This window comes from Micromonospora haikouensis, assembly GCF_900091595.1.
GTDB lineage: Bacteria > Actinomycetota > Actinomycetes > Mycobacteriales > Micromonosporaceae > Micromonospora > Micromonospora haikouensis.
Map to the genome: position 1 here is coordinate 1 of NZ_FMCW01000039.1, position 52,625 is coordinate 52,625.

General features: G+C 73.0%; 46 protein-coding genes, 2 tRNA genes and 1 pseudogene. 33 read left to right on the forward strand and 16 right to left on the reverse strand.

Going from position 1 to position 52,625, the window contains the following annotated elements:
* On the forward strand, positions 1-437 hold a 437-nt coding region (locus tag GA0070558_RS28910; RefSeq protein WP_256092181.1), incomplete at its 5' end, for an acyl-CoA dehydrogenase family protein.
* Positions 438-638: 201 nt separating this feature from the next.
* Here the strand turns inward: GA0070558_RS28910 and GA0070558_RS28915 are convergent.
* Positions 639-1,295 (reverse strand): hypothetical protein, encoded by a 657-nt coding sequence (locus tag GA0070558_RS28915; protein ID WP_077936231.1) that lies wholly within the window; start codon positions 1,293-1,295, stop codon positions 639-641.
* Between the two features lie 23 nt (positions 1,296-1,318).
* On the opposite strand from GA0070558_RS28915, the gene GA0070558_RS28920 reads away from it, so the two are divergent.
* Positions 1,319-1,855, forward strand: coding sequence for an acyl-CoA thioesterase (locus GA0070558_RS28920; RefSeq protein ID WP_091285580.1), 537 nt, complete (start codon positions 1,319-1,321; stop codon positions 1,853-1,855).
* A gap of 237 nt (positions 1,856-2,092) precedes the next feature.
* Positions 2,093-4,081, forward strand: coding sequence for an acetoacetate--CoA ligase (locus GA0070558_RS28925; protein ID WP_077936232.1), 1,989 nt, complete (start codon positions 2,093-2,095; stop codon positions 4,079-4,081).
* A 9-nt stretch (positions 4,082-4,090) separates the two neighbouring features.
* Here the strand turns inward: GA0070558_RS28925 and GA0070558_RS28930 are convergent, their stop codons facing one another.
* Positions 4,091-4,780 (reverse strand): TIGR03089 family protein, encoded by a 690-nt coding sequence (locus GA0070558_RS28930; protein WP_091285584.1) that lies wholly within the window; start codon positions 4,778-4,780, stop codon positions 4,091-4,093.
* Between the two features lie 152 nt (positions 4,781-4,932).
* Here GA0070558_RS28930 and GA0070558_RS28935 point away from each other — a divergent pair, with 152 nt between their 5' ends.
* Together GA0070558_RS28935 and GA0070558_RS28940 are read left to right on the forward strand one after the other, a co-directional pair.
* Entirely contained in the window at positions 4,933-6,078 is a 1,146-nt protein-coding gene (locus GA0070558_RS28935; RefSeq protein ID WP_091285589.1) for a glycosyltransferase family 4 protein, read from the forward strand.
* Positions 6,079-6,132: 54 nt separating this feature from the next.
* Positions 6,133-7,224: a mannose-1-phosphate guanylyltransferase gene (locus tag GA0070558_RS28940; RefSeq protein ID WP_043963986.1), complete on the forward strand. Its 1,092-nt coding sequence runs from the start codon at positions 6,133-6,135 to the stop codon at positions 7,222-7,224.
* Between the two features lie 98 nt (positions 7,225-7,322).
* On the opposite strand, the gene GA0070558_RS28945 is transcribed toward GA0070558_RS28940, so the two are convergent.
* On the reverse strand, positions 7,323-7,928 hold the full coding sequence (locus GA0070558_RS28945; RefSeq protein ID WP_091285672.1) for an NUDIX hydrolase: 606 nt from the start codon (positions 7,926-7,928) through the stop codon (positions 7,323-7,325).
* Between the two features lie 42 nt (positions 7,929-7,970).
* Between GA0070558_RS28945 and GA0070558_RS28950 the strand changes: the two genes are divergently transcribed.
* Positions 7,971-9,005, forward strand: a complete 1,035-nt coding sequence (locus tag GA0070558_RS28950; protein ID WP_091285676.1) for a hypothetical protein — start codon at positions 7,971-7,973, stop codon at positions 9,003-9,005.
* Between the two features lie 306 nt (positions 9,006-9,311).
* The gene (locus GA0070558_RS28955) at positions 9,312-10,316 is read left to right on the forward strand and encodes a winged helix-turn-helix domain-containing protein (protein ID WP_091285592.1); all 1,005 of its coding nucleotides are present in this window, start codon (positions 9,312-9,314) and stop codon (positions 10,314-10,316) included.
* A gap of 43 nt (positions 10,317-10,359) precedes the next feature.
* On the opposite strand, the gene GA0070558_RS28960 is transcribed toward GA0070558_RS28955, so the two are convergent.
* Both GA0070558_RS28960 and cofD read right to left on the reverse strand, forming a co-directional pair.
* A complete protein-coding gene (locus GA0070558_RS28960) occupies positions 10,360-11,448 on the reverse strand; it encodes a coenzyme F420-0:L-glutamate ligase (RefSeq protein WP_091285596.1) in 1,089 nt (362 codons plus the stop codon).
* The gene (gene cofD / locus GA0070558_RS28965) at positions 11,445-12,398 is read right to left on the reverse strand and encodes a 2-phospho-L-lactate transferase (protein ID WP_091285600.1); all 954 of its coding nucleotides are present in this window, start codon (positions 12,396-12,398) and stop codon (positions 11,445-11,447) included. The genes GA0070558_RS28960 and cofD overlap by 4 nt, the downstream gene beginning before the upstream one ends.
* 99 nt (positions 12,399-12,497) lie before the next feature.
* Here cofD and GA0070558_RS28970 point away from each other — a divergent pair, with 99 nt between their 5' ends.
* From GA0070558_RS28970 to GA0070558_RS28995, 6 genes are all read left to right on the forward strand, one after another.
* Positions 12,498-13,487 (forward strand): hypothetical protein, encoded by a 990-nt coding sequence (locus GA0070558_RS28970; RefSeq protein ID WP_091285604.1) that lies wholly within the window; start codon positions 12,498-12,500, stop codon positions 13,485-13,487.
* A 434-nt stretch (positions 13,488-13,921) separates the two neighbouring features.
* The gene (locus GA0070558_RS28975) at positions 13,922-16,486 is read left to right on the forward strand and encodes a bifunctional FO biosynthesis protein CofGH (RefSeq protein ID WP_091285608.1); all 2,565 of its coding nucleotides are present in this window, start codon (positions 13,922-13,924) and stop codon (positions 16,484-16,486) included.
* Positions 16,487-16,641: 155 nt separating this feature from the next.
* Positions 16,642-16,917, forward strand: a complete 276-nt coding sequence (locus tag GA0070558_RS28980; RefSeq protein WP_043961986.1) for a hypothetical protein — start codon at positions 16,642-16,644, stop codon at positions 16,915-16,917.
* A gap of 94 nt (positions 16,918-17,011) precedes the next feature.
* Positions 17,012-18,406, forward strand: a complete 1,395-nt coding sequence (locus tag GA0070558_RS28985) for a DUF4331 domain-containing protein (protein ID WP_091285612.1) — start codon at positions 17,012-17,014, stop codon at positions 18,404-18,406.
* Positions 18,407-18,424: 18 nt separating this feature from the next.
* The gene (locus GA0070558_RS28990; protein WP_091285616.1) at positions 18,425-18,775 is read left to right on the forward strand and encodes a phospholipase; all 351 of its coding nucleotides are present in this window, start codon (positions 18,425-18,427) and stop codon (positions 18,773-18,775) included.
* 474 nt (positions 18,776-19,249) lie between these two features.
* A complete protein-coding gene (locus GA0070558_RS28995) occupies positions 19,250-19,507 on the forward strand; it encodes a WhiB family transcriptional regulator (protein WP_007074725.1) in 258 nt (85 codons plus the stop codon).
* Between the two features lie 133 nt (positions 19,508-19,640).
* On the opposite strand, the gene GA0070558_RS29000 is transcribed toward GA0070558_RS28995, so the two are convergent.
* On the reverse strand, positions 19,641-20,090 hold the full coding sequence (locus tag GA0070558_RS29000; protein ID WP_007455785.1) for a metallopeptidase family protein: 450 nt from the start codon (positions 20,088-20,090) through the stop codon (positions 19,641-19,643).
* Between the two features lie 175 nt (positions 20,091-20,265).
* On the opposite strand from GA0070558_RS29000, the gene GA0070558_RS29005 reads away from it, so the two are divergent.
* Positions 20,266-20,646: a DUF3499 domain-containing protein gene (locus GA0070558_RS29005; protein WP_074476608.1), complete on the forward strand. Its 381-nt coding sequence runs from the start codon at positions 20,266-20,268 to the stop codon at positions 20,644-20,646.
* Positions 20,647-20,701: 55 nt separating this feature from the next.
* Here the strand turns inward: GA0070558_RS29005 and GA0070558_RS29010 are convergent, their stop codons facing one another.
* Both GA0070558_RS29010 and GA0070558_RS29015 read right to left on the reverse strand, forming a co-directional pair.
* On the reverse strand, positions 20,702-22,078 hold the full coding sequence (locus GA0070558_RS29010; protein WP_091285620.1) for an NAD(P)/FAD-dependent oxidoreductase: 1,377 nt from the start codon (positions 22,076-22,078) through the stop codon (positions 20,702-20,704).
* 31 nt (positions 22,079-22,109) lie between these two features.
* Positions 22,110-23,456 (reverse strand): aspartate aminotransferase family protein, encoded by a 1,347-nt coding sequence (locus GA0070558_RS29015; protein ID WP_077936245.1) that lies wholly within the window; start codon positions 23,454-23,456, stop codon positions 22,110-22,112.
* 1,227 nt (positions 23,457-24,683) lie between these two features.
* Between GA0070558_RS29015 and GA0070558_RS29020 the strand changes: the two genes are divergently transcribed.
* On the forward strand, positions 24,684-25,454 hold the full coding sequence (locus GA0070558_RS29020) for a DUF5753 domain-containing protein (protein WP_091285623.1): 771 nt from the start codon (positions 24,684-24,686) through the stop codon (positions 25,452-25,454).
* A 23-nt stretch (positions 25,455-25,477) separates the two neighbouring features.
* Positions 25,478-25,678: a DUF397 domain-containing protein gene (locus tag GA0070558_RS29025; protein ID WP_091285679.1), complete on the forward strand. Its 201-nt coding sequence runs from the start codon at positions 25,478-25,480 to the stop codon at positions 25,676-25,678.
* Here GA0070558_RS29025 and GA0070558_RS29030 read toward each other — a convergent pair.
* A complete protein-coding gene (locus GA0070558_RS29030) occupies positions 25,657-26,169 on the reverse strand; it encodes an Lrp/AsnC family transcriptional regulator (RefSeq protein WP_077936247.1) in 513 nt (170 codons plus the stop codon). The genes GA0070558_RS29025 and GA0070558_RS29030 overlap by 22 nt on opposite strands.
* A 209-nt stretch (positions 26,170-26,378) precedes the next feature.
* On the opposite strand from GA0070558_RS29030, the gene GA0070558_RS29035 reads away from it, so the two are divergent.
* The 9 genes from GA0070558_RS29035 to GA0070558_RS35260 all read left to right on the forward strand — a co-directional run bounded on the left by GA0070558_RS29035 (position 26,379) and on the right by GA0070558_RS35260 (position 36,078).
* Complete coding sequence (locus tag GA0070558_RS29035; RefSeq protein WP_091285626.1) at positions 26,379-27,563, forward strand: polyamine ABC transporter substrate-binding protein; 1,185 nt, start codon at positions 26,379-26,381, stop codon at positions 27,561-27,563.
* 5 nt (positions 27,564-27,568) lie between these two features.
* The gene (locus GA0070558_RS29040; RefSeq protein WP_077936253.1) at positions 27,569-28,735 is read left to right on the forward strand and encodes an ABC transporter ATP-binding protein; all 1,167 of its coding nucleotides are present in this window, start codon (positions 27,569-27,571) and stop codon (positions 28,733-28,735) included.
* Entirely contained in the window at positions 28,732-29,646 is a 915-nt protein-coding gene (locus GA0070558_RS29045) for an ABC transporter permease (RefSeq protein WP_091285628.1), read from the forward strand. Before GA0070558_RS29040 ends, GA0070558_RS29045 begins: the two co-directional genes overlap by 4 nt.
* Positions 29,643-30,485, forward strand: a complete 843-nt coding sequence (locus GA0070558_RS29050; protein WP_256092182.1) for an ABC transporter permease — start codon at positions 29,643-29,645, stop codon at positions 30,483-30,485. Before GA0070558_RS29045 ends, GA0070558_RS29050 begins: the two co-directional genes overlap by 4 nt.
* The gene (locus GA0070558_RS29055) at positions 30,482-31,903 is read left to right on the forward strand and encodes an NAD(P)/FAD-dependent oxidoreductase (RefSeq protein WP_091285631.1); all 1,422 of its coding nucleotides are present in this window, start codon (positions 30,482-30,484) and stop codon (positions 31,901-31,903) included. The genes GA0070558_RS29050 and GA0070558_RS29055 overlap by 4 nt, the downstream gene beginning before the upstream one ends.
* Positions 31,903-33,108, forward strand: coding sequence for a saccharopine dehydrogenase family protein (locus GA0070558_RS29060; protein WP_091285634.1), 1,206 nt, complete (start codon positions 31,903-31,905; stop codon positions 33,106-33,108). Before GA0070558_RS29055 ends, GA0070558_RS29060 begins: the two co-directional genes overlap by 1 nt.
* A 258-nt stretch (positions 33,109-33,366) precedes the next feature.
* Positions 33,367-34,104 carry a G5 domain-containing protein gene (locus GA0070558_RS29065; protein ID WP_256092183.1) on the forward strand — a complete coding sequence of 246 codons (738 nt, stop codon included), beginning with the start codon at positions 33,367-33,369 and terminating at the stop codon, positions 34,102-34,104.
* 294 nt (positions 34,105-34,398) lie between these two features.
* The gene (locus GA0070558_RS29070) at positions 34,399-35,172 is read left to right on the forward strand and encodes a type IV toxin-antitoxin system AbiEi family antitoxin (RefSeq protein ID WP_256092184.1); all 774 of its coding nucleotides are present in this window, start codon (positions 34,399-34,401) and stop codon (positions 35,170-35,172) included.
* 738 nt (positions 35,173-35,910) lie between these two features.
* Positions 35,911-36,078, forward strand: a complete 168-nt coding sequence (locus tag GA0070558_RS35260) for a hypothetical protein (protein WP_439709649.1) — start codon at positions 35,911-35,913, stop codon at positions 36,076-36,078.
* Between the two features lie 113 nt (positions 36,079-36,191).
* Here GA0070558_RS35260 and gabT read toward each other — a convergent pair whose 3' ends face one another.
* Positions 36,192-37,463: a 4-aminobutyrate--2-oxoglutarate transaminase gene (gene gabT, locus GA0070558_RS29080; protein WP_091285647.1), complete on the reverse strand. Its 1,272-nt coding sequence runs from the start codon at positions 37,461-37,463 to the stop codon at positions 36,192-36,194.
* A 3-nt stretch (positions 37,464-37,466) separates the two neighbouring features.
* Positions 37,467-38,903: a gamma-aminobutyraldehyde dehydrogenase gene (locus GA0070558_RS29085; RefSeq protein WP_091285650.1), complete on the reverse strand. Its 1,437-nt coding sequence runs from the start codon at positions 38,901-38,903 to the stop codon at positions 37,467-37,469.
* Between the two features lie 162 nt (positions 38,904-39,065).
* On the opposite strand from GA0070558_RS29085, the gene GA0070558_RS29090 reads away from it, so the two are divergent.
* Positions 39,066-40,505 (forward strand): aldehyde dehydrogenase family protein, encoded by a 1,440-nt coding sequence (locus GA0070558_RS29090; RefSeq protein WP_091285653.1) that lies wholly within the window; start codon positions 39,066-39,068, stop codon positions 40,503-40,505.
* Positions 40,506-40,542: 37 nt separating this feature from the next.
* Here the strand turns inward: GA0070558_RS29090 and GA0070558_RS29095 are convergent, their stop codons facing one another.
* On the reverse strand, positions 40,543-41,772 hold the full coding sequence (locus GA0070558_RS29095) for an SUKH-3 domain-containing protein (protein ID WP_091285686.1): 1,230 nt from the start codon (positions 41,770-41,772) through the stop codon (positions 40,543-40,545).
* Positions 41,773-41,852: 80 nt separating this feature from the next.
* Here GA0070558_RS29095 and GA0070558_RS29100 point away from each other — a divergent pair, with 80 nt between their 5' ends.
* From GA0070558_RS29100 to GA0070558_RS29120, 5 genes are all read left to right on the forward strand, one after another.
* The gene (locus GA0070558_RS29100; RefSeq protein ID WP_077936258.1) at positions 41,853-42,275 is read left to right on the forward strand and encodes a YbaB/EbfC family nucleoid-associated protein; all 423 of its coding nucleotides are present in this window, start codon (positions 41,853-41,855) and stop codon (positions 42,273-42,275) included.
* Positions 42,272-42,616, forward strand: a complete 345-nt coding sequence (locus GA0070558_RS29105) for a hypothetical protein (RefSeq protein WP_043962003.1) — start codon at positions 42,272-42,274, stop codon at positions 42,614-42,616. The genes GA0070558_RS29100 and GA0070558_RS29105 overlap by 4 nt, the downstream gene beginning before the upstream one ends.
* A gap of 16 nt (positions 42,617-42,632) precedes the next feature.
* The gene (locus GA0070558_RS29110; RefSeq protein ID WP_091285656.1) at positions 42,633-46,979 is read left to right on the forward strand and encodes a toxin glutamine deamidase domain-containing protein; all 4,347 of its coding nucleotides are present in this window, start codon (positions 42,633-42,635) and stop codon (positions 46,977-46,979) included.
* 69 nt (positions 46,980-47,048) lie between these two features.
* Complete coding sequence (locus GA0070558_RS29115) at positions 47,049-47,429, forward strand: hypothetical protein (RefSeq protein WP_256092185.1); 381 nt, start codon at positions 47,049-47,051, stop codon at positions 47,427-47,429.
* 183 nt (positions 47,430-47,612) lie between these two features.
* Positions 47,613-47,685, forward strand: a tRNA-His gene (locus GA0070558_RS29120).
* 61 nt (positions 47,686-47,746) lie between these two features.
* On the opposite strand, the gene GA0070558_RS29125 is transcribed toward GA0070558_RS29120, so the two are convergent.
* Positions 47,747-49,042, reverse strand: coding sequence for a L,D-transpeptidase (locus GA0070558_RS29125; protein ID WP_091285662.1), 1,296 nt, complete (start codon positions 49,040-49,042; stop codon positions 47,747-47,749).
* Between the two features lie 200 nt (positions 49,043-49,242).
* The gene (locus GA0070558_RS29130; protein WP_091285665.1) at positions 49,243-50,514 is read right to left on the reverse strand and encodes a L,D-transpeptidase; all 1,272 of its coding nucleotides are present in this window, start codon (positions 50,512-50,514) and stop codon (positions 49,243-49,245) included.
* A gap of 186 nt (positions 50,515-50,700) precedes the next feature.
* Between GA0070558_RS29130 and GA0070558_RS29135 the strand changes: the two genes are divergently transcribed.
* Positions 50,701-50,776: transfer RNA gene (locus GA0070558_RS29135), tRNA-Lys, on the forward strand.
* Here the strand turns inward: GA0070558_RS29135 and GA0070558_RS35075 are convergent.
* Positions 50,735-51,316: a tyrosine-type recombinase/integrase gene (locus GA0070558_RS35075; RefSeq protein WP_369523395.1), complete on the reverse strand. Its 582-nt coding sequence runs from the start codon at positions 51,314-51,316 to the stop codon at positions 50,735-50,737. The genes GA0070558_RS29135 and GA0070558_RS35075 overlap by 42 nt on opposite strands.
* Before the next feature lie 122 nt (positions 51,317-51,438).
* Between GA0070558_RS35075 and GA0070558_RS29145 the strand changes: the two genes are divergently transcribed.
* Entirely contained in the window at positions 51,439-52,341 is a 903-nt protein-coding gene (locus GA0070558_RS29145) for an IS5 family transposase (RefSeq protein ID WP_091285669.1), read from the forward strand.
* Between the two features lie 33 nt (positions 52,342-52,374).
* On the opposite strand, the pseudogene GA0070558_RS33650 reads toward GA0070558_RS29145, so the two are convergent.
* Positions 52,375-52,625: pseudogene (locus GA0070558_RS33650) on the reverse strand (IS701 family transposase); the annotation flags it as partial.

Here is a 52,625-nt window from a genome sequence, read left to right on the forward strand (position 1 = left end):
AGACCCTGGACCACACCCGGGTCACCATCGCCGCGCAGGCCGTCGGCATCGCGCAGGGCGCGCTCGACTACGCCAAGGGGTACGTGCAGGAGCGCAAGCAGTTCGGCAAGGCGGTCGCCGAGTTCCAGGGCGTCCAGTTCATGCTCGCCGACATGGGCATGAAGCTGGAGGCGGCCCGCCAGTTGACGTACGCCGCCGCCGGCAGGTCCGAGCGGGGCGACGCCGACCTGACCTACTTCGGCGCGGCGGCCAAGTGCTTCGCCTCCGACGCCGCCATGGAGATCACCACCGACGCCGTGCAACTGCTCGGTGGGTACGGCTACACCCGCGACTACCCGGTCGAGCGGATGATGCGGGACGCCAAGATCACCCAGATCTACGAGGGCACCAACCAGGTCCAGCGCATCGTGATGGCCCGCCAGCTGCTGCGCGGCTGACCGTCGGCTCTGCCCTCGGCTCGGGCCTGCCCCTGGCCTCGGGCCGGCGGCGCGGGCGTCGGGGCCCGGGGCGCCGGCATCCGGGCCGGCCCGACGTTGCCGGGCACGGGGTGCCGGCCTCCGGTTCGTTCGACGTTGCCGGGCACGGGGTGCGGTGGCGGGGGAGGCCCCGTCCGCGCCCCGTGCCCGACGGCGGTCTCGTCAGCGCAGCTCGGTGGTGGTGTCCTCCGGGCGGCGCGGCGGGGCAGACCAGGGGGACTCCCCGGCCGTGCGGCGGGGCAACGGCTCCGGCGGCGGCTGGTCCGGGTAGCCCAGGGTGAGCGGCGCGGTGTCCCGCTCCGCCGCGCTGCCGCCCGACGGCCAGTCGGTGAGCGTGAACGTGTTGGTGGCGGCGTCCTCCGGCCGCTGCGCCGGCACGGGACCGGCCGCCGGCCGGGGCCAGCGCCGCCACCGCTGCCGGCTGAACGTGGCCATCAGCAGCAGCGCGCCGACCAGGAAGAGCGTGCCGTTCTGCACGGGCAGGAACAGCGGCAGCGGGTCGCCCAGCGCCTTCCAGCCCTCGGGGACGCGGTCGCGCACCTCGAACGGCGCGACGAACATCCCGACGTACGGGGCGATCAGCAGCAGCCCGGCGACCAGCGGGCCGAGCGGCGAGACACGCAGGGTGCCGAGCAGGCCGAGCAGGACGCCGGCCACGGCCAGGTAGACGCCCGGCTCGATCAGGTTGGCCGTGTTGAACGTGCCGATCTCCACCCACCGGGTGATCGTGCGGGTCGACCCGTCCTGCCCGAGCGCGAGCAGCACCCAGGTGACGGGCGCCACCACCAGCCCGGCGAGGAAGCTCCAGAGATGTCGCATTGGCGCACCGTACCGTTTCCGGCATGACAGATCACCTCTCCACCGCGCCGCATCCCGCTGCGTCCCCGCAGGGCAAACCCACGTCGTACTCCCGCGTCACGCTCAGTCGCATCATGACCGCGGTCGATGTCAATCTGTACGGGACCGTGCACGGAGGGGTGTTGATGAAGTTCGTCGACGACGTGGCGGGCGCGGCGGCGGCCCGGCACAGCGGCGGCACGGCGGTGACGGCCGCGATCGACGAGATCGTGTTCTCCGAGGCCGTCCGGGTGGGCGACCTGGTGCACGCGCACGCCCAGGTGAACTGGACCGGGCAGACCTCGATGGAGGTGGGCGTGCGGGTGGTCGCCGAGCGCTGGGACTCGGCCGAGGACGAGCCGGTGCCGGTCGCCACGGCGTACCTGGTCTTCGTGGGGGTGGACGTGGGCGGCCTGTCCCGAACGGTCCGGCCGGTGCTGCCGGAGACCCCGGAGGACGAGCGCCGCTACCGGGAGGCGGAGATCCGCCGGGCCCACCGCCTGGCCCGCCGCCGCGCCATCCAGGCCCACCGCGAGGGCTGACTGTCCCCCTCCCGGCCCGACCCGGCCTGGCGGCCGCTGTGAGAAGGGTGCCCTTCTCTACCGTATGCGTTAACAAGGGGCCCTTCCTTACACCCCACACAGCGCGGGCGCCGGGGGTGTGGGGCGGGCACGCCCCGGCGGTGGGTACCGGGGCGGACAATGTCCCTGCGACATAGGGCAAGATGGCATCACGGCCCACGTGACGGGGCGGTCCGGGGTCTGGAGGAGGGTGGAGCTGTGGGTGACGTGCTGTGGACACCGCCGGCGGACGTGCGCGAGCGGTCCCGGATCGGTGCCTACCTGCGTTGGCTGGCGGAGCACCGGGGGCTGGAGTTCGCCGACTACGCCGCGCTGTGGGAGTGGTCGGTCACCGACCTCGACGGGTTCTGGCGGTCCGTCTGGGACCACTTCGGCGTCGTCGCGCACACCGAGCCGACGGCCACGCTGGCCGACCCGGCGATGCCCGGCGCCCGCTGGTTCCCCGGGGCCACGCTCAACTACGCCGAGAACGTGCTGCGCATGCCGGGGCTCGGCGACGACGACCCGGTGGTGATCGCGCACGGGCAGACCCGCGCGCCGCAGACCCTGACGGCCGCCGGGCTGCGCGAGCAGGTCCGCCGGGTGGCGGCCGGGCTGCGTCGCCTCGGCGTCGGCCCCGGCGACCGGGTCGCCGCGTACGCGCCGAACATCCCCGAGACGTACGTGCTGCTGCTGGCCACGGCCAGCCTCGGCGCGATCTTCTCGTCCTGCGCGCCGGAGTTCGGCACCCGCAGCGTCACCGACCGGTGGCGGCAGATCGAGCCGAAGGTCCTCGTCGCCGTCGACGGCTACCGGTACGGCGACAAGCCCGTCGACCGGCGCGGCGAGGTGGCCGCCATCCGGGCCGCCCTGCCGTCGCTGGAGCACACCGTCGCCGTCGCGTACCTCGACCCGGACGGCCCGGCCCCCGACGGCGCGCTGCCGTGGGCGGAGCTGGCCGCGCCGACCGACGAGCCGCTGACCTTCGCCGGCGTGCCGTTCGACCACCCGCTGTACGTGCTCTACTCCTCCGGCACCACCGGGCTGCCCAAGCCGATCGTGCACGGCCACGGCGGGATCCTGCTGGAGCACCTGAAGATGCTCGCCCTGCACCACGACCTGGGCCCGGGCGACCGGTTCTTCTGGTTCACCACCACCGGCTGGATGATGTGGAACTTCCTGGTCTCCGCGCCGGCGGTCGGCGCGGCGATCGTGCTGTTCGACGGCAACCCGGGCCACCCCGACCTGGGCGGGCTGTGGCGGCTGGCCGCCGAGACCGGCACCACCTACTTCGGCACCTCCGCGCCGTTCCTGCTGGCCTGCCGCAAGGCCGGCCTGGTGCCGCGGGAGGTCGCCGACCTGTCCGCGCTGCGCGGCGTCGGCTCGACCGGCGCGCCGCTGCCCGCCGAGGGCTTCACCTGGGTCTACGAGACGGTCGGCACCGACCTCCAGCTCCAGTCGCTCTCCGGCGGCACGGACGTGTGCACCGGCTTCGTCGGCGGGGTGCCGCTGCTGCCCGTGCACGCCGGGGAGATCACCTGCCGGGCGCTCGGCGCGCGGGTGGAGGCGCGCTCGGCCGATGGCACGCCGGTCCTCGGCGAGCTGGGCGAGCTGGTGATCACCGCACCGATGCCGAGCATGCCGGTCGGGTTCTGGAACGACACCGACGGGTCCCGCTACCGGGAGGCGTACTTCGAGCTCTACCCGGGCGTGTGGCGGCACGGCGACTGGATCACGATCAACGAGCGGGGCGGCTGCGTGATCACCGGCCGGTCCGACGCCACCCTCAACCGGGGCGGCGTGCGGCTCGGCACCGCCGAGTTCTACTCCGTCGTCGAGGGCCTCGACGAGGTCGTCGACTCGGTGGTGGTGCACCTGGAGGACGACGAGGGCGGCGCGGGGGAGCTGCTGCTGTTCGTGGTGCTCGCCGCCGGCCTCGAACTCGACGACGCGCTGCGGAAGAAGATCTGCCGCGAGCTGCGCACCGCCCTGTCGCCCCGGCACGTCCCCGACGAGATCCACCAGGTCCGGGCCGTCCCGCGCACCCTGAGCGCGAAGAAGCTGGAGGTGCCCGTGAAGAAGATCCTCACCGGCACGCCGGTGGACGACGCGGCGGCCAAGGGCGCCCTGGCCAACCCGGAGTCGCTGACGGCGTTCGCCGCGTTCGCCCAGCGCCGGCCCGCCCCGGAGGCACCGGCCCGCTCCTGACAACCGTCGTCAGGCCAGGGTGCGGGTGACCCGTTCCGTCTCGGCGCGGGCGGGCAGCCGGGCCGGGTCCGCGTTGGCGCACAGCACCGTCGACGCGCCGGCCACCAGCGGGGCGAGCAGCCAGTCGACCGGGTCCGGGTGGGCGGTCACGTCCAGCAGGACCCGGTCGCCCCGGGTCAGCCCCAGCTCCGCCGCCCGGGCCGCCGCGCGGCCCAGCAGCTCCGCGTCGGCCGGCCCACCGGCGGCGTACGGGGTGAAGTGGTCGCCGTGCGCGCGCACGGCGACCACGTAGTCGGCGAAGCCGGCGGGCACCTCGCGCAGCGGCAGGGCGAACGGGGCGAGCGCCAGCGCGTACCGCTCGGCGGCCGGCCAGGCGTCGGCCTCGCCGACCCGGTCGGCGGCGGCGAAGAGCACCTCCACCGGACCCGGCGCGTCGGCCACCACCAGCCCGGCGGACCAGCAGCCCAGCAGCACGGCGGCGGTCTGCCAGTGCGGCGGGAGCAGCGCCCCGGCCGACTCGCCCGGGCCGGCGGCCACTTCGTCGGTCAACAGGTTGGCGGTCTTGGCCACCCAGTTCGCCAGCGTCGCGCCGGACAGTTCGGTGCGCTCGCCGGTGGCGTCGTCATACCAGGTCAGCAGGGGTCGCGCGGGGTCGGGTGCGATCGCTGCGGCGAACACCCGGGCAATGTTGTCGGCCATCGGCGCGAACGATACGCCGCCGGAGTCCGTATCCCACGACAGTGACAAGTCGGCGAACGGTCGGGTCGCAGTCAGCGACCGGGCCGGGCTCCGGCGTAGGCTTGCCCGGAGTGTTGTTCCCCACAGATTTCGCCACCGCAAGGAGTCGCCCCGTGACCGCCGGTCGTCCGCCCCGCGTACTCATCGACGCCACGAGTGTCCCCGCCGACCGGGGCGGCGTCGGTCGATACGTCGACGGCCTGCTCGGCGCCCTCGGGAAGGTGTGCGGCCAAGGGGTCGACCTGGCCGTGGTCGGCCTGCGCACCGACCTGGAGCGCTACTCCCGGATGCTGCCCGGCGCGGAGATCGTCGCCGCCCCCGCCGCCGTGGCCCACCGCCCGGCCCGGCTCGCCTGGGAGCAGACCGGCCTGCCGCTGCTGGCCCAGCAGGTCGGCGCGCAGGTGCTGCACTCGCCCTTCTACACCTGCCCGTTGCGGGCGGGTTGTCCGGTCACGGTGACCGTGCACGACGCGACCTTCTTCACCGAGCCGGAGCACTACGACAAGTCCCGCCGCACGTTCTTCCGCAGCGCGATCAAGACGTCGCTGCGCCGGGCCGCCCGGGTGATCGTGCCCAGCAAGGCCACCCGCGACGAGCTGATCCGGCTGCTCGACGCCGACCCGACCCGCATCGACGTGGCGTACCACGGGGTCGACCACGCCGCCTTCCACGCGCCCGGCGAGGAGGAGAAGGCCCGGGTCCGGGCCCGGCTGGGGCTCGGCGACAGCAGCTACGTCGCGTTCCTCGGCGCGAAGGAGCCGCGCAAGAACGTCCCGAACCTGATCCGGGGCTGGGCGCGCGCGGTCGCCGACCGGCAGGACCCGCCCGCCCTGGTGGTCGCCGGCGGTCAGGGGCACGACGACGACATCGACCGGGCCGTCGCCGAGGTGCCGTCGCACCTGCGCCTGCTGCGCCCGGGCTACCTGCGCTACGCCGACCTGCCCGGCTTCCTCGGCGGCGCGCTGGTCGCCGCCTACCCGTCGTACGGTGAGGGGTTCGGCCTGCCGATCCTGGAGGCGATGGCCTGCGCCGCCCCGGTGCTGACCACGCCGCGGCTGTCGCTGCCGGAGGTCGGCGGCGACGCGGTGGCGTACACGAGCGAGGCCCCGGAGCAGATCGCCACCGACCTGGCCGCCCTGCTCGACGACGAGCAGCGCCGGCTGTCGCTGGCCAAGGCCGGCTTCGACCGGGCGAAGGAGTTCACCTGGGAGTCCAGCGCCGAGGTGCACATCGCGGCGTGGACGCGGGCCCGCGCCTGACGCCGCGCGCGTGACGATGCGCCCGTAGCGTGCGGGTTCGGGCATGATGTGCTGATGCTCTACGCCGTCATCCCGGCGGGCGGCAGCGGCACAAGGTTGTGGCCGTTGTCCCGTGCGGGCCATCCCAAGTTCCTCCACCCGCTCACCGGCACCCCCGCGTCCCTGCTCCAGGCCACGGTGGACCGGCTGGCGCCGCTGACCACGCCGGAGCGCACCCTGGTGGTCACCGGAGCCGCGCACGTCGCGGCGGTGGCGCGGCAACTGGCCGGCCTGCCCGAGGAGAACATCCTCGTCGAGCCCTCGCCCCGCGACTCCTGCGCGGCCATCGCCCTCGCCGCGGCGGTGATCGCGCAGCGCGAGCCGGGCGCGGTGATGGGCTCCTTCGCCGCAGACCACCTGATCCGCGACGCCGACGTCTGGCGGGCCACGGTCGCCGAGGCGGTGACCGGCGCGGAGCAGGGGCTGCTGATGACGGTGGGCATCACCCCGACGCGCGCCGAGACCGGGTACGGCTACCTGCACACCGGCGACCCGACCGCCGACGGTCCACTGCGGCCGGTGCTGGAGTTCAAGGAGAAGCCGGCCGCCGAGGTCGCCGAGGCGTACCTCCGCTCCGGGCACCACCTGTGGAACGCCAGCATGTTCGTCTGGCGGGTCGACGTGTTCCTGGCGGAGCTGGCCCGTCAGCAGCCGGCGCTGCACGCCGGGATCACCGCGATCGCCGCCGCGTGGGGCACGCCCGAGCAGGACGACGTCCTCGGCACGGTCTGGCCGACCCTGCCGAAGATCTCCGTCGACTACGCGGTGATGGAGGGCGCGGCGACCGCCGGGCGGGTGGCCACCGTCCCCGGCGACTTCGGCTGGAACGACGTCGGCGACTTCCACACCCTCGGCGACGTCCTGCCCGCCGACGCGGCCGGCAACGTGGTCCTCGGCACCGACGCCAAGCCGGGCGTGCTGCTGCGCGACGCCAGCGGGCTGGTCGTGGTGCCGCACTCCGGCCGGCTGGTGGCCGCCCTCGGCGTGCACGACCTGATCGTCGTCGACACCCCCGACGCCGTGCTGGTCTGCCCCCGCGACCGCGCCCAGGACGTGAAGGCCCTGGTCGACGAGCTGAAGGACCGGGGCGAGGAGAACCTGGTCTGACCCCGCGCCGGGCGGGCGGCTGCCCAGTCGGCCCGGCCGCCCGCTGTCCGGCCGGTTGCGTGGCCCGGCGGTCCGCTGCCGGCGCGGCGTGGGCCGGGTCAGCCGCGGCGGCGGCGCAGGGCGGCCAGGGCCGGGGCGACGGGCTGGGCGGTCCCGCCGGCCAGCGGCTCCGGCAGCCGGTCCGGCGGGAACCAGCCGAGCGCTTCGGACTCGTCGCTGACCTGCTCCGTCGCGCCCGCCGGCGCGAAGACCGCGAACCGGACGTCGTAGTGCAGCGACCCGCCCTGGCAGGCGACCGAATGGACGTCCACGTCGATCGGGACCGGGTCGACGACCAGGCCGGCGATGCCCGACTCCTCGCCCGCCTCGCGCAGCGCCGCGCCGGCCAGGGTCCGGTCGCCGGGATCGCAGTGCCCGCCGAGCTGCACCCACTTGCGGAACTTGCCGTGCAGGCAGAGCAGCACCCGCCCGCCGGTCGGGTCGAGGACCAGCGCGCTGGCGGTGACGTGGCCCGCCCGGTGCTCCCGGGACAGGGCCGCCGGCCCGGCGGCCAGCAACTCCAGGGTGCGGTCGCGGGCCGCGCCGGCCGCCGTCCCGGTCGGCGTCCACCCTTCGAGTACGCGCGTCGCGTCGCCGTGCAGCGCCGCGTAGCTGGGGACATGGCTGTTAAGCGGGGGCCCCTGCTCGACAGAATGCGTTAACAGGGGGCCCTTCCTTGCATCTGGCACGGGTGCCACCCTATGCGGGTGACCTTGCGACTTGTCGAGTTCGTCGTCGCCGGCAACGAGGCCAGCGATCTGCTGCCGGTGCGCTCGCCGGCCGTGCTCGCCGCCCACCGCGCCCGGCGCGGCTTCTGGACCGTCCTCGACGAGGGCCCGGTCGAGCAGTGTCTCGCCCTGCTGCTCGAACACGACGACGGCGAGTGGTCCGCCCACCACGTCGACGCCGACGCCGGCACCGAGAACGGCCGCACCGAGGACGGCGAGGCGCTGGCCCACCACGACGGCTGGGTGTACGTCTTCGGCTCCCACTTCGGCTCGAAGGCCGGCCCGCTGCGCCCCCGCCGCGCGTTCGTGGCCCGGTTCCGCGAGGACGACGCCGTCGGCGGCCGGCTGCCGGTGCGGGTGGTGCGCAACCGGTTCCGGCTGCACCGGGCGGTCAACGACGCGCTGGCCGCCGCCGAGCTGACCACGCTGCCGCCGGGGCAACGGGTGCGGGAACGGTTCATCGCCGAGACGGTGGCCCGGGGCACCGCCCGGGCGAAGGGCTGGGTGAGCCGGCTCGCCGAGGGCGACCTGCCGCTCAACGTCGAGGCGGCGGCGTTCACCCCGCACGGGACGGTGCTGCTCGGCCTGCGCTTCCCGGTGACCACCGACGGGGAGCCGATCCTGGTCGAGGTGGCCGGGGTGCCGGAGATGTTCGACGGCGGGGACTGGCCGCGGGCCCTCGGCGCGTACGCCCTGACCGGCGTGACCCCGCCGGGCGCGCTCACCGGCTTCCGCGCGCTCGTGCCGCTGTCCGACGGCGGCTACGCGGCGATCGTCGGCTCGATCGACGCGCTGGGCAAGGGCTCGGTGCTGCTCGACGACCACCCGCACGGCGGCGACGTCACCTCGCGGCACGTCCGGTTCCGGCTGGAGAAGGCGGCCGGGCATCTCGTGCCGGGCGAACTGGTGGCGGACCTGGCGCCGTTCCACCACGTGGAGGGGCTGGCCGAGGCCGACGGCCGCTGCTGGTATGTCACGGACGAGGACCACCGGGTCGCGCTCTGGATCGGCTGACCGGGCGCGCGGAACCGGGCGGGCGAGCCTCGGCCCGGCCGGGTTGGCGGACGGGGACACCTCTGCGGAGCAAGGGCCGCAGACCCTCGTGGTGCCGCCCGTCCGCCGGATCCTCCCCGGCCCCGGTGGCCGGGCCGGCGTCGGTGACGGACGGCCCGTACGGGACAACCCAGAGCATGCCGAAGGTCGACCGGGGACGTCGAGGTTTTTCATCCCACGCTTAAAAGTGGAGATAACTGCCGCCCGGGTACAGTGCGAACGGTCGGCAGTGTCTCCCCCCTCTGCCCGCCGCACGGGAGCGATCCAATGCTGAAGATCTATTTCTCGCCCGACGACATCCTCCGGACCCGGGTGGCCCCGGGCGCGGACCCGCTCTGGGAGCTGATCCTCAGCGTGCACGTGCTCCAGGTCCGCAGCCCGGACCCGCTGACCTCCGGCTGGCGTCGGGGCGTCTCCCGGGAGCTGCGGCGGCTGGTCGGCGCGGAGCCGATGCGGCTGCTGTTCGCGCTGAACCCGGGGCGCGGCTACTTCCCCGACTTCCTCACCCCGCACGAGGGGCTCCAGGGGCTGGCGGAAGGGCTGGAGGCCATCCGCAGCACGCCCGTGCGGCTGCTGCACCGGGACATGACCCGGATGGCCGGGGAACACCCGCTGCCCGCCTCGGCGGGGGCGCTGGCCCGGGGCGAGCCCGAAATGCTGCGCCACCTGACCGACTCGATGGAGCGGTACCGCGAGCTGGCGCTGAGCCCGTACTGGGCGCACATCCAGGCCGCGATCGACTCGGACCGGATGCGGCGCGCCCGGGCCCTGCTCGACGGCGGCGTCGAAGGGCTGCTCGACAGCTTCCGCCCGCTCGCCCGCTGGGACTCGGGGGTGCTGGAGATCCACGGCTACCCGGAGAGCCGGGAGTTGCACCTGGACGGCCGGGGCCTGCTGCTGGTGCCGTCGTTCTTCTGCGCCGGCACCCCCGTGGCGCTGGCCGACCCGGACCTGCCGCCGGTGCTCGTCTACCCGGTGGACCGGCTGGGCGGGCTCGTCACGGCGGGGACCGGCGGCGGCGCGTCGGCCCGGGCCGGCACGGGGCGGGAGGCGCTCGCCGCGCTGCTCGGCCGCACCAGGGCGGCGGTGCTGGAGGCCACCGACGCCGGCTGCACCACCGGCGAGGTGGCCCGCCGGCTGCGCATCTCGCCGGCGGCGGCGAGCCAGCACGCCACCGTGCTGCGCAACGCCGGCCTGCTGGTCAGCCACCGTGACCGCAACACCGTCCTGCACACCCTCACCCCGCTGGGCCGCGCCATCCTCGACGCGTGACCCCGCCCGGGCGACCCGTGGCCGGAGCGCCGGGCGGGCGGCCTCAGAGCGCCAGGCAGGCGGCGGCCGTGCTGCCCGGCGGGGGCGGCAGCAGGGTCGACGGGACGCCCTCGGCGGCCAGGGCGGTGCGCAGGCGTTGCAGGTCCGCGCCGAGTCGCACCAGGCCGGCCGGGTCGACCGGCGTCGGCGGCTGCCCGAGCACCAGGGCGGTGGCCCGCTGCGGCCAGCCGGGCACGGTGGCGACCAGCGCGGCGCGTACCTCGTCGTCGGCGACGGGGGTGAAGACCGTGCCGGGGGCGACCATGCCGGCCACCGCGGCGATGGCCCGCGCCACCGCCGCCGGGTCGGCGGGGGCCTCGCCGGGGCCGTCGGGCAGGGTCGCGGCGGCGGCCAGCCCGGCGGCGCGTGCCTCCGCCGTGCCGAGCGAGAACAGGTCCAACTCCGCGTCGCGGACCAGCGCCCGCGCGCCGACGCCGTCGTCGGGCGCGGTCGCGGTGAGGTACCCGCGGACCACGGCCACCGGGACCTGGTCGCACTTGCCCTTGATCAGCTCGCCGGCGCCGGCCAGCTCGTCCACCACCGCCATCTGGGTGAGCTGAAGCTCGTTGCCGTACGGGTCGACCTCGCCCCGGTGGTCGCGGATCGCCGGCATCCCGGCCACCCCGAGCGCCACGTCGGTGAGGCCGTTGCGCCAGGGCCGGCCCATCGTGTCGGTGACGATCACCGCGACGTCCAGGTCGTAGCGCTCGCGCAGCGCCGCCCGCAGGGCCCGCGCCGAGGCGTCCGGGTCCTGCGGGAGCAGCACCAGCCGGGTCTTGTCGACGTTCGAGGCGTCGATGCCGGCCGACGCCATCACGAAGCCGTGGTGGGTCTGCACGATCCGGGTCGCGCCCCGGGCGGCCACGACCCGGGCCGTCTCGGCGGCCAGCACCTCGTCGCGGGCGGCCAGCCGCTCCGGCCCGTCGGCCGGCACGTCCACCAGCCGCCCCTCCGCCTTGGAGACGATCTTGCTGGTCACCACGAGCACGTCGCCGTCGCGCAGCCACGGCGCGGCAGTGGCGATCAACACCGCCAGGTCGTCACCCTCGGTCACGTCGCCGATGCCCAGCACCGGCAGGATCTCCAGCCTCACGCCGGCTCCACCGCCGCCCGCACCATCGCCGCCGTCGCCGCCTCGTCGGTCATCAGCAGCGGGACCGCCCGGACCGGCACGCCCGGCACCATCGCGTCGGCGTCCTCGGGGGCGACCAGCCAGCCGTCCAGCAGCCCGCCGGAGGACCGGGCACCGTACAGGCCGCCCACCCCGGCGGCGCTGCACTCGACGCCGAGGACGGCCAGGCAGCGGTCGGCCATCCCGCGCACCGCCGCGCCGCCGATGATCGGGGACACCCCGATCACCGGGGCCGACCCGTCGGCGAGCGCCTCGCGCAGCCCCGGCACGGCCAGCACCGGCGCGACGCTCACCACCGGGTTGCTCGGCGCGACCAGCACCACGTCGGCGGCGGCGATCGCGTCGAGCACGCCGGGCGCGGGCTTCGCCGCCTCCGCGCCGACGAAGACGAACCGGTGGGTGGGGATGCCGGCGCGGTGCCGGATCCACCACTCCTGGAAGTGGATCGCCCGCTGGCCGCCGCCGTCGGGGTCGCTCACCACCACGTGCGTCTCCAGCCGGTCGTCGGTCGCCGGCAGCACGCGTACGCCGGGCTGCCAGCGCGTCGCCAGCGCCTCGGTGACCGCCGACAGGGGGTACCCGCCGGTGAGCATGGTGGTGCGCACCAGGTGGGTGGCGACGTCCCGGTCGCCGAGCCCGAACCAGGCCGGCTCCGCGCCGTACGCGGCCAGCTCCGACTTCACCGCCCAGGTCTCGTCGGCCCGGCCCCAGCCCCGCTCGGCGTCGGCCCCGCCGCCGAGGGTGTACATGACGCTGTCCAGGTCGGGGCAGACCTTGAGCCCGTGCAGGTAGAGGTCGTCGCCGACGTTGACCACGGCGGTCACCTCGGCGCCCACCTCGCGGGCGTACGCCCGGACGCCGAGCAGGAATCGGGCACCCCCGATGCCGCCGGCCAGTACGACGATGCGCATGCCGCCCATCCTCCCGCACGCCCCGCGCCGGGGTCGCCGGTGCCCGGGGAGACTAGGCTCACGTCGGCAACTGTCCGTTACCGCCCCGAGGGGGAGTTCGTGACCAGCCCCGCCGAGCCCGCGTCCGGTGACGCGGCGCCCGCGTCCCACCCCGCCACCCCGGCCCGTCGGCTCACCGACCCGTTGCGCGAGCTGATCGCGCTCGCGCTGCTCGGCGCGAACGCCGTGCTGCTGTTCGTCGGCCTGATCCGGCTGCTCGCCCCGACCGACTACAGCACCTTTTACAGCCGGGCGGGCAGTGGCTTCTTCTCGTTCGCCGGCCTGGAGGCGGCCGTGCTGCCGGTGCTGGCCGTGCTGCTCGCCACGCACGTCGCCCCCGTGGCGCAGCGGGCGAAGCTGATCGTCCAGGTGGCGCTGGTCGAGTACGCCGTCGCCGCCCTTCTCGCCGCGCTCACCCTGCTGATCTGGACGGTCGACCGGCTGGCCAAGGCGGAGGTCCTCGACGCGTTCCTCGGCCTGCTGACCCGGGCCGCCTGGCTGGCGATCTTCGCGTCCGGCGCGTTCGTGGTCTTCCGGGTCTGGCGCGCCCTCTACTTCACCCCGAAGCCGAAGCCGGCCCCCGGCATGTACGGCCAGCCGCAGCCGGGCTGGCCGCAGCAGCCGGGTCAGGGCGGGCCGCAGGGCTGGGGCCCGGGGCAGCAGGGCGGCTGGCCGTCCGCCGGGCAGCAGCCCGGTTACCCGGTCGCCGGGCAGCAGGCTGGTTACCCCTCCGCCGGTCAGCCGGGTGGATTCCCGGCCTCCGCACCGCCCGCCTCCGCACCGCCCGCCTCCGCGCCGCCGGCTTCCGCGCCCCCGTACCTGGCCCCGCCGCAGTCCGGCTCGCCGTTCACGCCGCCCCAGGCGGGCGCGCAGCCGGCCTCGCCGTTCCCCCCGCCGCAGCCCATGGCGCCCGCCGCGCCCCCGTTCGGGCAGCCGCCGTCGGCCGACCCGACCCAGGCGATCCCGCGCCAGCCCGGCGAGCCGGGCGCGTCCGGCGGCGAGCGGAACTCCGACGCCGACCGCACCCAGCGCTTCCCGCGCGAGGACTGAACCGCCGCCCGTCGGGTGGGCTCCCCGGCCGGTCGCGGCCGCCGGGGGAGCCCACCCGACGCGCTTTTCGGCATGCTGGTCACCGCCGCGTGGCAGAGCGTCACTTCCCGAGGTCGGAGCGCACCATCCCGGTCCGCCCCCCTTTGCTCTGCACCCGGATACGCAACGCACTACGCACCGTGTCGGGATCGCCGAACCCGCGCCATCCATGGCCTTGCATCTGCCCAGCCCGCCCCCGGTGTTGCGCCCATGGGTGCAGAGCAAAGGGAGCGAGGGACGTCTGGCGGGGTCGGCCAGACGTGACGGACAGTCAGCCCGGGGAGCCGCCGTGGGTCGCCGCTCGCCCGTCACCGACCGTGTCCGGCGAGGCCGCCGCGTCAAAGGTGGCCTGGCCAGCGGATCAGGGCCGCCGGCAGGGCGCATAGGCTGGGCGGATGGTTGATCGCACCGAGCCCCGCCCCACCGCGGCCAGCATCGAGCGCGCCCTGCGCCGGGCCGCCTCCGGGCTCGCGCTGGACGTCGACGAGGCCGCCGCCCTGCTCGCCGCCCGGGGTGCCGCCCTCGACGAGCTGCTCCGCGTCGCCGGTGACATCCGCGACGCCGGGCTGCGCGACGCCGGCCGCCCCGGCGTCGTCACGTACTCGAAGAAGGTCTTCGTCCCGTTGACCCGGCTCTGCCGGGACCGCTGCCACTACTGCACCTTCGCCACCGTCCCGCACCGCCTGCCGGCCGCCTTCCTCGACCGGGACGAGGTGCTCGCCATCGCCCGGCAGGGCGCGGCGCAGGGCTGCAAGGAGGCGCTGTTCACCCTCGGCGACCGGCCCGAGGAGCGCTGGCCGGCCGCCCGGGAGTGGCTGGACGCGCGCGGCTACGACTCGACCCTCGACTACCTGCGCGCCTGCGCGGTGGCGGTGCTGGAGGAGACCGGCCTGCTGCCCCACCTCAACCCCGGGGTGCTCTCCTGGTCGGAGCTCCAGCGGCTCAAGCCCGTCGCGCCGAGCATGGGCATGATGCTGGAGACCACCGCGACGCGGCTGTGGTCGGAGCCGGGCGGCCCGCACTTCGGCTCGCCCGACAAGGAGCCGGCGGTGCGGCTGCGGGTGCTCGACGACGCCGGCCGGGTCGGGGTGCCGTTCACCACGGGCATCCTGATCGGCATCGGCGAGACCCCGGCCGAGCGGGTCGACGCGCTCTTCGCGATCCGCCGGGCCCAGCGCGCGTACGGCCACCTCCAGGAGGTGATCGTGCAGAACTTCCGCGCCAAGCCGGACACGGCGATGCGCGGCATGCCCGACGCTGAGCTGCACGACCTCGCCGCCACGGTGGCGGTGGCCCGGGTGCTGCTCGGCCCCGGCGCCCGGATCCAGGCCCCGCCGAACCTGATCGCCGGCGAGTACGCCCTGCTGCTGCGCGCCGGCATCGACGACTGGGGCGGCGTCTCGCCGGTGACCCCCGACCACGTCAACCCGGAACGCCCCTGGCCGCAGCTCGACGAGCTGGCCCGGCGCACGGCGGAGGCCGGCTTCACGCTGCGCGAGCGGCTGACGATCTACCCCGAGTACGTCCGGGCCGGCGACCCGTGGCTGGACCCGCGCCTGCAGCCGCACGTGTCCGCGCTGGCCGACCCGGCGACCGGCCTCGCCGTCGAGTCGGCCCGCCCGCAGGGCCGGCCCTGGCAGGAGCCGGAGGAGGTGTTCGGCGGCGGGCGGACCGACCTGCACGCCACCATCGACACCACCGGCCGCACCGGCGACCGGCGCGGCGACTTCGACAACGTCTACGGCGACTGGTCGGAGGTGGCCGCGCAGGCCGACGCGAGCCGGGCGGGAGCAGGGGCGGCAGCGGCAGCGGCGGCGGGAGCGGCAGCGACGGCCGGGGAGGGCGCCGGGGACGCCGAGCTGCGGGCCGGGCTGCGGCTGGCCGCCGACGACCCGGCGGCGCTGCTGACGCCGGCCCACGAGGCGAAGGCGCTCGCCCTGTTCGCCGCCGACGGGCCGGCGCTGGACGCGCTGTGCCGGATCGCCGACGACGTGCGCCGCGACACCGTCGGCGACGACGTCACCTACGTCGTCAACCGCAACATCAACTTCAGCAACGTCTGCTACGTCGGCTGCCGGTTCTGCGCGTTCGCCCAGCGGGAGCGCGACGCCGACGCGTACCGGCTCTCCGTCGACCAGGTGGCCGACCGGGCCGAGGAGGCGTGGGCCGCCGGCGCGACGGAGGTCTGCCTCCAGGGCGGCATCGACCCGAAGCTGCCGGTCACCGGGTACGCGGACCTGATCCGGGCGATCAAGGCCCGGGTGCCGGGGATGCACGTGCACGCGTTCTCCCCGATGGAGATCGTCACGGCGGCGGCGAAGGCCGGCGTGCCGGTGAAGGAGTGGCTGACCGGGCTGCGCGAGGCTGGCCTCGACACCATCCCGGGCACCGCCGCCGAGATCCTCGACGACGAGGTGCGCTGGGTGCTCACCAAGGGCAAGCTGCCGGCCGCCGCCTGGGTCGAGGTGGTCTCGACGGCCCACGAGCTGGGCATCCGGTCCAGCTCCACCATGATGTACGGCCACGTCGACCACCCCGGGCAGTGGCTGGCCCACTTCCGGGTGCTGGCCGGGGTGCAGGACCGCACCGGCGGGTTCACCGAGTTCGTGGCGCTGCCGTTCGTGCACACCAACGCCCCGATCTACCTCGCCGGCATCGCCCGGCCCGGCCCCACGTGGCGGGAGAACCGGGCGGTGCACGCGATGGCCCGGCTGCTGCTGCACGGCCGGATCGACAACATCCAGTGCTCCTGGGTGAAGCTCGGCGACGCCGGGACGGCGGCGATGCTCAACGGCGGCTGCAACGACCTGGGCGGCACCCTGATGGAGGAGACGATCTCCCGGATGGCCGGCTCGGGCAACGGCTCGGCGCGCACCGAGGAGCAGTTGCGGGCCATCGCGGCGCTGGCCGGACGACCGGCGCGCAAGCGGAAGACCGCGTACGGTCACCTTCAGCCGTAGCGTCGAACCTTTCCGGCGTGCGGGCCGTACCACTGCTTGCCGGCGGCGGCTGAGGCCAGAGCCGCGGTCGGCGGCCCCCTGCGGGCCCGGCGGTCGGCCGGCCCCGCCTTTCGTCACCGCGGGCGCGGACGCGCCGCGCGCCGGAAAGGTTGCCCATGTCCAGTGATCAGCGGAAGCGGCGTTGGCCGCGACTGACCCGCCGGCAGACGTTGACCGCCGCGGCGAGCGCCACCCTCGGGGCCGCCGCGCTCACCGTGCCCGGGTTGTCCGCGGCGCAGAACTCCCCGTCGTCTGGCGGGAAGAAGGACGAGCCCATCGTCGTGCACCTGCGGGGCGGCGACGCCATGGACGTCTTCGTCGGCACGTCCCGGATCGAGGTACGCGACCGCGGCCTGGCGGACCGGCTGCGGCGCGCCGCCGGCAAGCGCTGACGCCGGCCCGGTCCCGTCTCTCCGGCGCGGTTTTCGGCGCCGGCCCTCTCCACTCTTCCCCTGATCGCTTGCTGCCCAGTGAGGTTGGTCCGCCATGTCTTCCCACCGCGAGGCCCCGGAGATCGCGAAAGATCCGGTCGCCGACAGCTCCGACCTGTACGCGTTCGTCAGCCCCGACCGCCCCGACTCGGTCACGCTGATCGCCAACTACGTGCCGTTGCAGCTCCCCTCCGGCGGCCCGAACTTCTTCGAGTTCGGCGACGACGTGCGGTACGAGATCCATATCGACAACGACGGCGACGGCAAGCCGGACGTCACCTACCGGTTCGAATTCACCACCGAGATCACGAACCCGAACAGCTTTCTCTACAACACCGGCCCGATCGAGTCGCTGGACAGCAAGAACTGGAACCGCAAGCAGTTCTACTCGCTGACCCGCATCGCCGACGGCAAGGAGCACCGGCTGGCCAACAAGCTGGCCTGTCCGCCGTGCAACGTCGGCCCGCTCTCCACCCCGAACTACGCCGCCCTGGCCCGGCAGGCCACGTTCAGCCTGTCGACGGGGGAGAAGGTCTTCGCCGGGCAGCGCGCCGACGGGTTCTTCGTCGACCTGGGGGCGATCTTCGACCTGGGCACCCTGCGGCCGTTCCAGCAGCTGCACGTGGCCGGCAAGAAGCTGTTCAAGGCCGAGGGCGAGCCGGTCAACGCCACCGACCGGATGAACGTGCACACCCTCGCCGTGCAGGTGCCGCTGAACCGGCTGCGCCGCAAGGCCAACCGGTACGGCACGCACGACCGCGCCTCGGTCATCGGCGTGTGGACGTCGGCGTCGCGGCAGCAGGCGCGGATCCTCGGCAACGGTTCGGCGAAGGACACCGCGACCGGCCCGTTCGTGCAGGTGTCACGGCTCGGCAACCCGTTGTTCAACGAGGTCATCGTGCCGATGTCCAAGAAGGACGAGTGGAACACGCTGCCGCCCACGGAGGACAAGCGGTTCGCGAAGTTCGTCGAGCAGCCGGAGCTGGCCGCCCTGCTCCCGGTGCTCTACCCGGGCGTGTTCCCCAAGCTGGACGCGCTGAACAAGACGAAGAAGCCGCGCGCGGACCTGCTGGCGATTCTGCTCACCGGCATCCCGGCCGGGCTGATCCAGGGCTTCTCCAACAACACCGGCGACGTCCAGGCCGACATGCTGCGGCTGAACACGGCGATCAGGCCGAGCGCCAAGCCGGACCGGTTCGGGGTGCTCGGCGGCGACCTGGCGGGCTTCCCGAACGGGCGGCGGGTCGCCGACGACGTGGTCAGCATCGCGCTGCGGGCCATCGCCGGGGTCACCGTGCCGCTGGTCGACAAGGGGTTCACCCCGGACGCGGCGGCCGGTGCGGTCACCCCGGGCCTGAGCGCCGCCGACGTGACGGCCCCGTTCCTGCGCAACTTCCCCTTCCTCGGCACGCCTTACGACGGGTTCAACAACCCGCCGGCGTCGTCCTGACCCGGACGGAGCGAACCGATGCACTCCCACCACCATCACCACGCGTACGGGCCGACGGAGACCGGCACCGTCGTCCTCGATCTGGGTGGCGACACGGGTGCCCTGATCATCTACACGGGCCGGGCACTGCACGGCCGGGAGATCGAGATCAGTCGGGTCGACGGGGCGGACGCGCCGCGCACCCACGTCGCGGTGCGTGAGCGCATCGTGCAGGACGGCACCTTCCACAGTGCCGTCTATCCGGATCTTGCCGCAGGGCTCTATACCGTCTGGTGGGATGAGGACACACCCGCCGGGACGGTCGCCGTGACCGGGGGAGCGATCGCGGAGTTCACCTGGCCCACCAGCGCGCCTTCGGTGGCGATCTGACCCACCGCTCAGTTCCGACCGCTGCGCCCCGTCCACCATGTGGACGGGGCGCTGTCGGCGTTGCGGGCGCGATGGGCAGTCTCGGCCAAGTCGCGTTAACCTGTGCCCCACCAAGATCAGCATCGCGTCGTAGCCCCGCCCCCCGGGGCCGCGCCGGCGGCTTCGTCGAGCCGGCCGGCGGGCCGCCGCGGCAAGAAAACTCGGGCAACTCGCCGGGGAGGGCGTTACTCGTCCGGGGTCTGAATCGATAGGGCAGGTTGCGAGGCCGGACGGCCGCAAGGGCCGTCCACGGCGTGTCGGGAGGGCGACTCCATTATCAAGTTCGGCTTGACGGCGCACGCATTACACGCGTGTAATTTGAATGGGGTTGTTCGCACGGAACGCAACAAATGGGGACCGGACGGACACGCACGCCTTTCGCGTGGGGGGTTGCAGCGGCGACGACGCCGGTGCGCGACAAGGAGGCATCTTTAGATGGACGGCCAGCTTGAGGTGGCCGACCTGCTCGGGAACGCGCCGGAGTGGCAGGAGCAGGCACTCTGCTCCCAGACCGACCCGGAGGCGTTCTTCCCCGAGAAGGGCGGCTCGACCCGCGAGGCGAAGCGGATCTGCTCGCGGTGCGAGGTCAAGACCGAATGCCTGGAATACGCTCTCGGCCACGACGAGCGGTTCGGGATCTGGGGTGGGCTCTCGGAACGGGAGCGGCGCAAGCTCAAGCGGCGGGCCGCCTGAGCGTTGCCGGGCCGGGGCGGTGGGGGCCGCCCGGCCCGGGCGTCCGGAGCGCGCGTCGGGGGGCGCGCGCCGGGGCGCAGCGGGGCTGCGGAGCGCAGCGCGGCTGGGCGGGCGGGGGCCGGGAGCCGGTCGGCTACGCCAGCTCGTCCGGGTCGACACCCAGCAGGTTCGCCACCTGCTCGATGATCACGTCGTGCACCAGGTCGGCCAGGTCCTCCCGGTCCATGGCCCGGAACTCCAGCGGCCGGCGGTAGAGCACGATCCGGGGCGGGACCTCCTGCCGGCCGGGACGCCCCGGCAGCAGCCGGGCCAGCGGCACCTCGCCGTCCTCCAGCACGTCGGAGTCGTAGACGTTCAGGTCCGGCGGCACGTCCTCCACCGCGAACTCCACGCCGGCCAGTTCCTTGGCGAACCGCCGCTCCAGGGTCTCGACCGTGTCGAGCACCAGGTCGTCGAAGACCTCGGCCTTGGTCCGGGCCAGCGGCACGGTCGCCGGGACCAGCCGCCCGCGCAGGCCCCGCCCGTGGCGGTCACGGTGGGCGCGCCGGCCGGGGCCGGGGCGGCGGTGTTCCGGACTGGTCATGACGCACAGGGTAGCCCGCCGAGTCGCCCCGCCCACGGCTGTGCGGCTGTCGCGGCGCGCCGACCCCGCCCGTCACCGCCCGACGCGTCGGATGTTGCGAATTGTGATCTCGATGACGGGCGTGTCGCAACGCGAACCGGTGCGCCGGACCCGGTAATGGAGATACCCTCCCGCCGTGAGGTCACCACGGCGCTGCTCAAGAAACGGCTGCCCCCGGCAAGCGGTCGCCACATTGACCTATGTCTACAACGAGTCGACGGCCGTGGTCGGGCCCCTCGCGGCCTTCGCCGAGCCGCACACGTACGACCTCTGTGAGCCCCACGCGCGCAGCCTGACGGCCCCCCGGGGCTGGAACGTGGTCCGCCATGAGGGCGAGTTCGAGCCCCCGCCGCCCAGCGCCGACGACCTGGTCGCCCTCGCCGAGGCCGTCCGCGAGGCCGCCCGGCCCGCGCCGCCCCGCCCGCCGAGCGACGACCAGGGCGGCGGCCCGCAGCACCACCACAACCCGCAGACGGGCCGCCGCGGCCACCTGCGGGTGATCCCGCCGAACCACTGACCGCCGGTCCACCATGCCCGCCGTCGGCGCGCCGCGGAGGCGCGCGCCGGGCCGCTCAGTGGCCGAGGAAACGCTGGAACACGGCGGCCCGCCGGGCCGGCCGTCCCGTGCGCAGCTCCGCCCGGTCGGCGGAGAGCATCACCCGCAGGCCCGCGTTGACGGCCAGCCAGCGCAGCGGCTCCGGCTCCCAGCGCGGCGAGCGGTGCCCCACCCACGGCAGATCGGTCAGGTCGCTGTCCGCGCCGAGGATCAGATCGGCGAGGGTGCGCCCGGCGAGGTTCGTCGTCGCGACCCCGTCGCCGACGTACCCGCCGGCCCAGGCGAGCCCGGTCGCCCGGTCCAGCCCCACCGACGCCGACCAGTCGCGGGCCACGCCCAGCGGGCCGCCCCAGGTGTGCGTCACGGGCACCTGCGGCCCGAGCGCCGGGAACAGCTCGCCCAGCGTCCGGCGCAGCGCGGCGAACACCCGGGGCTCCCGGTCGAACTCGGGCCGCACCCGGGACCCGAAGTGGTACGGCGCGCCCCGCCCGCCGAAGGCCAGCCGGCCGTCGGCCGTGCGCTGCCCGTAGATGATCACGTGGCGGTGGTCGGAGAACGTCTCCCGCTCGGCCAGCCCGATCCGCGCCCACGTCTCCTCGGGCAGCGGCGCGGTGGCCACCATCAGCGAGTAGACCGGCGCGACGACCCGCCGCTGCCCGGGCAACCCCGGCGTGTACCCCTCGGTCGCCCGCACCACCACCGGCGCGCGGACCGCCCCGGCCGGGGTCACGGCCGCCCCGGCCCGGATCGCGGTCACCGGCGTCCGCTCGTGGACGGTCACCCCCCGACGCTCGACCGCCCGGGCCAGCCCGCGAGCCAGCCGGGCCGGGTGCACCACGGCGCAGTGCGGGGTGTACGTCCCGCCGCGTACCCCGTCGGCAGCGCAGCGGGCGGCGGCCTCGGCCGCGTCGAGCAGCACCAGGTCGTCGGCGGCCAGGCCGTGCGCGTGGGCCTGCGCCACCTCCGCGCGAGCCCGGCCGAGCTGGGCCGCGCTGCGGGCCAGCGTCACCGTCCCGCCGAGGTGCCAGTCGCAGTCGATGCCCTCGGCATCGGCCACCCGCCCCACCTCGCGGACGGTGGCCTGCATGGCCCGCTGCATCCGCAGCGCCGCGTCGCGGCCGTGCCGGCGGGCCAACGCCGGCAGCGAGGTGGGGAACAGCGCCGAGCACCAGCCCCCGTTGCGCCCCGACGCGCCGTACCCGGCGATCTCGGCCTCCAGCACCGTGATCCGCAACGTGGGGTCGGCGAGCGCGAGGTAGCACGCCGTCCACAGCCCGGTGTAGCCGGCCCCGACGATCACGACGTCCGCGTCGGCGTCCCCGCCCAGCGGCGGGCGGGGAGCCAACGGTTCGTCCACGCTGGACAGCCAGTACGACAGCTCCTGGTAGCGCATGCGACGGCCCGGCTTCGCGTCGGCTCGGCGGTTACAGCCGGGCCCACGCCTCGGTGAGCACCGCCCGCAGGATCTGCTCCATCTCGTCGAACTGCTGCTGCTCGGCGATCAGCGGCGGCGCGAGCTGCACGACGGGGTCGCCCCGGTCGTCGGCCCGGCAGTAGAGCCCGGCGGAGAACAGCGCGGTGGAGAGGAACCCGCGCAGCAGCCGCTCCGACTCGGCCTCGTCGAACGTCGCCCGGGTCGCTTTGTCCTTCACCAGCTCGATGCCGTAGAAGTAGCCGTCGCCCCGCACGTCGCCGACGATCGGCAGGTCGTGCAGCTTCTCCAGGGTGGCGCGGAAGGCGTCCTCGTTGGCCCGGACGTGCCCGATCAGGTCCTCCCGGGCGAACACCTCCAGGTTGGCCAGGGCCACCGCGCAGGAGACCGGGTGGCCGCCGAAGGTCACCCCGTGGGCGAACATGCCGGTCTCGGTGAGGAACGGCTCCATCAACCGGTCGCTGGCGATCATCGCGCCGAGCGGGGCGTACCCGGAGGTGATGCCCTTCGCGGTGGTGATGATGTCCGGCCGGTAGCCGTAGCGGACCGCGCCGAAGTATTCGCCGAGCCGCCCCCACGAGCAGATCACCTCGTCGGAGACGAGCAGCACGTCGTACGCGTCGCAGATCTCGCGGACCCGCTCGAAGTAGCCGGGCGGCGGCGGGAAGCAGCCGCCGGAGTTCTGCACCGGCTCCAGGAAGACCGCCGCGACCGTGTCCGGCCCCTCCCGCTCGATGGCCCGCCGGATCTCCTCGGCCGCCCACCGGCCGAACGCCTCGGGCGAGTCGCCGTGCTCCGGGGCCCGGTAGAAGTTCGTGTTCGGCACCTTCACCGCGCCCGGCACCAGCGGCTCGAAGTCGGTCTTGATGCCGGGCAGCCCCGTGATCGACAGCGCGCCCATCGACGTGCCGTGGTACGCGATGTAGCGGCTCACGACCTTGTACTTGTTGGGCTTGCCGGTCCGCTTGAAGTAGGCCCGGGCCAGCTTCCACGCCGCCTCGACGGCCTCGGAACCGCCGGTGGTGAAGAAGACCCGGTTCAGGTCGGCCGGGGTCAGCGAGGCGATCTTCTCGGCCAGCTCCACGGCCTTCGGGTGCGCGTACGACCACAGCGGGAAGTAGGCCAGCTCGCCGGCCTGCTTCGCGGCGGCCTCGGCCAGCTCGGTGCGCCCGTGGCCGGCGTTGACGACGAAGAGACCGGCCAGCCCGTCCAGGTAACGGCGGCCCTGCGAGTCCCACACGTACGCGCCCTCGCCGCGCACGATCGTCGGCACCTCGCCTGCGGAGTAGCTGGCCATCCGGGTGAAGTGCATCCAGAGGTGGTCAGTGGCGTTGGCCATGTCAGCCCCATCGGGTCTCGGGCCGGTCAGGGGTGACACCGGCCGCTCTGCCCACGGTTATCCCACAGCCGCACGCCGAAAGGCAAGTGGTATCGGTGGCACTTGACCCGCTGGGCAACGGATTCGGCGCGCTCAGGCGCTGTGGGCAACGGAATCCGCATCGTGATTGATCTCTCGCATCTCCTGGCTCCCTGCCCCTCTCCCGGCTCTCCCGGCTCCCTGCCCTTCTCCCGGCTCTCGCGGCTCTCCCGGCTCTCGCGGCCCGCGCGGGTCCTGCGGCTCTCCCCGTGCCGTGCGGGTCTCGCGGGGCTCACTGGGCACGCGGGTCCTGCGGATCGGCCGGTGCCCTTGCGCGGGACGGCCGGGTGCGGGCACACGGTGAGCCCTAGGGAGCTGAGTCACCAACGACATCACCCGCCCCCGACCACACCTCCCGCAGTCCCCGCATCCCCGCCACATCCCCACGCCACCAACCCTCGGCCACCCCAGTCGCCCCCGCCGCATCCCCCGCCACCCCGGCCGCCCCCACGCCGGACGTGCGCGGGGGCAGGGCATGGACGGGAACGGGAGGGGGCGTGGACGGGGCGGGGCGGGGGTGTGAGCGTGGACGGGGCGGGGCGGGGCGGGGGGTAGAGGCTCAGCGGGGACAGGGACGGGGACGGGGACGGGGACGGGTGAATCTTGGAAGATTTCGGCCCCTGGAGGGGCCATTTCGCTCCAAGATCTGCGTTCGGGGCGGCCGGATCGCGGCGGGCGAGGTGCCTGGGAGGCGGCGTGGAGGCCCGGACTGTGGGGCTGGGGCTGTGGGGTGAGTCATCTACGACATCAGCTCCCTAGTGGCGCGAGGGACCTTCGCCCCGCCGGGCGGGCGCCCCTGAGGCCGCCCGGCCGCCTGACCGGCCCGGCCACCCCGCCGCCTACCCGCCCGGCCCGGCTACCCGGTCCGGCTGGCCAGGCAGGCGGGTGGGTGGATGGGTGGGCAGTCCGGCGGGCGGGGGTCGGGCGGCCGGCCAGGCGGGGTCGGGGCGGCCGGGCGGGTGGGTGGTGCGGGCCGGTGGTCCGGTGAGTGGTGGACGTTGTCGGGGCATCCGGCGGGCGTTCGACACCCATCTCGAATGCGCGCGAGACGTGCGGAACAGGTCCCGCCGCCACCTGCCGTTTCGGGCCCACCGTCAGCACCCTGCGTCGCTATGGTGCCCACTACACGTGACCGCGACAGGATGCTCGATGGGCAACGAGACGCTGCGGGTGGCGATGGCCGCCGTGGGGGAGACCGCCGATTCGCTGGCGGGCAAGGTCCGGGTTGACCCGAAGACGGCCGGCCGGTGGGTGTCGCAGGGGCGCATCCCGCACGCGCGCACCCGGTACGCGGTGGCCAAGGTGCTCGGCCGGGAGGTCGCCGAGCTGTGGCCGCATCCGGGCCGCCGCCGGAACCTGCCCTGGTTCCACAAGTGGGCCGAGCTGGAGCGAATCGCCGTCTCCATCCGCTCCTACCAGCCGCTGCTGGTGCCGGGGCTGCTCCAGACCGAGGCGTACGCGCGGGCGATCCTGAGCACCGGCGGGCTGCTGCCGCCGGCCGAGGTGGAGCGGATCGTCGCCGGCCGGCTCGACCGGCAGGCGATCCTCGATGCCGAGGCCCCGCCGCAGCTCGTCGTGGTGATCGACGAGGTGGTGCTGCGCCGGGTGGTCGGCGACAGGGCGGTGATGGCCGGGCAGGTCGCCCACCTCGCGGCGGCGGCCGAGCGGGAGCACGTGCAGGTGCGGGTGATCCCGGCCGAGAGCCCGTGGCACACCGGGCTGGCCGGGCCGTTCGTCCTCGCCGGTCTGCCCGACGGGGCAGAGTTGGCATATATCGACAACCAGCTTCGCGGTCAGGTCGTCAACGAGCCGGTCGACGTTGCTAGCCTGAGGCGCAGGTGGGAGAGCGTCACCGGTGAGGCGCTGCCCGGCCGCGGGTCGACCGCGCTGATCAGAGAGGTGGCGACGACGTGGAGCTGACCGACGCGCTGACGGACGCGCCCATGGGCGTGCTGACCGGTGCCCGGTGGCGCACCGCGACCCGCAGCAGCAACAACGGCGGCGACTGCGTCGAGGTGGCCGACAACCTGCCCGGCCGGGTGCTGGTGCGCGACAGCAAGGACCGCGACGGCGGCACCCTGAGCTTCGCCCCGGCCGCCTGGCGGGCCTTCGTCGGGCAGGCTCAGGCGGTGCCCCAGCTGTAGGTCTGCTTGCGCAGCTTGAGATAGACGAACGCCTCGGTGGCGAGCACCCCGTCGACGGCGCGCAGCCGCTGCAGGATCTCCAGCAGGTGTGCGTCGTTTCGGCACACCACCTCGGCGAGCAGGTCGAACGACCCGGCGGTGATCACCACGTAGTCGACCTCCTCGAACTCGGCGAGCCGGTCGGCCACCGTCTCCAGGTCCCCGTCGGTGCGTAGGCCGATCATGGCCTGCCGGGGGAAGCCGAGCTGGAGCGGGTCGGTGACCGCGACGATCTGCATCACCCCGGCGTCGAGCAGCCGCTGCACCCGCTGGCGCACCGCCGCCTCGGACAGGCCGACCGCCTTGCCGATCGTCGCGTACGGCCGGCGGCCGTCCTCCTGGAGCTGCTCGATGATCTGCTTGGCGACGTCGTCCAGCAGAGCGTGACTGGCACCTTCACGCACGGTGACGCGCCGACCTCCGCCGCCGCTCTCCTGCTGTCGGATGACCATCGTCAGCTCCCCATGTCCGCTTCTCCTCCGGGATCGTAATGCCCCGGCGCAGTCTGGCGTAATTCGTGGTGCATTGCTACGCCCGCAACGGAATCCCTTGTGAGGCAGGTCGGCTCATGTCAGGATCAGTCGTCCATCGCCTGAAGACCCTCCCGCCGTCGGGCCTCCCCCGTCCCGCCCGCCGACGATGACCCCCTAGGAGTCGTCACATGCGAACTCCCCTCCGGCCCCTCACCCGGCGTGGTCTGCTCACCGGCACCCTCGGCTCGGCCGCGATGCTCGCCACGGCGGGCGCGCTCGCCGGCTGCGGCACCAAGGGCGCCGTGCAGACCGAGGCCGGCTGCGTCAGCGAAGACCTCTCCGGCACGGAGAAGAAGCTGGCGTTCTCGAACTGGCCGCAATACATGGACGTCGACGAGAAGGACGAGTCGAAGCGTCCGAGCCTGGACGCGTTCGTCGCGAAGACCGGCATCCAGGTCACCTACACCGAGGACATCAACGACAACAACGAGTTCTTCGGCAAGGTGCAGAACCAGCTCGCGGCCTGTCAGGGCACCGGGCGGGACATCATCGTGCTCACCGACTGGATGGCCGCCCGGATGATCCGGCTCGGCTGGATCCAGAAGCTCGACCCGGCGAAGATCCCCAACGTGACGGCGAACCTGTTGCCGTCGCTGCTCAACCGTTCCTTCGACCCGGACAGCCGCATCGCCGTCCCGTGGCAGTCCGGCCTGGCCGGCCTCGCGTACAACGGGTCGGTCACCAAGGAGATCCGCACCGTCGACGAGCTGCTGACCCGGCCCGACCTCAAGGGCAAGGTCACCGCGCTGTCGGAGATGCGCGACACGATGGGCCTGCTGATGCAGTCCAACGGACACGACCCGGCGAACTTCACCACCGCCCAGTTCGACGACGCGCTCAACAAGCTCAAGAAGGCCGTCGACTCCGGGCAGATCCGCAAGTTCACCGGCAACGACTACGCCCCCGACCTCGCCAAGGGCGACATCGCGGCGTGCGTCGGCTGGTCCGGCGACATCATCCAGCTCTCCGGGGAGAACGACAAGATCAAGTTCGTCGCGCCCGACTCCGGCGTGATGCTCTTCAGCGACAACATGATGGTGCCCAACAAGGCCACCCACAAGGCGAACGCCGAAGAGCTGATCAACTACTACTACGAGCCGGCCGTCGCCGCGAAGCTCGCCGCGTACGTCAACTACATCTGCCCCGTGCAGGGCGCGAAGGCCGAGATGGAGAAGATCGACCCGGAGTTGGCCGCCAACCCGCTGATCTTCCCCGACGAGGCGCTGCTGTCGAAGTCCAAGGTGTTCATGGCCTTGGACGAGAAGCAGGAGAAGGAGTTCGAGGGCAAGTTCCAGCAGGTCATCGGGGCGTGACGGGGATGAGCGCGAAGACGACGGGACACGACGCGCCGGCCGGCGACCTGCGGCTGGTCAACCTGACCAAGAGGTTCGGCATCTTCACCGCGGTCGACGACCTCGGCCTGACCATCCCGCAGGGCTCGTTCTTCGCCCTGCTCGGGGCGTCCGGGTGCGGCAAGACCACCACCCTGCGCATGATCGCCGGCCTGGAGCAGCCGACGAGCGGGCAGGTGCTCCTCGGCGACCGGGACATCGCCCGGCTGCGCCCGTACAAGCGGCCGGTCAACACCGTGTTCCAGAGCTACGCGCTCTTCCCGCACCTCGACATCTTCGACAACGTGGCGTTCGGGCTGCGCCGGCGCGGCATCCGCTCGGTCGACGCCGAGGTCAACCGGATGCTTGCCCTGGTGCAGCTCGCCGACTTCGGCCACCGCCGGCCCGCCCAGCTCTCCGGCGGGCAGCAGCAGCGCGTCGCGCTCGCCCGGGCGCTGATCAACCGGCCGCAGGTGCTGCTGCTCGACGAGCCGCTCGGCGCGCTCGACCTGAAGCTGCGCCGGCAGATGCAGATCGAGCTCAAGCGCATCCAGACCGAGGTCGGCATCACCTTCGTGCACGTCACGCACGACCAGGAGGAGGCCATGACCATGGCCGACACCGTCGCGGTGATGAACGCCGGGAGGATCGAGCAACTCGGCGCGCCCGCCGACATCTACGAATACCCGGCCACCGCGTTCGTGGCGAACTTCCTCGGCCAGTCCAACCTCCTCGCCGCCGAGGCCGCCGGGCCCGCCGGGTCCGACGTGCCGGTCACCGCCCACGGCGCGCGCTACTCCGTGCCCGCCGGCCGCGCCCGGGTCGCCTCGGGCCCGGTCTACCTGGGGGTACGCCCCGAGAAGCTGCACCTCGTCGACGCCGCCGACCGGGTCCCCGCCGGCCACCAGTACGTGACCGGTGTGGTCACCGACGCCTCGTACGTGGGGGTCAGCACCCAGTATCTGGTGCGCACCGGCTGGGGCAGCGAACTGACCGCGTTCGCGGCCAACAGCGGCCTCGGCGGCCGGGTGCCCGTCGGCGCGTCCGTGGTGGCGCACTGGGACCCCCGGCACGCGTTCCTGCTGCCCCGCCCGCCCGGCGCGGACGACGCCACCGCCGGCCTGCTCGACGAGCCGGTGGGTGCGTCCTCGTGACCGCGCTGGCCCACGTTCCCACGTCGACGGGGCAACCCGCGCCGCCCCCGCCGCCGCCCCGGGGCGGGCGGCACCGGCTGCTGCCGTACCTGCTGCTTCTGCCCGGCGCGGCCTGGCTGCTGCTGTTCTTCGCCGTGCCGCTGTTCCAGCTCGCCGCCGCCAGCCTCTACGACCCCGCCGGTTCGCTCTCCACCGGGTACGCGCTGACCTGGGCGTTCGGCAACTATCCCGACGCGGTGCAGGCGTACTGGCCGCAGCTGGGCCGGTCGTTCCTCTACGCCGGGATCGCGCTCGTGCTGGGCCTGCTGATGGGCTACCCGCTGGCGTACGCGATCGCCCAGAAGGCCGGCCGGTGGAAGAACCTGCTGCTGGTCTGCGTCGTCGCCCCCATGTTCACCAGTTTCCTGGTGCGCACCCTGGCGTGGAAGACGATCCTGTCCGACAACGGCTGGTTGGTCGGGCTGCTGCGCGACGTGCACCTGCTCGGCCCCGACGGCCGGCTGCTCGCCACCCCCGTCGCGGTGGTGCTCGGGCTGACGTACAACTTCCTGCCGTTTCTGGTGCTGCCGCTGTACGCGAGCCTGGAGCGGCTCGACTACCGGCTGCTGGAGGCGGCCGGCGACCTGTACGCGAGCCCGGTGCAGACGTTCCGCCGGGTCACCCTGCCGCTGTCGATGCCCGGCCTGATCGCCGGCACGCTGCTGTTCTTCATTCCGGCCACCGGCGACTACATCAACGCCGAGCTGCTCGGCACCCCCAACGAATACATGATCGGCAACGTCATCGACTCGGCGTTCCTGGTCCGGCTGGACTACCCGCAGGGCGCGGCCCTGTCGTTCCTGCTGATGGCGGCGATCCTCGCGGTGGTCTTCGTCTACCTGCGCCGCGCCGGCACGGAGGAGGTGCTGTGAAGGTTTCCCGCTGGCTCGCCGACCACTGGGTGATGGGCGTCGCCCTGCTCGTCCTCGGCTACCTGTCGCTGCCCATCGCCGTGGTCGCCGCCCTGTCGTTCAACCGCCCGTCGAGCCGCCTGTCGTACGACTTCAACGAGTTCACCCTCGACAACTGGCGGCAGCCCTGCGCCACCTCCGACATGTGCGACGCCGTGGTGCGCAGCGTGCAGATCGGCTTCATCGCCACCGTCGTCGCCACCGTGCTCGGCACCCTGATGGCGTTCGCGCTGGTGCGGCACCGGTTCACCGGCCGCTCCGGCATCAACGTGCTGATCTTCCTGCCGATGGCCACCCCCGAGCTGGTCATGGGCACCTCGCTGCTGGCCCTGTTCGTCTCCGCCGGGGTGCCGCAGGGCTTCTGGACCGTCGTCATCGCCCACGTCATGTTCTGCGTGTCGTTCGTGGTGGTCACCGTCAAGGCCCGGCTCGCCGGCATGGACCGCCGGCTGGAGGAGGCCGCCGCCGACCTGTACGCCAGCCCGTGGCAGACGTTCCGCCTGGTCACCCTGCCGCTGGTGCTCCCCGGCATCGTGGCCGCCGCGCTGCTGGCGTTCTCGCTCAGCTTCGACGACTTCATCATCACCAACTTCAACGCCGGCACCACCGTCACGTTCCCCATGTACGTCTGGGGTGCCGCCCAGCGGGGCATCCCGCCGCAGGTCAACGTCATCGGCACGGCCATGTTCGCCATCGCGCTGCTGCTCGTCGGGCTCAGCTCGCTGCGCGGGCGGCGGGCCCGCCGGCACACCCTCCCGGTCGCAGCGGCGACCGGCCGGCGGGCGAAGAGCCCGTCATGATCCTCCCGCATACCGGCCGGGCGCTCGCCGACGCGGCGCCCGTACCGTACTGGCTCGACCGGCCCGAACGCCCCGACCCGCTGCCCCCGCTGACCGGCGCGCACACCGCCGACCTGCTGGTGATCGGCGGCGGGTACGGGGGGCTCTGGGCCGCCCTGCTCGCCAAGCAGGCCGACCCCGACACCGACGTGCTGCTCGTCGACGCCGGCACCTGCGGCTGGGCCGCGTCGGGGCGCAACGGCGGGTTCTGCTCCGCCTCGCTCACCCATGGCCTCGCCAACGGCGTCGCCCGGTTCCCCGGGGAGGTCGCCGAGCTGGAACGCCTCGGCCGGGAGAACCTCGCCGCGATCGCCGCCACCGTCGACGCGTACGGCATCGACTGCGACTTCGAGCGCACCGGCGAGCTGGCCGTGGCCGTGCGGCCGTACCAGCTCGACGGGCTTGCCGAGGACGCGGAGCTGGCCCGCAGCCACGGCCACGACGTGCGGCTGCTCGGCCGCGACGAGGTGCGCGCCGAGGTGGACTCGCCGACGTACCTCGGCGGGATGTGGGACCGTGACCGGGTGGCCATGCTCGACCCGGCGAAGCTCGCCTGGGGCCTGCGCCGCGCCTGCCTCGACCTGGGCGTCCGGATCCACGAGCACACCCGGGTCACCGGGCTGCGCGGCGACGCCGCCGCCGTGGCCGCCAGCACGGCCGGCGGCGTCGAGCAGGCCCCCGGCGTCGTCCGCGCCCGCCGGGTCGTGCTCACCACCAACGCGTTCCCGCCGCTGCTGCGCCGGCTGCGGGCCTGGGTCGTGCCCGTCTACGACTACGCGCTGATGACCGAGCCGCTGACCGACGCCCAGCGCGACGCGATCGGCTGGCGCAACCGGCAGGGCCTCGCCGACACCGGCAACCAGTTCCACTACTACCGGATCACCCGCGACGGGCGGATCCTGTTCGGCGGCTACGACGCCGTCTACCACCACGGCAACCGGGTCGCCCCCGCGCTGGAGCAGCGCCCCGCCACCTTCACCGCCCTCGCCGAGCACTTCTTCACCACGTTCCCGCAACTCGCCGACGTCCGGTTCAGCCACCGCTGGGGCGGCGTCATCGACACCTGCACCCGGTTCTGCCCGTTCTTCGGCACCGCCTACGACGGCCGGCTCGCCTACGCCGCCGGCTATACCGGCCTCGGCGTCGGGGCCACCCGATTCGGCGCGCGCGTCATGCTCGACCTGCTCGCCGGCGCGGACACCCCGCTCACCCGGCTCGCCCTCGTCCGGGGCAAGCCGCTGCCGTTCCCGCCGGAGCCCGTCCGGGCCGCCGGCATCCACCTCACCCGCTGGTCGCTGGCCCGCGCCGACGCGCGCGACGGCCGGCGCAACCCGTGGCTCCGTACGCTCGATCGTCTTGGTTTGGGGTTCGATTCCTGATGCGTATCCTGCTCGTCGGCGCTGGCGGGGTCGGCTCCGCCGCCGCCGCCATCGCCGCCCGCCGAACATTCTTCGACACCATGGTCGTCGCCGACGCCGACGCCGCCCGCGCCGCGCGGGCCGTCGCCGGCCACGGCGACCGGTTCGTCGCCGCGACCGTCGACGCCTCCTCCGCCGACGCCGTCGCCGCGCTGTGCCGCGAACACCGGATCACCCACGTGCTCAACGCCGTCGACCCGCGCTTCGTCATGCCGATCTTCGACGGCGCGTACGCGGCCGGCGCCGACTACCTCGACATGGCCATGTCCCTGTCGCACCCGCACCCGAAGCGCCCCTACGCCGAGACCGGCGTGAAGCTCGGCGACGAGCAGTTCGCCGTCGCCGACCGCTGGGCGTCCGCCGGCCGGCTCGCCCTGTGCGGCATCGGCGTCGAACCGGGCCTGTCCGACGTCTTCGCCCGCTACGCCGCCGACGAACTCTTCGCCGAGATCGACGAGATCGGGGTACGCGACGGCGCGAACCTCACCGTCGAAGGCTACGACTTCGCCCCGTCGTTCTCCATCTGGACCACCATCGAGGAGTGCCTCAACCCGCCGGTGATCTGGGAACGCGAGCAGGGCTGGTTCACCACCGAACCGTTCAGCGAGCCCGAGGTTTTCCACTTCCCCGAGGGCATCGGCCCCGTCGAGTGCGTCAACGTCGAGCACGAGGAGGTGCTGCTCATCCCGCGCTGGGTCGACGCCCGGCGGGTCACCTTCAAGTACGGCCTCGGCGAGGAGTTCATCGAGGTCCTGCGCACCCTGCACAAGCTCGGCCTCGACTCCACCGAGCCGGTCACCGTGCGCGGCGTGCGGATGTCCCCGCGCGACGTGGTCGCCGCCGCCCTACCCGACCCGGCCACCCTCGGCGACCGGATGCGCGGCAAGACCTGCGCCGGCACCTGGGTCACCGGCGTGGGCAAGGACGGCGAGCCCCGCGAGGTCTACCTCTACCACGTCGTCGACAACGAGTGGTCCATGGCCGAGTACGGCCACCAGGCCGTCGTCTGGCAGACCGCCGTCAACCCGGTCGTCGCCCTGGAGTTGCTCGCCACGGGGGAGTGGGCCGGCACCGGTGTGATCGGCCCCGAGGCGCTGCCCCCGCGCCCGTTCCTGGACCTGCTGACGATCTACGGCTCCCCCTGGGGCCTGGAGGACCGGCTGTAAAGGAAGGGCACCTTGTTAACGCTTTCGGTATAGGAAGGGCCCCCTATTAACGGCCCGTACGGCCGGAAGGCCGGGCCGTGGCGGCCCCGTACGGCGGCTCTCCGCCGACCCGTACGACCCTTCCCGCCCGGATGGGGCACGATGCCGCCTGCCCGGTTTCCGCCCCGGACTGTACGTATCGGCCGGTTTGCCGATCGACGTCGTTGAGGATCGGTACGGCGGTTACCGAGCCGCCCCTCCCTGGTGACACTCGGTGTCGTGACCCATCAGCCGCCGTACCACCGAAACCCCGCCACCCCCGTCGTGCCATCCGTTGCCCGGGCGGGATGGTTCCGTCGCCTCCAGCCCGGGCAGCGGGTCGGTGTCGTCCTGGGCGGCGCGCTGTTGTCGACCGTGCTGCTCTGCTGCGCGGGAGCCGCCGTCGTCGGGACCCTCGCCGACGACCCGGGGCAGGGGCGTACCGCCGTGGCGGCCAAGGCCAGCCCGCCCGCCGCCGCCCCCGAGCCGGCCGTGTCCGATGCGGCCGCGCCGGCTACCGCGCCGGCGCCCACCGTCTCCGCGGCTCCGTCGTCGCCGACGGCCACGCCCCCGACCGTGGAGACGCGCACCGAGAAGGAGACACAGACGATCCGGTACGCGGAGCGGACCGTGAAGGACCCGTCCCTGGCCAAGGGCAAGCGGGTCGTCCGCACCCGGGGAGTCAACGGGGTCCGCACGCTGACGTACCAGGTCACCCTGACCGACGGGGTGCCCACCGGCCGGAAGCTGCTCCGGTCGGTCGTCACGAAGCAGCCGGTCACCCAGGTCGTCGCGGTGGGCACGAAGCAGGAGCGCCAGTGCGACCCCAACTACAGCGGCTGCGTGCCGATCGCCAGCGACGTCGACTGTGCCGGTGGCGGCGGCAACGGCCCCGCGTACGTCACGGGTCCGGTGAAGGTCATCGGCGTCGACATCTACGACCTGGACCGCGACAACGACGGCTACGGCTGCGACTAACCCCCTCCGCCCCACCCCAAGTCGCCGGCGATCTTGCACTTTGGGCCCCGTCAAATATCGTGAATCGCCCATTCTTGGGGCCGCAAGTGCAAGATCGCTGAGGTGAGGTGGGGCGTTAGCACGGCGGGGCGGGTTTGGGGGGTTGTCCACAGAGGTGCTGGTTGTCCACAGGTTCGGTCGTCGGTCAAGCGCCGGGGGCAGGTCTTGGGGCAGCCTGCGAGCATGGGAACCCAACTTTGGCGTACGGCATCGTTGCTCAGGTCGACCACCCGGAAGCGGCTCCGGACGCGCCTGGTGAACGGACAGGTCGTACGTGCGCGGCGGGGCGTCTACGCGAACTGTCCCGTCGATGATCTCGACGCACTGCAAGCGTTGCTGTTGTGCCTGCCATCCGAGGCAATGCTGTCCCGGCACACCGCGGCCCGCCTGCACGGCTTCGGCGTCCTTTCCGAGGGCGCTGTGCATGTGCAGTTGCCTCCCGAGATCCCCAAACCCCGACTTCCAGGTCTGGTGGTTCATCACGCGGCATTGCCCGTGGAGCCGGTCCTGGTGAGTGGGCTGCCCTGCGTGCCGGCCGCGCGTTGCGCCGTGGACCTCGCGCGCACGGCGCGGCGACTGGACGCATTACCGGTGCTCGATGCCGCAGTGCGGGCAGGTGCCGTGTGCCGAGACGACCTGATCGAGGAGGTGTTGGCTCACCGAGCACTGCCAGGTGTGCGCCAGGCCCGCTCTCTCGTGCCACTGGTCGACGGGCGCGCCGAGTGTCGGCAGGAGAGTCAGTTGCGTCTGGTGCTGATCGACGGCGGCCTTCCGGTGCCGGAGTCGCAGGTCTGGGTGCTCGACGGCGAGGGAATCAGGCGTTTCCGGCTGGATCTGGGGTATCGCGAACGGCAGATCGGCATCGAGTACGACGGTCTGTCTCACCTGAATCGCGATCGGCTTCGGTACGACCGGGACCGCGCCAACTGGTTGGCCGCCGAGGGCTGGACGATGCGCTACTTCACGGACCGTGACCTCTACCGCCGCCCCGCCCACATAGTCGCGACGATCCGAGCACTCCTCCCCTGACCACCCACCCGTCGGCGATCTTGCACATTGGGCCCGCGCAAAAGTAGCTATTCGGTCATCCTGGGGGCCGCAAGTGCAAGATCGCGGAGGTGGGCCCCCGGTATTGGAAACCTTCCTGACGGATGGCTGAACCCGGCAGCGCTCCCAGGCCGTACCGCTCGGCGTAGGCCGATCATCGGACGACGGGAGAGGCACGTGATGGTACGGCGGACGCATGTCCTGGCAGCGGGGGTGGCCGTGGTCGCCTCGGCGGTGGTGGCGGTCGGGACGGGCCTCGGTTTCGCCGAGACGGCACCGGCGCGGCAGAGCGTGTGCCAGGGTTCGGTGACGTTCTCGGCGGAGGGGGGTGGGCCGGCGGCGACGAGTGACCGTTTTCCGGTGGGCACGCGGTTGCGGGTGACCAATCTGGACAACGGTCGGGCGGTGACGGTGGTGGTTACCGGCCCGTCGGGCAGCTGTGTGCTGCTGAACGCCGCCGCGATGGACCTGGTGCGGGAGCCGGGGAAGAACGTCGTGCGGCGTAACGTGGTGGAACGCCTCGATGGCGGCGGCACACCCGCCCAGCCCGGCGGGGCGCCGGCCCAGCCCGGCGGGGCGTCGGCCCAGCCCGGTGCACAACCCGGTGCCCAGCCCGGGGGTGCGACAGCGGCCCCACCCGCACGGCCGAGCGCCTGCCAGGGTTCGGTGACGTTCTCGGCGGAGGGGGGTGCGCCGGCGGCAACGAGTGACCGTTTTCCGGTGGGTACGCGGTTGCGGGTGACGAACCTGGACAACGGTCGGGCCGTGACGGTGGCGGTGACCGGCCCGTCGGGCAGTTGTGTGCTGCTGAACGCCGCCGCGATGGAGCTGGTGCGGGAGCCGGGGAAGAACGTCGTGCGGCGCAACGTGGTCGAGGTGCTGCGCTGAGAGAGGTGCTGCGCTGATTGAGGTGCTGGGCTGATTGAGGTGCTGGGCTGAGGTCGGGTGGCGGGGCGGCCGGCGACCGATGACAGGTCGCCGGCCGCCCCGCAGAACCCGGCTCAGCCGAAGGCGGCGTCGAGGATGTCCAGGCCCCGGGCCAGCTCCGCGTCGGAGATGACCAGCGGGGGCAGGAAGCGCAGCACGTTGCCGTACGTGCCGCAGGTCAGGGTGAGCAGGCCTGCGGCGTGGCAGGCCGCCGACACCGCCGCCGCGGCGGCCGGATCCGGGACCAGGGTGCCCGGCTGCACCAGCTCCACGGCGAGCATCGCGCCCCGGCCGCGTACCTCGGCGACCCGCGCGTCGCGGGCGGCGATGGCGCGCAGCCGGTCGGCCAGCGTCGCGCCGATGCGGCGGGCGGCGGCGGCCAGGTCCAGCTCGTGCATGGTCTCGATCGACGCGAGCGCCGCCGCGCAGGCGATCGGGTTGCCGCCGTACGTGCCGCCGAGGCCGCCCACGTGCACCGCGTCCATCAGCTCGGCCCGGCCCGTCACGGCCGCCAGCGGCAGCCCGCCCGCGATGCCCTTCGCCAGGGTCACCAGGTCGGGCACGACGCCCTCGTGGTCGCAGGCGAACCAGTCGCCGGTGCGGCAGAACCCGGTCTGGATCTCGTCGGCGACGAAGACCACCCCGGCCGCCGTCGCCCACTCGCGCAGCGCCGGCAGGAACCCCTGCGCGGGTACGACGAAACCGCCCTCGCCCTGGATCGGCTCGATCAGCAGCGCGGCCACGTTCTCCGCCCCGACCTGCTTCTCCACCGTCTCGATGGCCCGCGCCGCCGCCTCGGCCCCGGACAGGCCCCCGTCGCGCAGCGGGTACGACATCGGCACCCGGTAGACCTCACCGGCGAACGGCCCGAACCGGTGCTTGTACGGCATGTTCTTCGCCGTCAGCGCCATCGTCAGGTTGGTCCGCCCGTGGTACGCGTGGTCGAACACCACCACCGCCGGCCGCCCCGTGGCGTGCCGGGCGATCTTCACGGCGTTCTCCACCGCCTCCGCGCCCGAGTTGAACAGCGCGGAGCGCTTCTCGAAGCCGCCCGGGGTGAGCGCGTTGAGCTGCTCGCACACCGCCACGTACGACTCGTACGGCGCGACCATGAAGCAGGTGTGGGTGAACCGCTCGACCTGCTCGCGGACCGCCGCCACGACGCGCGGCGCGGAGTTGCCGACGTTGGTGACCGCGATGCCGGCGGCGAAGTCGATCCACTCCCGCCCGTCGACGTCGGTGATCGTGCCGCCGCCGGCCCGGTCCACGTACGCGCCGACGACGCTGCCGACGCCCCGCGCCACGGCCGCGCCCCGCCGCTTGTGCAGCTCCTCCGAGGATGGCAAGGCTCAGCCCTCGATGTTGTGCATGACGTGCTTGATCCGGGTGTAGTCCTCCAGGCTGTAGACCGACAGGTCCTTGCCGTGCCCGGAGTGCTTGAACCCGCCGTGCGGCATCTCCGAGACGAAGGGGATGTGCGTGTTGACCCAGACGCAGCCGAAGTCCAGCCGGCGGGTCATCCGCATCGCCCGGCCGTGGTCGCGCGTCCACACCGACGCCGACAGGCCGTAGTCGACGCCGTTGGCCCAGCGCACCGCCTCGTCCTCGGCGGAGAAGCGCTGCACGGTGATGACCGGCCCGAACACCTCCTGCTGGATGATCTCGTCGGCCTGCCGCACCCCGGAGACGACGGTGGGGGAGTAGAAGAAGCCGCGCTCGCCGACCCGCGACCCGCCCGTCTGCACGCTCGCGTGGTCGGGCAGCCGGTCGACGAAGCCGCTGACCCGGGCGAGCTGGTTGGCGTTGTTCAGCGGGCCGTACAGCACGTCGGCGTCGTCCGGCGCGCCGGTGCGCGTGTTGCGGGCCTGCTCGGCGAGCGCCGCCACGAAGTCGTCGTGGATGCCCGGACCGGCCAGCACCCGCGTCGCCGCCGTGCAGTCCTGGCCCGCGTTGAAGTAGCCGCCCACGGCGATGGCCTCGGCCGCGGCCGCCACGTCCGCGTCGTCGAAGATCACCACCGGGGCCTTGCCGCCCAGCTCCAGGTGGGTCCGCTTCAGGTCCGGCGCGGCGGCGGAGGCGACCTCCATGCCCGCCCGGGTCGAGCCCGTGATCGACACCAGCTGCGGGGTCGGGTGCGACACGAGGGTACGACCGGTGTCCCGGTCGCCGCAGACCACGTTGAACACCCCCGGCGGGAGGAACTCGGCGGCGATCTCGGCCAGCAGCAGCGTCGACACCGGCGTGGTGTCCGACGGCTTCAGCACCACCGTGTTGCCGGCGGCGAGGGCCGGGGCGATCTTCCACACCGCCATCATCAGCGGGTAGTTCCACGGGGTGACCTGCGCGCACACGCCGATCGGCTCCCGCCGGACGTACGAGGTGTGGCCCGCCATGTACTCCCCGGCGGACCGGCCCTCCAGCAGCCGGGCCGCCCCGGCGAAGAACCGGAACTGGTCCACCGCCGGCGGCAGCTCCTCCTCGGCGGTGAGCTGGCGGGGCTTGCCCGTGTTGCGCACCTCGGCGTCGACCAGCTCGGCCGCCCGCGCCTCCACGGCGTCGGCGAGCTTCAGCAGCGCCTTCTGCCGCTCGCCGGGGGTGCTGTCCCGCCACGTCTCGAACGCGGCGGAGGCCGCCCGCATGGCCGCGTCCACGTCCGCCGCGCCGGAGACCGGCGCCTGGGCGAAGACCTCGCCGGTGCACGGGTCGACCAGGTCGGCGTACCCGCCGTCGGAAGGATCGACGTACTCGCCGTTGACGAAGTTGCGCAGCTGCTGCTGGTCGCTCATCAGGTGTCTCCGAGGGATGCCGGGGATGCGGACAGCGGAGGTTATCGGAATCTGACTGCCATCTTCGCTACTGAATTCGCGGCAGACAAGGGCATGAGCGACTGTTTCCGTGTGGGAATTGCTGGTTACCGTGCGGCGGCGGCTCGGCTACGCTGCCGAGGTGTGGAGCCGAGAGCCTTCTTCGTCGCCGGCCGCCCCGCACACGGCGAGGGCGAGCTGACCGTCACCCACCCGTACGACGGTCGCCCGGTGGGGCGTACCACGCTCGCCACGCCCGACCAGGTCGAGGCCGCCGTCGCCGCGGCGGCCGCAGTGGCGGCGCGGGCCGCGGCCCTGCCCGCGCACGCCCGCGCGGCGGCCCTGGACCACGTCTCCCGGCGGCTCGCCGAACGGGCCGACGAGATCGCCGACCTGATCACCGCCGAGAACGGCAAGCCGGTCAAGTGGGCGAGGGCCGAGGTGGGGCGGGCGGTGTCGACGTTCCGCTGGGCGGCCGAGGAGGCCCGCCGCTTCTCCGGCGAGCTGCAACGCCTCGACACCGACCCCGCCGCCACCGGGCGGATCGCGTTGGTCCGACGCGCGCCGAAGGGGCCGGTGCTGGGGATCGCGCCGTTCAACTTCCCGCTCAACCTGGTCGCGCACAAGGTCGCCCCGGCCATCGCCGTCGGCGCGCCGATCATCGTGAAGCCGGCCCCCGCCACCCCGCTGTCGGCGCTGCTGCTCGGCGAGCTGCTCGCCGAGACCGAGCTGCCCGCGGGCATGTTCTCGGTGCTGCCGCTGCCCAACGAGCGGGCCGCCGAGCTGGTCGCCGACCCCCGGCTGCCGGTGGTGTCGTTCACCGGCTCCGGGCCGGTCGGCGCGGCCATCCGCCGGGCCGCGCCCGACAAGCACGTCACCCTGGAACTGGGCGGCAACGCGGCGGCGGTGATCTGCGAGGACTGGAACACCGACGAGGACCTCACCTTCGCCGCGCAGCGGATCGCCACCTTCTCCAACTACCAGGCCGGGCAGTCGTGCATCGCCGTGCAGCGGGTGTACGTGCACGAGTGGCTCTACGATGCCTTCCTGCCGAGGCTGGTCGCCGCCGTGGAGGCGCTGCGCACCGGCGACCCGGCCGACCCGCTGACCGACGTCGGCCCCCTGGTGTCGGTCCAGGCCGCGGAGCGGGTCGAGGCGTGGGTCGACGAGGCTGTGGTGGCCGGGGCGACCATCGAGGTGGGCGGGCGGCGCGAGGGTGCCACCTACCCGCCGACCGTGCTGTCCGCCGTGCCGGCCGACGCCAAGGTGTGCGCCGAGGAGGTCTTCGGGCCGGTGCTCGTGGTCGCCCGGGTCGAGAACGACGCCGCCGCGTTCGCCGCCGTCAACGACTCCGCGTACGGGTTGCAGGCCGGCGTGTTCACCCACCGGCTCGACGTCGCCTTCGCCGCCCACCGGGTCCTCGACGTCGGCGGGGTGATCGTCGGCGACGTGCCGTCGTACCGGGCCGACCAGATGCCGTACGGGGGCGTGAAGGGCAGCGGCGTCGGGCGGGAGGGCCTGCGCAGCGCCATGGACGACTACACCGACGCGAGGGTGCTGGTCCTCACCGGGGTGCAGCTGTAGCGCCTCCGGCCGGCGGCGTCGCGCTCGTCGGCTGGTGTCACCAGGTGCCGTCGTCGTGGACGCGGGCGGGAGCCCGGCCGAGCAGCAGGGTGGTCAGGGCGGCGTCGATGTCGTCGCCGAGGAACCACTCGCCGGCCTGGTCCAGCGCGAAGACCCGGCCCCGCTCGTCGACGGCGATGATGCTCTCCTGGTTTTCCGTGCCGAGGGGGAACAGCCGTACGCCGAGCACGGCGGCGAAGTCCGCGAGCGTGTCGGCGTTGTGGGCGACCAGGTGCGGCATGATGTCGAACCGCGAGATCCACACCTGCTGGCCGGGGCCGCGCCGAGACCCGATCAGGCCGGGGAACCGGGTGATGGCCTCCACCGCCGCGGGGAACGCGACGTGCGTGTGGTTGGCCCCGGCGACGGCCGTGACGTCCCGCACGGCGGCGGCGGCCATGATCTCGTCCCCGACGTGCGGGGCCCAGCCGGCGGCGACGAGGGCGTGGGCCACCTCGTCGGGGAAGCGGCCCGGCTCGGGTGCCGGAGCCGGATCCGGCACCCGGGGCTGCCGGAATCCCAGGTCGGACCAGGGGAGTACGTTCATGTGCACCAGGAACCGCAGGCACGAGTCGCAGGGGCGGTCGCCCGGCCCGCCGGCCGGGTCGCCCGGCTCGCGCACCCAGTACAGCTCGAACTGGCTGCCCGCGAAGAGGACCCGCGCCTCGTCGAGGGTCGCCGGGGCCCGCCCCTCGGCAACGCGCTGGTGGTCGTGTTCGTGCAGGACGTCCGACACGACGATCAGCTCGGCGTGCCGGTCCACCCCCCGGACCAGGTGGCCGGGCGGCTGCGCGTCCAGGTATTCCCGGACGAGCCGGTGGTGCCGCAGCACCGCCTCGCCCTTGGCGCCCCACGCGCGGTGCATCCGGCCGCCCACGGTCAGGTGCGCGGCCGTGCCGGGGGTCGGCAGGCGACGGATCTCGCGGAGCAACTGACTCGCCGGGTCGACGGTGCGCGGCGCGGGCTGCGCCGGGCGGCTGCGCCGGTACATCTCCCGCACGGCGGGGAACGGCAGGCGCGGCCACGTCGAGACCTCGCCGGTCTCCTTGTCCACCACCGTGGTCGGCAGGTCGCCCGGGGGGACCGCGGCCGACGCGGTCACCGTCGACGTGATCAGGTAGCCGAGGTCGAACTCCTCGACCAGCGGGGCGCACTCGTGCCCGAGGCGCTGGGAGTCCCGGTGGGCCCAGACGGTGGCGAGCTGTTCGGCCTGCTGACGGTCGATCACCCACCCGAAGTTACCGGACCCCACGGAATCCGTGGCGCCCGGTATGGTCTGCCGTACCGAGGGTGACGGGGAGGTCGGCGTTGGCCGAGAGCGTGGACCGGGAGGCCAACCGGGCGCTGCGAGCCCGGTTCGACGAGGTGCACGGGCAATACCGCCAGCTCCGTTCCGGTTTGGACGAGCTGCGGACCAGGCTCGCGGAGCTGCGGGTCACCGCGCGCTCCGACGACGGTCAGGTGACCGTGGTGGCCGGTGCCCGGGGCGACGTCGTCTCGGTGGAGCTCACCCCCGCCGCCCTCCAGGCCCGCGACGCCAGGGCCCTGAGCGGCAAGATCACCTCGACGGTGCACCGCGCCACCGCCGCCGCGGTCGCCGCCACCCAGGACCTGGTGGCCGGCTACCTGCCGGCCGGGTCGGGGGCGATGGAGTTCCTCCGCACCGGTGACTTCGACACCCTGCTGGGCCGGGCCGACGCCGTCATGCGGGGCGGGGAGCGACCGACGTGACCGACGGGCAGCTCTGGCTGGATCCGGGCCGCGCGCGGCGCGGCGGGGCCGACCTGACCTCCGCCGGCGAGGCCGTCACCGACCGGCGGGCCCAGGTGGGGGGCCAGCTCGCGGCGGCCAGCGCCGCCCGCCCCTGGGGGCGCGACGACATCGGCGCGGCGTTCGAGAAGCAGTACCGGGGGTTCGAGGAGACGCTGCTGCGGGCCTGGGCGGGCCTCGGCCGGGCGCTGGAGCACCTGGGCGAGGACGTCGTGCGCTCGGTGGACAACTCCGTGCGCACCGACGCGCACAACGCCGGCCGACTCGACCGGATCTCCGACCAGCGGCCCGCCGGGCGCTGACCACTCGGAGGCCCCCGTGACCCTGCTGCCGAGCCCTATCCCGCACCCGCTGGACTACGCGCCCTGGGAGCTGCCCGGCTGGGTCTACGAGGCGCTCGACTGGGTGATCGGGGTCGAGTGGCCGGAGGGCAACGAGAAGGCGGTCTGGGACCTGGCCGACCAGTGGTACGCCGTGGCCGACGCCCTCGCCGGTCCGCGCGCCGACGCGGTCGCCGCCGCCGGTGAGGTCCGCAGCGGGTACGGCGGGATCGGTGCGGTCGCGGAGGCGTTCGACGCGGCCTGGAAGCGGGTGGCCGAGGGCGACGAGGCCCCGCTGCCGGTGCTGCTGGCAGTCAGCGGCGACCTCGGCCGGCTCGTCGAGGAGTGCGGCTGCGACATCGAGGGCGCCAAGCTCGAAGTCTGGATCGAGCTGGGCATCCTCGTCGTCGAGCTGCTCTCCCTCGCGGTGGCGGCGGTGCTCACCGCCGGTGCCGCCTCGCCCGCCGCCGGTGCCGCGATCGCCGCCAGCCGCTTCGTCGTGCAGCAGATCTTCAAGAAGCTGCTGGCCCAGCTCGCCCGCAAGACCCTCAAGCAGGGCCTGAAGGAGGCCGGCGAGCGCGCCGCCAAGCGGGTGGCCGAGGGGGGCATGCGCGGCCTCGCCCGGAAAGCGGCGCGGGGCGGGCTGGAGGAGGCAGCCGAGGAGTCGGGGATCACGCTCGCCACGCAGGCGTACCAGAACTCGACCGGCCGTCGGCACGGCCTGGACCTGACCGACGCGGGGATGTCCGCGCTCGGCGGCCTGGCGGGCGGGGCGGCGGCGCCGCTGGCCGGCCTCGGGCGGCACGCGACCGGCCGGGCGGCCCGGGTCGGCGAGCACTTCGGCCGGGAGATGACCGGCGAGATGATCGCCGACCAGGCGGCCAACCTCGCCACCGGGCAGGGCCTGGTGTCGCTGGAGGACGCGGCGCGGGCCGCCGCGTCCGGGGCCACCGGGTCGACCACCGCGCAGACCGACGCGGCGCTGCAGCATCGCCTCGACGGCCGGATGGCCGCTCTCGCGGGGGCGTCCTTCGCCCCACCCGACCTCGGCGCGCTCGCCCCGGCCCCGACCGATGCGACGCCCGCTCCGGCCCCGACCGACGGCACCCTCGGCGCGGGCCCGGAGCGTCCCCCCGTCCCGCTGCCGCGCGACGGGGGAGGGCCCGCCATCGTCCCGGTCCTCGGGGCGGCCGGGCCGGATCCCGGCCCCGTCGCCCCGGCCACGGTCGAGGCGGCCGGCGACGCGCTGCGGACGCACCACCCGTCGTCCCTACCCGAGTCGTCGCTCGTGGCCGCCCACGCCGCCGGCCCGGTCGACGGCGGCCACCTCGGCCACGTGTCGGCCGCATCGGCGCAGGCGCCGACGGAGCCTGCGGCGCAGTCGTCGGCGCAGTCGCCGGCCACGCCCGGCGCGACCGACGGGTCGGGGATCTCCCGCGCGACGGTCAGCCTGACGCTGTCCTCGGTCGCCCCGGTCGAGCCACCGCAGCTCGACACGCGGGGAGCCGGCGCCCTGCCCGCGCCCGTCGCCGCTGCCACCGTCGCCGACGGCGTCGCGCCGCACACCGGCGGCGCGCCGGGGACTCCGACAGCGCCCCACCTGCCGGCCTCGACGAGCGGCACCGTCGCGCCGCCCCCGGTGACCCCGCCGACGGTCGGCACGGGCCCGGCGGGCACGGCCAGGCCGGCGGCCCCCGGACACGACGGCCCGCTCCCGCCGCCGCCCCGTTTTCCGCTGCTCCGCTCGCTGGATCCGCGGTCGCAGTCTGCGGATCATCCCGTCCCGCCGCCGCGCAGGTCACCCGAGTGGCAGGCCAGGCAGCGGGCCGAACGCGAGGCATACGACCGGCATCGCTACCAGGCCCGCTTCCACCAGCAGCGCGCCCTGCACGAGGACAACCGGCGATATGACGACTCCCAGGAGCTACGTTCCCGGTACGAGTTCTTCCAGCGACGCGCCAGCGAGTACGCCGCCTACGCGCTCAACCTGAAGCACCGCGGGCAGGACTACCTCGCGACGTCGTGGCACCGGATGGCGGTGGCGGACGAGCGGGCCGCCCACGAGTCGCGGGAGTTGGCTGACGCGGTGCTCGCCGGCACGGTCACGCCGCAGTTCGTCGAGGTCAGCGACCCCCTCGACTTCTACTCGATCAACACGGACGATCCGTCGCTCGTCGTCGGGGAGGTGAACACCGACGGCCCCTCGGCGCTGACCGGAGACGACCACCCGCCGCCGATCGACCGGTCCCGCCGGTACGGGCAGTGGGGCGGGCTCCGGCCCCCGCTGGCGCTGCACCAGTCCGACCTCGAACGCGCGATGCCCCGCGACGCCGGCGGGCGGGTCCTGCGCACCGCCGACCCCCGCCGGGGCGGCTGGTTCCGGCTCGCCAACGACGGCGGGCCGGCCGCCGACCCGACCCGGGGCATCAACTGCCTGGACTGCACCCTGTCCCTGTACGAGACGTGGATGCACGGTCGCCCCCGGGTCTCCGCGCCCCGCACCTTCGACGCGTACGCCGCAGGGGACATCAGCCGGCCGCTCGGCGGGGAGCTCGGCGGCCCGGGGCGCGTCGAGGACGCCACCGGCGGGCGCTTCCAGAAGCTCGTCGACCCCGACGACGGCACTCCCGCCGACGACAGGTGGAGTGTCGTCAACCGGGGGTTCGGCAGCGTCGAGAGGCAGCTCCGCGCCGGAGGGCACGGCAGCTACGCGTTCCTCATCACCACGTACGAGGGCGGCGGGTCGCATGCCTGGGTGGCGCTGAACCAGAACGGCGGCGTGCTCTACCTGGATCCGCAGAGCGGAATCGTGTCCGACATGCCGATCTACATGCACAGCGGGCTGCCGGCCCCGCACAACGTGACCGGCATCGACGCCCTGGTCCTCGGGCCGGACGGGCGGCCGATGCCGTTCGCCGGGTTCGGGCCGGGGCAGTTCAGCCAGCGTGCCGAGGTGACGGAGCAGCGGCAACGGCCGCAGCCGGAGGACCGGTCGCGGGAGTGGCGGCCCGGCCCCGACGACCCCACGGACGACGAGCTGTACGTCAACCGGATGCACCTGCTCGAAGGCCCTGGTTCGCTCAGCCCGGTGCCGCGAGGAACCGATGGCACCACGGAGAGCGGGAGCTTGCCTTCACCCGGGGCAAGAGACGAGGAAACCGCCGAGGCCAGGGAGCGACGTGTTCGCAGGGAGGCTCGCGCCCAGCGTCTCTCGGACGGCATCTCGGTCGAGGAAGTCGTTTCGGCCAGCTCTGATCTTGACCAGATTCTCTCTGCGGGCGTCACACCAGCCGAGCTGGCCGGCCGGCTGGACGACGCGAACCTGCGTCGACTCGTTCCACGCCTTGATGATGGGGCGGCGAGGGATTTGGCGAGGCTGCTCAGAGACCCCGACATTCGGCAGATGCTCGCCGACACCTGGGAGTCGCCGCCGCCCCGGGAACCGCTGCTTGCGCCGACATTGTTGAAGCAGCTTGCGCTGACTCCCGATGTGGTGCAGCTCATTCTGGCGGCCCCGGAACTCGCCAACTCCATGGCGGCACGGCCTGTGACGCTGAACCACCTGGCAATGCACCAGCAGGCGATCGATGTTGTCGCCTCGGCTCTTGCAGAGGTCACGTGGGAAGCCCTCGGGCAGTCGGCAATCGAAGAAAACCCCAAGCCTGGGGCCACGCCACTGAAGCCCGCCCACCTCCGAATCAGTGCTAGCGTCAGGATTCCAGCCAGCGTTATCGGCCAACCTGGCTTCGGCCGTAGTCGACGGGGAGATGCTTCCTACCGGGCCGAATACCTCGATGGTCTCTATGTCGCAGCCGAGGGCGTGCAGCCTGAGTTGTCAAATCTCGCGCAGCGGCTGGCAGAGTCTGGCGGGCGGAGAGTCGGCAAAGCCGGCTGGCGGCGGGGGCCAAAGGAGCGCGGAAGGGTCAGAGATAAGATCGACGAGTACGAGGGGGACGCTTCGCGCCTCGTTGATCTGGCCGGGGCTAAAGTCGAGTTCGAATCCCTCGACGACTTGTATGAGGCTCTTGAGCGGTTGACCGGGTTTCCCGAGGTGCAGATCGTAAGGTTCAAAGACCGATTCAAGGTCCCGCAAAGCAGTGGCTACCGCGATATCCTGCTCGTGCTGAGGATGCGAAATGGGCACTTGGCGGAGCTTCGCCTCCACTTGGCCAGTCTGGATCGGATAGCGCTCTGGGAGCATGCTCTGTACGAGGTTCGGCGGGACATCGAGTCGTTGGCGCGCCAGGAGGATAGAATGATGTCGGCACGTGAGCGGGCTATATGTAACGCTATCTTGAAGCGCGAGCAGCAGTTGTTCCAGCGAGCACTCGAAGAGAATCTGTAAGGGGCGGGTCAGGTGGAAGTTGCTCCAGGGCTTATTCTTCCTTCCTACTATCTCTACTACGCATGTCCGGTGAAGATCGTAGAGACGCCGGAGGGCGGCGCTCGGGTCTGGCGCGTGTCGGTCGACACGGGTGGTTGGAAAGAACGTAACGACCTGTTCCCGGAAATTGTATTTGCGGTCGGTGGAGAGGTTTTCGCACGTTCTGCCGATGAGTTTGTGCAGGACGTCGAGCAGTATCGCGGCCACTACCTTTCCGGTAAAGGGCCGATCTTCGCGCTGTACGAAACCGTGAAGGCAATAGTCGACGTTGAGGCGCGGGAAGGTCGTTACCTAACGGACCGGGAGGCAGCCCTGGTCCAGGGCATCAGACGGCGGACGTTCGTCATGTTCGAGGAGCAGTTGCAGCGGGAGGGTGACCCCGGCGCGGATCCGACCATCGCCGCCTCGTAGCAGCTGGCGGGCATACCCGTAGATCTTGGTGCGAAACGGACCCGCCTGGGGTGACTTCGCACCCAGCCCTCCCCTCGGCACGTCTGGGGGCGGGATGGGGCAGGAACCCGGTGGACGTGGGTGGCGGGGGTGAGGCTATTATTAGTCCCGCACGCCGCCCGGCCCGCCGGAGCGGAGCGCGTGGTGGCTGTAGCTCAGTTGGCAGAGCACCGGGTTGTGGTCCCGGTTGTCGTGGGTTCAATTCCCATCAGTCACCCTCAGCACGAAGGCCCCCTCCGCTCGGAGGGGGCCTTCGTCGTTGCCGCCCGGGGCCGGGGTCAGGCGGTCGGTTCGGCGCTCGGTGACTCGGTCGCGTCGCCGGGGGTGTCCTCGGCGTTCGGCGAGGCGGCGGCGTCCGGGTCGTACGGGAGGGCGCTGCCCTTGACGTACTCGTCCCAGCTCATGTTCCAGTCGGTCCAGCCGTTGCCGTTGGCGAGTTTGCGTTCGGTGCCCTTGACGGTGATCGGGTCGCCGATGCGGGTGTTGTCGAACAGCCAGGCGCCGTTCTTCATCGAGACGTTGACGCAGCCGTGCGAGACGTTGACGCTGCCCTGCTGGCCCTCGGACCAGGGCGCGGCGTGGATGAACTCGCCGCCCCAGGTGAGGCGCTGCGCGTAGTCGATCTTCGTGCGGTAGCCCTCTTCGGGGCCGAGCTCCTCGAAGGTGTCGAAGACCGTCTTGCGCAGCTTCTCGATGACCACCATCGTGCCGCTGGACGACGGGGTGCTCTTCTTGCCGAGGCTCACGGGAATGGTCTTGATCACCTTGCCGTCCTTGGTGACGGTCATCCGCTTCGTCTTGTTGTCGACCGTCATGATCACCGCCGGGCCGGTCTTGATGTCGACGGTCAGGTCCGCGCGGCCGTACCAGCCGTCGCCGAGGGGGAGGCCACCGGCCTGCACGCGGTACGAGATGGTGCTGCCTGCCTTCCAGAACTCCTTCGGCCGGTAGCGGACCTCCGTGGGGCTCACCCAGTGCCAGATGCCCTCCTGAGCCGGCGTGGAGGTCACCGTCATCCGCCGCTGGACGTCGTCGCGGTAGTCCTCGGGGATGGCGCGGCTGAACTTCACGATCAGCGGCATGCCGACGCCGACGACCTGGTTGTCGCCGAGGAAGCTGCTGACGCGTACCTGCTTGCCGGGCTTGGCCATGGTGGTGAAGGTGCTGGTCGCCTGGGCCGGCTTGCCGTCGTCGCCGGTCGCCGTGACGGTGGCCGTGTAGGTCTCGCCGTACTTCAGGGCACCTTCGGGCAGCCAGCTCTTGCCGTCGGCGGCGAGCGCGCCCTCGACGGGCGCGCCGGCCGAGTCCTTCAGCTCGACCGCCGTGTCCTTCGCCTCCTTCGTGGTGAAGGCGATGGCGGTGGACGCCGGCACGTCCTTCGCGTCGGCCGCGGGCTCGGTGATGGTCGCCGCGGCCTCGGGTGCGCTCTCGCCGCCTCCCTGCCAGGCCGACGGCTTGCCCCCCTCGCCGTCGGTGCAGGCGCTGGTGAGCGCCAACACGGCGGCGAGCAGCCCCGCCGCGAAGACGCGGCGTCGCCCACCGCGCCGGGTCAACTGGTCCTGGGTTGCGCGCATGATTCCCTCACTGTCGTGGTGCCCCGGTTGCCCATCGTCTCTCACTGACGCACGGAAACGGATACTCGTTGCCGGGGGTGAAGAGAAACACTCGAACCATGATGTCTGAATCTGGCGAAAAGCCGCACTTGGCGAATGATGCTCGCAAATGACGGGGGCGGGCACCGGAATGCCGGTGCCCGCCCCCGTGCCGGGTCCTGTCAGGCCAGCGCCGGCCCGGCGCCGCCCTCCGGCACCGGCAGCGCGCTGCCCTTGACGAACTCGGACCAGCTCAGGCTCCAGGCCGTCCAGCCGTTGCCCTGAACGAGCTTGCGCTCGGTCCCCTTGATCGTGATCGGATCCCCGACCCGGGTCTGGGAGAAGAGCCACTTCGCCTGCGCCATCGAGACGTTGACGCAGCCGTGCGAGACGTTCTGCCGCCCCTGCACGTGCTCGGACCAGGGCGCGGCGTGGATGTACTCGCCGCCCCAGGTGAGCCGCTGGGCGAAGTCGATCTCGGTGACGTACCGGTTGGCCGGGTCCGGGTCGTCGCGGGTGTCGAAGACCGTGGACTCCTTCTTCTCCATCACCACCATCGTGCCGCTGGAGGAGGGGGTGCTCTTCTTGCCCAGGCTCACCGGGATCTTCCGGAGGAGCTGGCCGTCCTGGAAGACGCTCATCTGCTTGGTGGCGTTGTCGACCTTCATCTCGAACGCCCGACCGATCTTGGCGGTCGCGCTCCGGTCGACGTTGCCGTACTTGCCGTTGCTGAGCGGGATGCCGGCCAGCGCGATCCGTACGCTGATCGTGGTGCCGGGCTTCCAGTATTCCGGCGCCCGGTAGTAGGCCTGGGTGCCGTTGGAGACCCAGTGCCACGCGCCGGGCTGCGGCGGGTCGGTGCGAACGAACATCCGCTTCTGCACCGCGGCCCGGTCCTTCTCCGGGATGCCGGGGTGGAACTCGGTGACGACCGGCATGCCGACGCCGTACGTCCTGTCGTCGAACAGGTAGAGCCCGGAGGCGATCATCGACTTCGGCTTGGCCATCGTCGTGAACGTGCTGGTGCCCTGACTGGTCTCGCCGCCCGCGCCGGCGGCGTTGACGGTGGCCGTGTAGCGGGTGCCGAACTTCAGCGGCTTGTTCGGCACCCAGGAGGAGCCGTCGGCGCGCCAGCGGCCCTCGACCTTGTCGCCGTTGGCGGCGGTGAGGGTGAGGTCGGTCACCTTGCCGCCCTCGGGGATCTTCGCGGAGATCTCGGTGCTGACCGGCCTGTTCTTCGCCCCGTCCGCCGGGCTGACCTTGAGCGTCGGGTCGGCGCTCGTGGCCGGATCGGCCGGTGCCGTTCCTGTCTCGGCGGCGACGCTGCTGCCGACGGCGGGCGCACCGTCGACGAACTCCGCCTTCTTCTGGTCGTCGCCGCACCCGGTCAGTGCCAGCGACGCCATCAGGCTCAGGGCGCCTACCGTCGCCCCGGCCCGCGCGAACATGCCCATTCCCACCTCTGTTCTCGCGTACCTGGCGGACATCGTGCCGCATGACGGCCATCGGCCACCGCCCGCGCTGCCAATCGTGAGAGATTTGGGAGCTTTTGGTCGTTAAGCGTGCCCGAAGGGTGGAGCCGGGTATCGGATTGGAACCCCGCTCAGGAGGCGTGCTAGGGTTCTCTCCGTTGCCAACGAGCGCCGCTAGCTCAACTGGCAGAGCAGCGGACTCTTAATCCGCGGGTTCGGGGTTCGAGTCCCTGGCGGCGCACCACGCTTGACCTGCGCGTTCTTCCCTGACGGAAGGGCGCGCAGCGTCGTTTTGGGGCCATGGGGGACCGCCCGTCCCGGTGGCCGCCTCCGGCACCACCTGGACAGCGCGGGGGATGGTCCTGGCGACCCTCTCGGCCTCCAGCCGGGCCAGCCGGGGAGACACGCTGGAGTAGGTGTCCCGGGTCAGCACGCTCGACGCGTGCCCGAGTTCCTCCTGAACGACCTTGACGTCGACACCCGCCTCCAGGGCATGCGTCGCAGCGCCGTGGCGCAGGTCATGCAGACGGATGGGCGGCAGCCCGCTTGCGGCAACCCGTTCGTTGAAGGTCTTGGTGACCTCGGCGGGGTGCAAGGCGCTGCCATCGGGATTGGTGAAAATGCGACCCGAGTGGACCCAGGCACTACCCCACTCCAGCCGCTCGGCGATCTGCCGCTTCCGCCATGCCTCGATCACCGCGTTAGTCACGGAATCCACCGTGACGATGCGCCCGCCCGCGTCGCTCTTGGGCGTGTCCGCCTCGACCGCCCATCCCAGCTGCACTAGGCCGTGTTTCAAAGGTGGGTGCGCTGGTGGGTGCGGCTGTGGCGTGTCGTTGATCGATAAGTGAAGAGGTCTCCGGTAGGTAGTTCATCGACCAAGACGAACTGAAGACCGGAGACCTCGTGGCCACGATACCGGCGACGAGGCGGCACGACCTGACCGACCGGCAGTGGACGGCCCTGGAGCCGCTGCTGCCGGTGGGTAAGAAGCCAGGTCGGCCGCCGAAGTGGAGTAGACGGCAGCTCATCGACGGCATTCGGTGGCGCACGCGGGTAGGCGCGCCGTGGCGGGACGTGCCGGACTGTTACGGGCCCTGGCAGACCGTGTACGGGCTGTACCGGCGCTGGCAGCGTGACGGCACGTGGCAGCGGATCGTGACCGGGCTGCAGGCCTGCGCTGACGCCGTCGATGCGATCACGTGGGACGTCAGCGTGGACTCCACCAGCGCCCGGGCGCACCAGCACGCCGCTGGAGCCCGCAGGAGAGCGGACCTGCAGAAGGAGCCACCCGGCGGGGTGGGTGAGGAACCGGCCGACCATGCGTTGGGCCGGTCGCGGGGTGGGTTGACCACGAAGGTGCACCTGGCCTGTGAGCAGGGGCAGAAGCCGCTGTCGTTCGTGTTGACCGCTGGGCAGCGTGGTGACAGCCCGCAGTTCGTCCCGGTGCTGGCCGGTATCCGGGTGCCCAGGCCCGAGGGCGGCAGGCCGCGTACCCGTCCGGATCGGGTCCTGGCGGACAAGGCCTACAGTTCGCGGGCCAACCGTGAGTACCTGCGTCGCCGGGGCATCAAGGCGACCATCCCGATCAAGGCCGATCAGGCGGCCAACCGGCGGAAGAAGGGTTCCAGGGGCGGCCGGCCGCCAGTGTTCGACCCGGTGACCTACCAGCAGAGACACGCTGTGGAGTGCGGCATCAACAGGTTGAAACGCCACCGCGGGGTAGCCACCCGGTACGACAAGCTCGCCGTCCGCTACGAAGCCACCGTGCACATCGCAGCGATCAACGAGTGGCTACCCCGCTTTTGAAACGCGGCCTAGTACGGCAGCCGCCGTTCGGGATCATGGCTGGGGTTCGAGGTTGAGTCGTCGGGTGTAGTGGGCTTGTCGGGCTCGGGCTTGATGGCGGCGGCGCCAGTCTGACCAGCGCAGACAGTGGTTGAGGTCGGGGTTTTGGTGGAGTATGAGGGTGTTGATCAGGCGGCGGATCTCGTTGACGGTCAGCTTGATCATGCCGGTGTCGGTGGGTTCGGCGGCGGCGTCGGCTGCGCAGATCGCCAGGACGGCGAGAGCGGCCAGTGCGAGGGTGGTGA

Excerpts from the sequence above, each read along its gene's own strand:
- GA0070558_RS28915 (WP_077936231.1), bottom strand. The coding sequence starts at position 1,295 with ATGCGACATCTCTGGAGCTTCCTCGCCGGGCTGGTGGTGGCGCCCGTC.
- GA0070558_RS28920 (WP_091285580.1), top strand. The coding sequence starts at position 1,319 with ATGACAGATCACCTCTCCACCGCGCCGCATCCCGCTGCGTCCCCGCAG.
- GA0070558_RS28930 (WP_091285584.1), bottom strand. The coding sequence starts at position 4,780 with ATGGCCGACAACATTGCCCGGGTGTTCGCCGCAGCGATCGCACCCGAC.
- GA0070558_RS28940 (WP_043963986.1), top strand. The coding sequence starts at position 6,133 with ATGCTCTACGCCGTCATCCCGGCGGGCGGCAGCGGCACAAGGTTGTGG.
- GA0070558_RS28955 (WP_091285592.1), top strand. The coding sequence starts at position 9,312 with ATGCTGAAGATCTATTTCTCGCCCGACGACATCCTCCGGACCCGGGTG.
- cofD (WP_091285600.1), bottom strand. The coding sequence starts at position 12,398 with ATGCGCATCGTCGTACTGGCCGGCGGCATCGGGGGTGCCCGATTCCTG.
- GA0070558_RS28975 (WP_091285608.1), top strand. The coding sequence starts at position 13,922 with ATGGTTGATCGCACCGAGCCCCGCCCCACCGCGGCCAGCATCGAGCGC.
- GA0070558_RS28980 (WP_043961986.1), top strand. The coding sequence starts at position 16,642 with ATGTCCAGTGATCAGCGGAAGCGGCGTTGGCCGCGACTGACCCGCCGG.
- GA0070558_RS28985 (WP_091285612.1), top strand. The coding sequence starts at position 17,012 with ATGTCTTCCCACCGCGAGGCCCCGGAGATCGCGAAAGATCCGGTCGCC.
- GA0070558_RS28990 (WP_091285616.1), top strand. The coding sequence starts at position 18,425 with ATGCACTCCCACCACCATCACCACGCGTACGGGCCGACGGAGACCGGC.
- GA0070558_RS28995 (WP_007074725.1), top strand. The coding sequence starts at position 19,250 with ATGGACGGCCAGCTTGAGGTGGCCGACCTGCTCGGGAACGCGCCGGAG.
- GA0070558_RS29000 (WP_007455785.1), bottom strand. The coding sequence starts at position 20,090 with ATGACCAGTCCGGAACACCGCCGCCCCGGCCCCGGCCGGCGCGCCCAC.
- GA0070558_RS29010 (WP_091285620.1), bottom strand. The coding sequence starts at position 22,078 with ATGCGCTACCAGGAGCTGTCGTACTGGCTGTCCAGCGTGGACGAACCG.
- GA0070558_RS29015 (WP_077936245.1), bottom strand. The coding sequence starts at position 23,456 with ATGGCCAACGCCACTGACCACCTCTGGATGCACTTCACCCGGATGGCC.
- GA0070558_RS29020 (WP_091285623.1), top strand. The coding sequence starts at position 24,684 with ATGGGCAACGAGACGCTGCGGGTGGCGATGGCCGCCGTGGGGGAGACC.
- GA0070558_RS29025 (WP_091285679.1), top strand. The coding sequence starts at position 25,478 with ATGGGCGTGCTGACCGGTGCCCGGTGGCGCACCGCGACCCGCAGCAGC.
- GA0070558_RS29030 (WP_077936247.1), bottom strand. The coding sequence starts at position 26,169 with ATGGTCATCCGACAGCAGGAGAGCGGCGGCGGAGGTCGGCGCGTCACC.
- GA0070558_RS29035 (WP_091285626.1), top strand. The coding sequence starts at position 26,379 with ATGCGAACTCCCCTCCGGCCCCTCACCCGGCGTGGTCTGCTCACCGGC.
- GA0070558_RS29040 (WP_077936253.1), top strand. The coding sequence starts at position 27,569 with ATGAGCGCGAAGACGACGGGACACGACGCGCCGGCCGGCGACCTGCGG.
- GA0070558_RS29055 (WP_091285631.1), top strand. The coding sequence starts at position 30,482 with ATGATCCTCCCGCATACCGGCCGGGCGCTCGCCGACGCGGCGCCCGTA.
- GA0070558_RS29060 (WP_091285634.1), top strand. The coding sequence starts at position 31,903 with ATGCGTATCCTGCTCGTCGGCGCTGGCGGGGTCGGCTCCGCCGCCGCC.
- GA0070558_RS29085 (WP_091285650.1), bottom strand. The coding sequence starts at position 38,903 with ATGAGCGACCAGCAGCAGCTGCGCAACTTCGTCAACGGCGAGTACGTC.
- GA0070558_RS29125 (WP_091285662.1), bottom strand. The coding sequence starts at position 49,042 with ATGCGCGCAACCCAGGACCAGTTGACCCGGCGCGGTGGGCGACGCCGC.
- GA0070558_RS29130 (WP_091285665.1), bottom strand. The coding sequence starts at position 50,514 with ATGGGCATGTTCGCGCGGGCCGGGGCGACGGTAGGCGCCCTGAGCCTG.